The sequence below is a fragment of the Paenibacillus sp. UMB7766-LJ446 genome (assembly GCF_030226665.1).
Lineage (GTDB): Bacteria > Bacillota > Bacilli > Paenibacillales > Paenibacillaceae > Paenibacillus > Paenibacillus vandeheii.
In genome coordinates this window covers 230,685-288,355 of record NZ_JASOYM010000003.1, presented here as the reverse complement: position 1 = coordinate 288,355, position 57,671 = coordinate 230,685, and the positions used below count along the sequence as shown (strand labels likewise).

Sequence of the window (57,671 nt, the reverse complement as noted above, 5' to 3'; positions counted from 1 at the left end):
CGAGTGGAAAAGAATTTATATACCTCGTGGGTCCGATTAAGCTCCCGGTGAATCTTGATGGAGAGACACGTACCTTCCAGTGGTACAGCTGGATGAAATCGGAGAAGGCCATGGAAAGCGGTGAGCTGATTGAATCGCTCGCTACTGCCGAACTGGCTGAACGCCAGCAATCCAGTGTATTGGTATACGGTGACTTTGCCGAAGCACAGGAAGCGCTGATTCGGATGCACAGCATCTGTCATACAGGCGACATTTTTGGCAGCAAACGCTGTGATTGCGGCTTCCAGCTGGAGCAATCGATGAAGATGATTGCTGCCCACGGAGCAGGCGCGCTGTTCTACTTGGCGAACCATGAGGGCCGCGGTATCGGACTGTTCAGCAAAGCGATGGCATACCTGCTGCAAGAGGAAGGTTTGGATACAGTTGATGCGAACCTGCAACTTGGATTCACGGATGATGCGCGTAATTATGATGATGCCATTTCCGTATTGCGTGCATTGCGTTCAGCTCCCGTTACATTGATCACCAACAATCCACGGAAGCTCGCTGCTTTGCAGGAAGCGGGATTGAATGTGGGTGGACGTGTTCCACTGTGGGGAGATCGTTCGGCCTTCAACGAAAAATATTTGCAGACCAAAGTGAGCCGTTCCGGCCACTTGGCAGAGAAGGATGGCTGGGCTGGAGAAGAAACCTTGCTTCCGCATGCCCAGGCTTAAAAGGATGATCCTGATTTATCATTCTGCATAATTTTTTTATGAAGTCGATTTGTCCTACTGTTCAATAGACAGGACAATTTAAGCTGTTCGTGTATGCTCCTTCCGGGGTGTACATGAACAGCTTTTTTGAGTTTGGACAACGAAGCGGCCCAGTCTTACGTCAAGAAATGTTCTTTCGACCCTGACTTCCCTTGCCGTTCCACCATGTGAACTATACAATATAGGCATCTGATTTATGCGGGAGGAACGAGGGTGCCATTTGAGGGACAGTATGTGTTACCGGCTGCCAAGAGTATGAAGCAGTTCGAAGTAATGATTGAAGGCCCTTACACCTATGGGGTTGTGCTAGATACACACATCGCGCAGCTTCACAGTGTGATGGAGGAAGCGCGGCGGCGTGACAAGAAAATATTACTTCATGCCGATCTGGTGCAGGGGCTGAAGAACGATGAATATGCCGCAGAGTATTTATGCCAGCATATTCGCCCGGCAGGACTCATCTCAACACGAGCCAGTGTAATTCAGAAGGCAAAGCAGAAAGGGATTACAGCCATTCAGCGCATTTTTTTGCTGGATACCAATGCGCTGGAGAAAAGTTATCTTTTGCTGTCCAAGACCCAGCCGGATTATATTGAAGTACTGCCTGGTGTTATTCCGCATATTATTGCAGAAGTATCCATACGGACAGGTATCCCCATCATTGCAGGCGGGTTGATCCGCTCACCGGAAGAGGTTGAACTGGCTTTGGAAGCCGGAGCTACCGCAGTAACCACTTCCAACGTGGACCTAATTCGGCACTACAAGAAATCGCATACAGAATATAAGCAGTAATCCCACAACAGGAGGTTGTCTGTATGGAAAAATATATATTGGCCCTTGATCAGGGGACGACGAGTTCCCGGGCTATTCTGTTTAACCGAAGCGGGGAGATCGTGCATATTGCACAGCAGGAATTTCCGCAATACTTTCCCAAGCCGGGATGGGTGGAGCAGAACGCCAATGAAATCTGGAGCTCCATTCTGGCAGTGATGGCTTCATGTCTGGCCGAAAGTGGAATCAAGCCGGTTCAGATTGCCGGCATCGGCATTACGAACCAGCGGGAAACGGTTGTGGTATGGGACAAAGAGACGGGCCGACCCATCTATAATGCTGTAGTTTGGCAGTCCAGACAAACGGCTGGAATTTGTGATGAGTTGAAGGCGAAGGGACTGGGTGATCTTTTTCATCGCAAAACGGGACTGCTCATTGACCCTTATTTCTCGGGAACCAAGGTAAAGTGGATTCTGGATCATGTGCCTGGTGCCCGGGAGCGTGCAGAGAAGGGTGAGCTTCTATTTGGTACGATCGATAGCTGGCTAATCTGGAAGCTGAGCGGCGGTACACATGTCACTGATGTATCCAATGCTTCCCGAACCTTAATGTACAACATCTATGATCTGCAATGGGATGACGAATTGCTGCAGATTCTGGACATTCCCAGAGCAATGCTGCCGGAGGTGCGCGGTTCATCCGAGGTGTATGCACATACGGTTGACTACCACTTCTTCGGTCATCGGATTCCGATTGCCGGAGCAGCAGGAGATCAGCAGTCGGCCTTATTCGGTCAAGGCTGTTACACAAAGGGGAGCATGAAAAATACGTACGGCACCGGATGTTTTATGCTCATGAATACCGGAGATCAGCCGGTGCAGTCCGATCACGGGCTGATCACAACCATTGCCTGGGGAATGAATGGCAAAATCGAGTATGCATTGGAAGGCAGCATTTTTGTTGCCGGTTCGGCGGTACAGTGGCTGCGTGACGGTTTAAGGATGCTTCGTTCCTCCAAAGATAGTGAGGACTATGCGGCACGCGTACCCTCTACAGACGGCGTTTATATGGTGCCAGCATTTGTCGGTCTGGGAAGCCCTTATTGGGACAGTGAGGTTAAGGGAGCGGTATTTGGCTTGACGCGAGGAACGACCAAAGAACATTTTATCCGTGCAACGCTGGAAGCACTGGCGTACCAAACCAAGGATGTATTGGCGGCCATGGAATCCGATTCAGGTATTTCAGTCAATGCCTTGCGCGTGGATGGGGGAGCGGCGGCCAATGATTTTCTGATGCAATTCCAGAGTGACATTCTGAATATCCCTGTTGAGCGTCCCACTGTGAACGAAACGACGGCATTAGGTGCGGCTTATTTGGCAGGACTTGCAGTTGGATATTGGAATAGCGCGGATGAATTGATGGATCACGAGAATACGGAACGTGTCTTCCATCCGGTTATGGCTGAAGAAGAGCGATCAGAACTGTATGCAGGGTGGCAACGTGCCGTGAAGGCAGCGATGGTTTTCAAATGAGTAGAGAATACGTGAAATGGGCATTTGTACTTTTTCGTTAAACTTATACAATAAATGATATTTATTGGTGGAAAATGATGCATAACTTACAGGGTTTATTTTCCTGGAGAAGAGAAAACAACTATCCACTTTAAGGGAAAATAAATGATTAATGGATCAGCTTGAAAATCCCTCCGCAGGCAGAACGACTTTTTGAAATTTTTTTGAATAATGTGTCATTTCAGGCCTTCACGCCGCCGGAAATGTGTGATAGGATTAACTCACAAGTTAAAAAATGATGTCTGGAGATCGGGAGAGACCACGTACCGCTCAGCAATTGCTGCAGCGAATGACGTGGTCTTTTTTTTGTGCTTTTGTGAGTAAAACAAAGGTAAGGAATGGGAGGAATCGGGATGACAGCATCGTTCTCGGCAGAAAAACGTACCGAATATTTGGATCGTATGGCGAATGCACATTTTGACATATTGATTATTGGCGGAGGAATCACGGGTGCCGGTATTGCACTGGATGCAGCATCCCGTGGATTGAAGACAGCACTGGTGGAAATGCAGGATTTTGCGGCAGGAACTTCAAGTCGATCCACCAAGCTGGTGCATGGCGGTCTACGGTATCTGAAGCAGCTTGAAGTGAAGATGGTTGCTGAGGTGGGACGGGAGCGAGCAGTGGTGTACGAGAATGGGCCGCATGTGACGACACCCGAACCGATGCTGCTTCCCATCTATACGGCAGGTACTTTTGGCCGCTTCAGCACATCCATTGGCCTGATGGTGTATGACCGTCTCGCTGGAGTTAAGCGTAGTGAACGACGTCAAATGTTAAATGCCGGAGCTGTCTTGGACAATGAGCCTTTGCTGCGCAGGGATGGGCTGCTCGGTGGTGGACGCTATGTGGAGTACCGGACGGACGATGCCCGGCTTACCATTGAAGTAATGAAGGAAGCGGTACGGCGCGGCGTTCAGGCCGTCAACTATGTAAAGGCAGCCGCATTCCTGAAGGAGAATGGGGTGGTTACAGGCATTCAGGCGGTGGATCAGATTAGCGGTCAATCATATGATCTGCGGGCAACCAAAGTGATTAATGCCTCCGGTCCATGGGTGGATGAGCTGCGCAAGATCGATGGGTCCCGTCAAGGAAAAACATTGCAGATGACGAAAGGAATTCATCTGATATTCGACGGCACACGTTTCCCGTTAAGGCAGGCTGTATATTTTGATACACCGGATGGACGAATGGTCTTTGCTGTCCCGCGGGAGGGTAAAACCTATGTAGGAACCACAGATACCGTGTTTGAAGAGGATCCCGCACACCCGTTAATCTCCCAGGCAGATCGGGATTATGTCATCGATGCCGTCAACGGGATGTTCCCAGACGTACGGATTCGTGCTGAGGATGTGGAGTCCGGCTGGGCGGGTGTGCGTCCGCTGATTCATGAAGAAGGCAAGGGGCCTTCTGAAATTTCACGCAAGGACGAAGTCTGGGTAGCCCCTTCGGGGTTAATTACGATTGCCGGGGGCAAATTAACAGGGTATCGCAAAATGGCCGAGGTGGTAGTTGATCTGGCTGCCCGCCAGTTGGAGCAGGAGATAGGAAGATCCGTTGGGCCATGTATAACGAAAGAAATGCCAATCTCAGGGGGAGATGTCGGAGGTTCTGCTAACTTTGGTGCGTATGCTGAACGCAAGATTAAGGACGGCGTCGCACTTGGACTTGATCGATCTGCTGCGGAGCGATTAGCCCGAGTATATGGGTCTAATGTGGATGCACTGTACGAGCGGATGCCTGAACCGCGGGCTAAGGCCGAGCTGCATGGTCTGCCTCAGGAGCTGCTGCTGATGCTGAGTTATGCGATCGACGAGGAGATGTCTGTAACACCGGCAGACTTTTTTGTGAGACGTACCGGGGACCTGTTTTTTCGCATTGACGAAGTGCGTCAGAATAAAGCAGCGGTAATTCAGTATATGGCTGAACGCATGGATTGGCTTGAGGAGCAAGTAACATGGTATACGCAGGAGCTGGATCAGTTGCTCTTGGAGGCATCGGGCCAAATTTAATGCAGGAATTCGCATCCGGGGGTCGAATGGAACATGTAAGTGTGTAACAGGAGAGGGGATTACATCTATGACTTTACAGATCGGAATCATTGGAACAGGTTGGTTCAGCAAGGTACATGCGGATATTCTGGCACGAATGGAAGGCGTTCGTGTAGCAGCTGTTTGTGGAACAGCGCTGGAGAAGGCGGAGGCCATGGCTTCCGTCTATGATGCTGTTGGCTACGGTGAACTTGAACATATGTTAGATGGTGAGAAGCTGGATGCAGTCTATATCTGTGTTCCTCCGATGTCTCACGGAACGATTGAAACCGAATTGATTCGTCGGGGTATCCCGTTCCTGGTAGAGAAACCGCTAAGTACAGGCATGGATATTCCCCGTCAGGTGCTGGACCAGGTACAGAAGTCCCGATTGTTGACGTCTGTAGGTTATCATTTCCGTTATCAGGAGGCTGCACAGGTGCTGCAACAAGCGATGAAGGAGCAGACCGTCGGTATGGCGCTTGGGCGCTGGATGGGCGGAATGCCAGGAGTCGCCTGGTGGCGTCGTCAGGAAGGCTCCGGGGGACAGTTTGTGGAACAGACGACTCATATCGTGGATCTGCTGCGGTACTGTGCTGGCGAAGTAACAGAGGTATACGCAGTTGCGGCCCAGCGCAGCATGCATGAGAAGCATGAACATGTCACGGTAGCTGATGTAGCGAATGTAACGCTTAAGCTGGAGAGTGGGGCCATCGCAAGCATTGCCAACACTTGCCTGCTGCCAGACGGTGAGGGCGGCGCAGGGCTCCAGTTCTACACGGATGCCGGAGTCTGGGATTGGACGCCTGAACGTCTTCTTCTGCCAAGTGCTGCCTCTCATGCGATGGCAGGTCTGGAGATTCCAGCAGGACATAACCCGTATGAGCGGGAAAATGAAGCGTTTATTCACGCCCTTCGTACCGGGGATCGCTCACGGATTTTGTCCGATTATGCAGATGCCTGTCGCACACAAGAGATTACAACGGCGGCATTGGTTTCGGCAGATTCGGGTTTGCCGGTACAGCTTCAGCACTCCAAACATCCCTCTCATTAATCCTTGTATGACGTAACAAGAACTATAAATCCATGACAAAGACGCCTGAATCGGGACTGATCCGAAGATCAGTTCAATTCAGGCGTCTTTGTGTTGAGCATGAATCAGAATGTAGCTACTTAGTAGACTGCTGCTGTTTCAACCAGTCGGAGGACCAGTTGTATATCTGATTAATGACAGGTTCAATGGCTCTGCCTTTGGGCGTCAATTCATACTCTACGCGGGGCGGAATTTCAGGGTACATATGCCGGGTTACGATACCTTCCATTTCCATTTCCTTCAGACGTTCGGACAACAAGCGACCGCTAATCGCCATTTCTGCTTCCAGCTCAGTGAATCGTTTGGGTCCGGATAACAGTTGGTACATGATAAGCAGCACCCACTTCTTACCAATGATATCCATGGCTTGAGTAATCATACAGGGACTTGGCGATTTTACTTTTCTCAGCTTCAACGTGTTCACCTCGATTCAAGTATTAAGGTTTTTTTCGTATATATAAAAGTGCGTGGCTTTCTGCCGCTCTGACCAAAGTAAGGGACAATGAAGTCAACCTGTTACTACAAATTGTACTGTAACATACCTTTTGTATGTATTATACACTATTCGTCAAAAAATTACTTGAATAAATAATGTTATTATTATATACTCACTTCATAAAAGTAAGTTAATGATTATTAATATGCATAATATCAGCACATACTAATTTCGCAGTGCAAAACGGCTATTTTTAAAAATAGAGTTACGTTGTAACTTTTACATAGATTGCTTTTTATACAACAGATGGATATGGATATTCATTTTCAGGAGGATTATACATATGAACAAAGGCTTAAGAATTCTGGGATATATTGCGTTGGTTGTGCTTGCAGGTGTGTTCGTGATGGCAGGGTTTAACAAGGTTAGTGGAGCAGAGATGATGATACAGACTTTCGAAGGGTTCTCCTATCCTACATGGACAATGTATCTCATTGGTGCAGTAGAACTGCTCAGTGCGGTGGGTCTGTTGATTCCACGTACTCGTCTTCTGGCTTCAGGAGTACTGACGTTCATTCTGATTGGGGCTGTGGGAAGTCATCTGATTTATGGACAATATACAGCTGTTCCTTTCCCGGCGGTGCTATTGGTTGCTAACATTGTCGTACTGATTATGGGCATGCGTAAACTGGAAGCAGAAGAATTGGATATGGATCTCGTGCAGGTCTAAGGGCAGAACTCTGTGGAGTACAGATATTGAAAGAGATGACCATTGTGATGCAGCGATAGTCATCTTTTTTCGTTCCACCAGAAGCGCTATAGTGTCTAATAGCTCAGCCGTGTATGAATATAAAAAAAAGAAGAACCCACAGTGATCAAAGGGTTCTCTTGCAGTAGGACTTCCTTCGTTCGGAAGATCTCCTGATTATAAATAATCAAAAAAGTCACTCGAAAGACGTTTTTCTTATAGTAATTTTTTTAATTGGGAGACGCGTCCTTGGCTGATGCCAAGCTTTTCCGCAATTTGCTGTTGAGCCAAACCGGGATTCTGTTCAACAATTTCCTTCATCTGTTGCAACATTCGTGCCGTTTTCGGCCGCAGGTCCGGGTACTCTTGGTTGGCAGCTCCAGCCCCTTCTTCCAATACGGGAGACGAGACTGTGGCGGATTCAGTAGCAGGACGCTCCACGGGTGCAGGAGCCTGTTTGTTCTGAGGAACGAACCATTCGGGAGTGTCATCCGGGTGTTTTAATTGAATTGCACAAGTCCGGCAGATGAATTGCTCTTTGAAATACATTTCCGTATCCACATCACCGCAAAACACACACAACGTTGATTTGTACTTTCTCAAAATCAACTCTTTCCCTTCAATGAAAAATTCAAGCGGATCGCCGATATGGATTTCCATCGTATCCCGCATTTCTTTGGGAAGGACAATTCGTCCAAGGCGGTCCAGAGATCTCTTCATTCCGGTTCTTTTCATCGCATCTCCCCCGCAATATTCTCAATTAAAACCTGTCCTTATTGTAAGGAAGAAAGGGCTTTAATACAACAATAATATTTCAAATAAAAGGGATGTTTCCAGCTATTATGGGAAAATAAGTTTAGAAAGTATAGGTGCAACTGCTAAAGTGAACAACGCAGCCAGCACCATGGAGATGCTGGAGATCGTTCCCGTCAGCGAACTGAGCTCAAATGCCTTGGATGTGCCTGTTCCGTGGGCACCGGTTCCAAACAGCGTTCCACGTGCGATCTCGCCATCAATACGCAGCATTTTCACAATGGATGGCCCCATAATTGCCCCCAGCAGACCAGTCATGATGACAAAAACCGCTGTAATAGCCGGAATGCCGCCAATCGTAGCCGATACGTTCATTGCAATTGGAGTCGTAATCGATCTCGGGATCAGACTATGAATGAGTCCGGAATCCAGGCGCAGCCATTTGGCGAGCAGGGCAGAAGAGAGGACCGCCACCACAGAGCCTGTCATAACACTGAAGACGATCTCGGAAATATGTTTTTTGAGTACATGGAAAAACGTATAAAGCGGTATGGCAAAAGCCACCGTAGCCGGTTGAAGCAGAAGACTTAGCCATTTGCCGCCACTGCTGTAGCTTGCGTAATCCGTACCTGTTGCGAGCAGCACGCCAACGACAAGCAGCGGCGTAATCAGCAGCGGAGAGAGATAAACTTTGGGCAGATTACGATACATGCGTTTGGCGACCCAATATATACCGACGGTTAACAAGAGACAGAGAAATCCAATCATCCGGTGTGACGCTCCTTTCGTTTGGCGATTCGGGTGGCAACAAGTCCCGTACAGGCCATGACCAAAAATGTGCTAAGCAGTACAATAAACAGAATTTGCAGTCCGTCTTGCTCCAACATGGGCATGTAGTTCATAATACCGACGGCTGAGGGGATAAAAAACAGCAATAGCTCACCGAGCAGCCAGGCAGCTCCAATTTCAATCCAACGCAGCTTCACGACGCCGGTCTGAAGCAAAATGAACAGCACGACCATGCCAAGTATGGAACCGGGTATAGGTAGATGGAGAGCACGGGCCAACTGGTCCATGAGCAGTGAAAAGGCCATTAAGAGTGCAACTTGTAAAATGCCAAGGCCCCATTTCTTCACTTTAATCCCTCCTAGTATAATTAACGTGATGATTTTGAAATGTTTATGAAAATGAATGGAAACATTGTTTGATATCACAAATTTTACATCGCATTCTTTCATGAGTAAAATGCATATTAAGAATGTTTACCATTCCATTTATCTATGAAGGATGGGGATCAGACGATGGATATCCGCCATTTGCAATATTTTCTCGAAGTTGCCCGGCAGCAAAGCTTCACCAAAGCAGCCGAAGTGTTGTTCATTACACAACCGACGATTAGCAAAACGGTCAAAAGCCTTGAAGATGAATTGGGCGTAACTCTGTTGGATCGTTATGGCAAGAAGGTTGCGCTGACGGATGCGGGGCATGTCTTTTTCCGGCAGGCGCTGGAGATTGAAAAATCATTTCGCAGCCTGTCGTCCGAGCTGGACGATCTGATGAATCTGAAGAAGGGGCATCTTCGAATTGGTCTGCCACCGATGGTGGGGTCCAGCTTTTTTCCGATGATTATTGGTGAATTCCATAAAGCTTACCCTCAGGTAACCATTCAGCTATTCGAGGATGGTGCCAAAAAAGTGGAGGCTGATGTCATCAGCGGTGCACTGGATATTGGTGTTGCTGTACTGCCAACAGTGGATGAACTGGTGGATCATTTTGTTTTTGTAAAAGAGAAGCTGAATCTGCTCGTACACCCTTCGCACCCGCTTGCGGGTAAAAAGTCGGTCGCTCTGCGCGAACTGGAGCATGATGCGTTTGTGCTGTTTCGAGAAGATTTTGCACTGCATGACCGGATTATTGCAGCCTGCCAGCATGTGGGATTTCAACCCCGGGTAGTGTATGAGAGCTCCCAGTGGGATCTGCTCAGTGCGATGGTAGCGGCCAATTTGGGTGTGGCGTTGCTGCCAGAGACAATCTGCCGTGAGGTGGATCATATGCGTGTGCGCATTATACCCGTGATGGAGCCCGTAATTCCGTGGCAGCTCGGCATGATCTGGCGGAGGGATCGATACTTATCCTTCGCAACCCGCGAGTGGATCAGTTTTACACAGTCCATGCTGAGTGAATAAGAATTCCGATCTTAACTCAAAGCTTTGGAATCTATATTAAAAAGACCCTCAACACGTGTTGAGGGTCTTTTTTCTGTCTATTTATAGAACTGGTAATATTAATGCTCCTCTATATGAACAATAAGAGTACGTGCTGTGTACAAGCTAATGCTGTTCCTGAAGTTCGGGTTGTGTTTTCTTCAAATATGCACGCCAAGTAATACACCACTGTTTCGGATCGTCCAAAGATGATTCATCATTGCGGTGCACCGTGCTGCTGTGCGGAGCCGATTTGACGATATCTGGCTGTGTATAGGCTTCATTCGAGATATGCTCCAGCGCATGGATATATTCGTCGAGATCTTCCTTGGAATAGGATTCGGTTGGCTCCAGTGTGAAAGGCTGTGGAACAATATATGGGTGATGGGAGGTCCAGTAATGCAGGCCGAAGTCGCACATTCTCCGCGTAATATCCTCGGTCGTCACTCCGGTCTCATCGGTTAGCTGCTTCCAGCTGTAACGGACCTGCTCTAAACGACGTCCTTGAACATACGGGGCACTCGCTCCGCGTATTTGAACAATTTTATGATATAAATAGTTGTTATTCAGCACCGCAACCTGGGCGACATCCTTCAGACCATCCGGTCCGAGACTCATAATCCAGGCGTAGGAGCGGAGGACGGTTTGGGCTACACCGTGAAAACTGCGCACCTTTCCGATGCTGACTTCAGTTTGATCTTTCAAGATATACCGTCCGCCCGCTTCCTTATCCACCAATGGCCCAGGCATGAAACTCTTCAAGGCGTCCGTCACCCCGAGAGCGCCCGTTGCAGGACCACCACACATATGGGGCGCAGCAAAGGTTTTGTGGAGATTGAAGAAGCACATATCAAAACCCGCTTCCTTCGCTCGTGTTATCCCGAGCAGGCCATTGGCGTTAGCCTGATCATAGTAGCAAACACCACCAGCTTCGTGCACCACATCTGTAAACTCGCGGATACGATGGTTATAGATGCCTGTGTCCTCTGGATTAGCCACGACGAATCCGGCTGTCCGTTCGGAGACAACGTTCTTCAGCTCCTCAAGGTCCGGGAATCCGTCTTCGTCTGGATGCAACGTAATAATCTTATATCCCTTGACGGCAGCTGTAGCGGCCTGAGAAGGATGAGAGAAGATGGTTGTAATGATCTCATCACGCTGCTCCCCTTCACCACGCGAATCATGATAGGCGCGGACGATGGAGGCCATAGCAAGAAGTGCCTGGGTTCCGCTGCTCGGTTGAAAGGAGAATGCATCCATACCAGAAATCTCTCGCATTGCCAGATCGAGATTATGGAATATTTCGAGCATGCCCTGAACAGAATCCACATTCTGTAGCGGATGAAGCTCAGTCATGCGTGGATTGCGGATAAGCATTTCGTTAATCCGGGGAATATATTTCATCGTGCAGGTTCCCTGGCCAATTTCCACGTTCATATCCGATCCCAGCGTTTCCTGGGATAATCTCAGATAATGCCGCAGTACCTTGGCCTGACCGATTTCTGGCAAAGCTGGCGTATTGCGCCGCCACATGGACGCCGGTATGCTGTCTTCCGCGCTACCTGCTTCAGCGGCTACAGCGGCTTCCGTCCCCGGGGGGATGACGCCCCGCTCTCCTGGTCGGTGAAGTTCAAAGATAACGGGCTCATCCCATTTCGCTTGGTGAAACTTACGAACCTTATGGTCTCTGCGAATCCGTTTCATGGCGTTCAGTCCTCCTCTATATGATCACTATGATGTGCTGACAATGGAACGAAGAGCATCGACAAGTCGGTCCAAATCCGACTGGGTGTGCGTTTCCGTGACGCAGTAGAGTGCACATTGATCCCACGCAGGGTAGGATGAAGATAAATCCTTGCCTCCAAAAATCCCTGTCTCCATTAATCTCTGGTTGATCTCGTCAACGGTTAGACCTGTATCATTAAAATCAACAACAAACTCTTTGAAAAAGGTGCCGTTTTCGAAGCGAAGAGACACACCTGGAATTCGTGATATCTGTTTCGCAGCGTAATGCGATTTCTGGATAATAGTGCTGCCAACCTCCTGCATTCCAACGGGACCGAGGAGGGCTAGGTATACACCTGCTGTAATACCCCATAAAGCGGTCTGAGTTCCTACCGATTCCTTGCCTTTCTCCCGAAGAGCGAATGAGGTACGTTCATAGGCAACATCCCCGAAGCCATATTCGCCTTCCACCTCGGTTGGCACGATGCCAAATAGTCGCGAAGGGTATTCCATTACGTATTTTTCCTCATCACGTGTTGCGATAAAGCCAGCCTGCCCACCGCCAAAGTTCATATGCATACCCAGCGGCTGCAAATCTCCGCAAATGATATCCGCCCCGTAGCGGCCCGGAGGCTCCAGAACTCCAAGTGAAATGGGATCAACACCTACAATAGAAACCGCATTTATTTTATGAGCAAGCTCAGATATTTCAGCTCCCTGATCCTCAATGATTCCAAGGTAACCGGGATTTTCAAAATATATCGCTGCCGTATCGTCACTTAATTTGCTACGCAGATCATTCAGATCCATTCGTCCTGTCACCTGATCGATGTCAACATACTGGATATCCATGACCGGAGTGCAGTAATTACGAATAATTGCCGCTTTATCCGGATCTACGGAACGCGGGAGCAGAACGATTTTGCGCCCTGTAATACGTCCCGCCATACGGATCGCAGTGGAAGCAGCCTGAGCCCAGTCGAAGGTTGGAACGTTTACAACATCCATATCCACGAGTTCGGCAAGCAGGCTCTGATATTCGAACAGGGCCTGGAACCGACCATGGTCCTCGTAAGGTTCTCCAGCATAGGCTGTCACGAATTCAGAACGCTGATTGATCTCGTCGCATACAGCCGGAATGAAATGCTGCCAGCATCCTGCCCCCAGAAAATTTAGATAATCTCCACCGTGCTTGTTCTTCGCTAGCAGTCCATCAATATGCCGGCGCAGTTCATACTCATTCATGGCTGGCGGAAGGTCCATCTCCCGCTGCAGCTTCAGGCTGTCAGGAATTGCGTCATGGAGCTGCTCCATAGACGTGAGACCTATTTCTTTCAGCATCGCGTCCCGGACCTCCGGAACGGTATTTGGAATATAGGGATGGGCATATGTTTTGTTGTGAGCCACAATTAACGCCTCCGTTCATATGTTGAGAAAATATTCTTACTTATCCGCCCTAAGCAATTCCGCCTCCGTCAACAACGAGCACACTACCCGTTACCCATGAGGACAAGTCACTCGCCAGGAATAATACGGCATTCGCGATATCACGCGGTGTGCCTAGACGCTCCAGTGGTCTGCCTCCTGCAGAGGCAACCAGAAATGCGGACTCATCTTGCTGCAGCTGCTTCGCTTCGTCACGCAGGAGCGGTGTATCCGTATCACCTGGTGATACACAGTTGACTCGAATGTTCGCCGCACCATGGTCGATAGCCATGGCGCGCGTCAAATTGACAACGCCTGCCTTTGCCGCGCAATAAGCTGCTGCGCGGTCTCCACCTTTCAGTCCCCAACCTGAGCCTGTGTTAATGATGCTGCCTCCGCCGCTATGCTCCATAATGGGAATGACATATTTAGAGAGGAGAAAGACACCTTTGAGCGAGACATCCAGTACAAGATCCCAGTCTCTTTCATCCAACTCGGTAACCGTTTTGCGGCGGATGACCCCAGCGTTATTGAACAGGATGTGAATCCCTCCAAGCACTGATTCAATCTCTGAGGCTGTGCGTTCGCAGTCTGCGGCAGAGGTCACGTCGCAGCAGTAAAAGCTGGCCTGACCTCCCTGTTCACGGATACTGGCGACTGCCTCGTTACCCGCAGCCTCATTAATATCAATCAAGGCAACATGTGCCCCGAAGCTCGCCAGAAGCTCAGCGGTGGCCAGCCCAATGCCTGATGCTCCGCCAGTAACGACAGCTACCTTGCCAGATAAATTCAAAACGTCCTGTGTATTAAGCATGTTGATCTTCCTCCATTTCATATTGCTTCGCTTCTGTACTCATTCGGTGGCTAAGCCGTTCAGGAGAGCTATCCTCTGCCATATAAGCCTGAAGCAAGATGCGGAACCGGAACGCTTCTGGCTTAACTGTATTTTCAGGGGACTGTGCTGGACCACAGCTGTTGCTTCCCAGTCCATTCTGTCTGTAATCCAGGTTCAGTGTGATGAAATCACGAGGTGCCAAATCACTCATATGCTGCGCCTTCTCCAGATCACTGTCGGTGTAACGTCTGGCGCTGAAGTCAAGTGTTGGCGCTCCTGCCGCCAGCAGACCAATTCCTGCTCCATCGGCTATCGACATCCACCTTACATCTGTCCGATTTCCGTTCTCCTGAGGATAAATATATGACGTGAATAATCCATCTACACTGCTCTGATATACGCCGAAGCGTCCGGCCTCCCGGCTATCCGAATAGCTCTCACCCGGTCCACGGCCATACCATTTCACACGGTCTATATCACCGGGAACTTCCATTTGAAGACCGATTTTAGGAAGCATAGCGGGTGGTGTTCCTTCCGGCATTCCCTTTACATCTATAATGATTAGTCCACTTGCAGTAACCGTATAGGAAGTTTCACAGCGGAAGCCCCAATCGTAGACAGGGGGTGCTATACGTGAAGTCCAAGTCATACGCACAGACGTTTCATCCAATTGATCCCAGCGGAAATCGTCTATCCGCTCTGTCAGTCGATCGAGGTGTGCCTTGCGCCAATCTGGGAGCACATACATATCGTTATCAATCGGAGCGCGCCAGAAATTCAGACGTGGTCCAAGTTGAATGAGCTCCTTTCCGTTCAGGCTAAGGGACGTAAACCCTGCACGTAGACGATTAAAAGTAATACGGAAACTGTCATTCGCAAGAACTAGCTGGCGTCCTTCTTCGGTGACTGACAATTTCTGCTCTACAGGCAGTTGCGATGGGGAAGAGACTGCTGAGCTTGAATGACTTGGCAGTGCAAACTGTGCCCAGGCTACTTCATGCCCTTGCGCCGCCCAAGCACAGTCAGCTGCCAGCGTGAAGCCGACATTCAGCCACATCTCTGTAGCCGGAGCGAGAAGGATCGACTGCTGATCTATCAAATTTGGGATTAACAAGTCTGTGCTATCACCTGGGCCCACCTGTGGAAGTACGAGTACACCGCTGTTAAACGTTCGTCCATCAGCCGTGACACTGTAGTGTACCTGCAGATGATCCAGTGTCACGAAATCATACCGATTCGTTACGCGAATCTTTCCTGCGTCTATCATTTCTACCTTCACAGGCTCGATAATTTTCTTATATTCAATGAGCCCCGGAGAGGGGGTGCGGTCCGGACGAACCAGCCCATCAATAACAAAATTACTGTTATTCGGTACATCACCGTAATCGCCGCCGTAAGCATAATCAGCCTTGCCATCGATTGTTGTTCTGCTAAGCCCATGGTCGATCCATTCCCAGACAAATCCGCCTTGAAGGCGCCGATAAGCATCAAAGGTGTCAAAATACGTTCGTAACCCTCCGGGTCCATTGCCCATCGCATGAGCAAATTCACATAGGATATGCGGCTTCGGATGATCTGTCAGTTGGCCGAAGCCTTCCATTTTCTCCACAGAAGAATACATCGTGCTCACCACATCACATACTTCCGCTTCACGGTCTTCTTCATAATGAATAAGTCGTGTGGAATCATTGGCTTTGCACCACTCAGACATCGCGCGGAAATTGCAGCCGAAGCCCGATTCATTGCCAAGCGACCAGAAAATCACGGAAGGGTGATTTTTGTCGCGGTCCACCATACGGCGAATGCGGTCCACATAGGCATCCTTCCACGCAGAATCATCACTAAGACGTGATATATTACCGAGTGGCTCAAAGCCGTGCGTTTCCAGGTCCGTCTCTTCCATAACGTATAGCCCATACTCATCACATAGATCATAGAACCGCGGGTCATTCGGATAATGTGCCGTCCGCACCGCATTGATATTGTGCTGCTTCATCATTTGGATATCTTCGCGCATGGTGGATACCGTAACGGTTCGTCCCGTATCTGGATGATGATCATGTCGGTTCACACCTTTGAGAAGGATCGCTACGCCATTCACCAAGAACTGTCCATCCCTGACCTCCACACGGCGGAACCCGACGCGTTGGGCAACAGTTTCTATCACCTGATTGTTCGAATCGACTAATGATATGATCAGATGATATAAATAAGGAGATTCGGCATTCCATAAGGAAGGCTTCGCCACCGGCAGATTGAACTCGACGCTTGAAGGATGGTTTAGATTCTTCTCAGCAGACAGTATCTGTGCTCCAACGTTATTCAGCAGTTGCAACTGTACCTTGCCCTGAACTTCTTCTCCATTAAGGTCTAAGCGAACGGACAGTACCGCATTCGTAAACTCGGTATCTAGCTCGGTTATAATTCGATAATCTGTAATGCGTAACGCTGAAGGCTCGGAGACCAGATAGACATCGCGGAAAATGCCACTCATCCACCACATATCCTGGTCCTCCAAATAACTACCGTCGGACCACTGGTAAACCCGGACTGCCAATCGGTTAACTCCCGTCTGCAGATGAGGGGTCAGATCAAATTCTGATGTCAGACGGCTGCCTTGGCTGTACCCGACAAACGAACCATTCAGCCATACATGAAATGCGCTATCTACACCGTCGAACTTAAGTGAAATAACTCTTCCGTCCCAATGGTCTGGCAGCGTGAATTCCCTTACGTAGCTACCCGTTGGATTATCATTAGGTACATGAGGAGGATCGACAGGGAATGGATAGTACAGGTCCGTGTAATGCGGATTTCCGTAGCCTTGCAACTGCCAGTGGCCAGGGACAGGGATATCATCCCAACCTGAGGTGTCGTATTCATTTTGATGAAAATCCGGGGGTGCCAGCTCTGGCCCCTCAGCAAATTGGAATTTCCAAATGCCATTCAACGATTTGAACCACGGAGAGCTTCCTCTGTCATAGCTCAGAGCACTTTCTGCATTAGAATGAGGAATAAAATAGGAGCGACTCTTCGCACGGTTTCTCTCCAGCACGCTGAGGTTATCCCAGTCGCGCTCAATGTTTATAACATTCATGATCGTCATCCCCTTCATCTATCTATGTGTCCTATCCTTTAATACCTGTCGTGGCAATTCCGCCGACAATGTAACGCTGGGCGAAGAAGAAAATGGCAAGCGGAGGAATCGAAATTAAGCAGGTGATGGCCATAATGGACTGCATATCAACACCGTACATGCCCTTGAATTGAGATAGGCCAAGCGTTAACGTATATTTCGTCTGATCATTCAGGAAAATGAGCGGTCCCAGATAGTCATTCCAACAACTCATGAACTGGAATACGGAGACCAGAATCAGTGAAGGTCCCATTAGCGGCACGATGATTCGAAGCAGAATCGTCATTTTACTGGCGCCGTCAATCGTCGCTGCTTCATCCAGCTCCCGGGGCAGGGTCATAATGAACTGCCGTAACAAAAAGATATAATAGGCAGAGCCGAACCACGACGGAATAATAAGCGGTTTGAGTGTGTTGATCCAACCCAAATAGTTGAACTCCATATATTGCGGAATCATCGTTACTTCCCAGGGGATCATCATAGTCGCCAGGACGACAAGAAACAGGAAATCACGCCCTTTGAACTGGAATCTGGCGAAGCCGTAAGCGACGAGCGTGCAGGATATCAGCTGACCTATGGTGGATAAAACCGTAACGAGCAGTGTGTTTTTCAAAAATAGATTAAAGGGCTGGATATTCCATGCTTCTGCGAAGTTACTGAATTTCCATTCGGACGGAATCCATTTGGGAGGAAACAGATAAAGCTCCTGCGGTGATTTCAGCGCCGTGGTCACCGCCCAGAAGAGTGGGGCGATGAACAGCAGTGAGAACAAAATCAGCAACGCGTATGCAAATACTTTTTTCATCAGTACCGCCCCCTTTTACTGGCTTTAAGCTTCTTCTGCGGATTCTTTTTCATTTCACCTTCATAGAACACCCAGGCTTCCGAAGATTTGAATACCAGAAACGTCAAGGTAAGCACAATCAGGAACATAAACCAGGCGTTGGCGGCAGAGTAACCCATCTTGAAATATTTGAAAGCGTTCTCATACATATACATCGCATAGAAATAGGTTGATTTCATTGGCCCGCCTCCCGTGAGTAGAAGAGCCAGGGTTAGCTGCTGGAATGCTGCGATAATCGATGTGATGAGATTGAACAGAATGGTTGGCGTAATCATCGGAATGGTTACACTCAGGAACTTTCGGATTTTACCTGCTCCGTCGATTGAAGCGGATTCGTACAGGTCCTTAGGAATGCCTTTAAGTCCAGCTAGGAAAATAAGCATCATGGATCCTTGTCCCCAGAGACTGGCGACGACCATCGCAACGAGTGACCAGTTTGTATCATTTAGCCAATCTGGCCCCTGAATGCCAAGGACAGATAAGAAATAGTTAAGGATTCCATAGTCTCCGCTGTATACCCAGGACCAGATCATAGCAAGCGCCACACCTGAGATTACTGAGGGGAGATAAAATGCCGTACGAAAAATGGCGCTTCCTCTAACCCTTTGATTTAGCAGCATGGCAAGTCCTAGTGCAACTACAATATTGAGCGGGACGAAGAGGGCTGCAAATTTCAGTGTTACAAATAAAGATTTCCAAAAAAGGGGATCATTCGAAAACATCTCTACGTAGTTGTCTATCCCGATAAAAGTTACTTTACCGACGATTGGCCAATCAAAAAATGAAATGACCAGTGAAAATAACAGAGGTCCTAAAGTGAAGAAAACAAATCCAAATATCCATGGGAAGATAAAGAGGTAGGGGGCAAACCCACCCCATTTTCGTTTTTTTAAGGCCTTAAGGGTAGCTGTCGGTTCCGATGTATTCTGCAGGTAGGTCTGAGCCATCTCCCAACCTTCTTTCTACAAGTGTTATTTCAAATATCGCTCGCTGTCCTTAACCGCCTGATCCAGCGCTTCTTGAGCATTGCTACCGTGCATGACGGCTTCCACCGCAGCCGACAGCTGTCGGTTTACTTCATTCCACTTCGGATTGAGTAGAAATGCAGGTGTATTGTCCGAACGCTCAAGCATCGTGTAATAAGGTTTGTAGAGTGGGTCCTGATCCTTCTTGAGCTCATTTACAACACTTTGTCGTACAGGCAGGTCAGCAACGCGCATTTTGATCGATTCATTAGAGACATAAAATTTAACGAATTCCCATGCCAGATCTTTATGCTTGGAGTCTTTGGCAATAGACAGCGCGGATTCGGCCAGTACACCTTTAACCGGTTTGCCTGGAAAAGCCGGAATTTCGACCGTACCTACATCAATTCCCGCTTGTTTGAAAGATTCAAGCGGCCAGATTCCGCTTTCCCACATGGCGATCTTACCGCCTTTGAAAATATCATCACCGCTTTGCTGGCCTTTACCACCTGTGAGCACGGCGGTGCCGTTCTTCACCATATCACCAAACATTTGGATAGCTTCAGCAGTTTCCTTACTGTTCATGTAGCCTTCGATGGTTTTACCATCCGGGGAAATAAAGGAGCCGCCGTTGCTCCAGACAAAGCCCTGCAAGTCATACGTATCATTCTCGGCACGGGCACCAAAGCCGTACTGCTTCTTGGAATTGTCCGTCAACTTCTTCGCGATATCCTGGAATTCACTCCATTCCCATCCGTCTTTAGGATAAGGGACACCAGCAGCATCAAAGAGCTTCTTGTTATAGTAGACGACACGAGTCGTGAAGCCTGCCGGAATGCCGTACAGCTTATCGTCAATTTTTCCGTAGTTGAACAATCCTTTGTAAAAATCATCTATCTTCAGGTCTTTGTCCTTTTCTGCGAAGCTATCCAGGGGTTCAAGAGATTGATGGTAGGTAGGGAAGTCCCACATGTACATGATGTCTGGCGGGTTACCTGCTCCAAATCCTGCGGCAAGCTTCTGGTCAAATCCGTCCGCATAAGCCTCAACCTGCACCTTTGTGCCGGGATGTTCCGCTTCAAATTTTTTGGCGATATCCTGCTCAATCTTGAGCGCGTCCCCCGTATCCCAGGTTGCAAAACGAAGCGTCTTCGTCTGATCCGAACCGCCGTTCTCCGGATTGGCTGTTCCAGCGTTACCGCTGCATGCAGACAGCATAGATACCATCAGCGTCGTTGCAAGGACAATGAGTAAAGTTCTCTTTTTCATATTGTCAGCTCCCCTGTCAATGAGGTTTATAATAATTGAACCGCTTTCATCGTAACTCGAATGAAAGCGGTTCAAAACGTGTATCTATTTGAATGTTGTTGTGATTTTGTTCGATTTATTGAAGCAGGTGTCAATCTGTTCGGGACTCGTCGTCTTTTTGTTGGGCACGGTAATGACTCGGTGTCTGACCCGTACAGCGTTTGAACCATTTGCTAAAATATTTGCTATCTCCCAGTCCTGTCCGCTCCGCAATTTCCTGCATGGTTAGATGTGTATCCCGCAGTAAACCATAAGCAAGGCGCAATTTCCGTTTATATTGGAAGGCAATGAAGCTATCACCAACTGCCTTCTTAAACAGAATGGAGAAATGACTGCGACTGAGCCCAACCTCTTCCGCCAGTTCGCTGGCTGACCAATCTGCTGCGGGATTAGCATATAGTAGATTCACGGCTTTCCAGATCGGATCTGGCCAATGATTTACGGATATCCCATACAGCCTCTCTAGCTCAGCTTCTTTATGAAGGTTCTGGAACGCCTGCTTCAGATCATCACTGTGGAGCAAGGATTCTTTGCGAGTCCATTTCAGCTGACTGAATTTGCTCTTGTTCTCTACCAAAAGGCTGTCTGCAGACCCTCGCAGCGAATCAGGAACGATCCAATAGCAGTATTCTTCTCCATATGGAATGATCGTACCCTCGCACATACTACGGTCATTCTTCTCAGCACCCTGTAGTAGACCGGTCCAAGAGGCTCCGCATTCTATTGTTCGAATCAGATATATCAACAGCGGCTCACCATTAAAATGCCATAGACCGCCATGCAGCTTCTCCAGCTCCTCTGGAAATTTACAGCTATGCCCGTTCAGCCATGCAAAGAGCAGCGTTTCCATGCGTTCTTCATCGTTTGGAGAGGGCGGAGGGGAGACCGACAGCTCCTGCTGGAACTTATTTAACATTTCTTCAAGTTCTTCGTCCTCAAAAGCGGTCTTCAAGAGATATCCGGATGCCCCAAGTTGAATTCCCTGTTGTGCGTATTCAAAATCCCGGTGGCAGCTGAGCAGAATTATTTTGGTCTTTGCCGCTACCTCCTTTATCTTGCGAGACAGCTCAATGCCATCCATCTCTGGCATAACAATATCTGTAATAACAATTTCAGGCCTATGCTCCAGAAAGGCTTCCCAGGCTTTTTGTCCATTGGGTGCGTCAGCTACAACTTCCATCCCGAATTTCTCCCAAGGTACGGTCGAGCGTAGACCTTTTCGTACAATGCTCTCATCATCTGCAATCAGCACCTTAATTCTCTTTGCTGTATCCATCCGGACGCTCCTCCTCTTTGGGCCAATGAATGACAATCGTTGTACCCTCACCCTTAGTCGAATGTACCGTAAGCCCGTACTGTGGGCCGAAATGCAGTTTGAATTTCTGGTCTGCGTTCTGTACGCCTAATCCTCCGCGTCCACGACGATTCGGATCTGGCAAAAGCAACCGCTCCCGTTTTTCTTCCGTCATCCCCGCTCCGTCATCCCTGAGAGTCAGCAGAAGCTCATCCTTCTCTACGGTGACATCCAGCTTGATTGTACCTATCCCATCCGTGAAGCCGTGGAAAAATATATTTTCAAACAGCGGCTGCAGCGTCATACGCGGGATTAGATATTGCTTCAGCGAGTCTTCACAACTTAGCTCATAGCTAAAAACATTTCCGTACCTGATCTCCTGAATTTTCAGGAAATGCTCAATCATGCGTAGCTCTCTGCCCAACGTGATCAGTTCCTGCGATATATCCAGATTTCCTTCCAGCACCATCGTTAAGTGATATAACATCTGACGAATATCATCAGCACCTTCCAGACGGGCCTTCCACTGAATGGAGTTCAACGTATTGAACAGCAGATGGGGGTTAATCTGATAATGGAAAGCCTTCAGCTCTGCTTCCTTCTTGAGTCGTTCGCTCTGTTCCACTTCTTGCACGAGCGATTGAACACCACTTACCATCCGGTTAAAGCTCATATCAAGGCTACCTAGCTCATCTCTACCTTCGATTGGCATCCGTGTATCCAGCTTACCGAAGCTGACCTTCTGCATTGAATCCTTTAGCGTACGAATACGCGCTGTAAACCTTGATGAGAACAGATAGGCGAGTCCAAAAGCAAGCAGACATGAAATAACTGCCACGACAATGGTATTCGACCGAATAATGCCCGAGGACAGGTAGAAGGCTTTGGCAGGCAATCTCGCTTCTATGGTCCACTGGTTCACGGCAAGGGTCCGGTTCCATGTAATGTCACTATCCTTTTTCGTAAAAGCTGAAGCGCTCTCATACACAAGCCTTCCATCCGAAGCTTTAATGGTCAGATGTGACTTCGTATCTGTCTCAAATAGTTTGAACATATCGATCAGTTCCTGCGCATTCTCCTCTATGAGTATGGTACTGCCGTTTTGCGTTCCGTTGGAATTATGGATCGGAACAGCGAGACCAAGGACGGGGAGATTCGAATCGCCTGAGCTGCTCATTGCGTGATTTTGCATATAAAAGCCGAGCCAGTATATTCCTTTATAAGAAGCGGGTTTTGTTTTCCATTCTGGAATATTTTTTAGTTTCTCAACATTCAAATTGTTCTCTCCATAATAATAGCCAGAGGGTGTAATGATATAGATTCCTGCAGTTAGATCCGTCCGCAGCGATTTGAGTAGGGCTTCAAAGTCATTCTTCTCAATGATTTCACTATAGCTGACAGGGGCCTGATTCCTTAGATCTGTATGGGCGGGATCGAGTAAATACGAGTAGATCGTTTCACTCATTTGTTTCATTCGGCTTAAAGATGAACTTGTTTGTTGCTCCAACTGTGCTACGGCATTTTCTCCATATTTGCCAAACTGCGAATTAATAATTTTGGCAGATTGGTAATAGGACAACGCACCAAGAGAGAGCAGAGGAATCAGAGTGACGATGAGAAAACAGAAGAGCAGCTTGGTCCGTATACTGCGGTAGGAACCAGAGAAAATACGTTTATTAAGCTGCCTGATCCACTGGACGTTCATAAACGATTTCCCCTCTCGCTATAACTATATCTACCTGCATTCTAGCATGGACAGATAGTCTATAGAAGAATCCAATCATTTCATGGTAACGCTTTCAAATTACTATGTGCAAATAAAATTTTTCGGAGAAACGGGAAAAGCACCTCCCCGGAAAGCTGTTTAAAACAGCAGCCGAAGACGTGCATTATTCGTTTTAGGTTGTGTACTCGTGCCCAAGGATCAGGAACACGCTTGATGTCCATGTGAATGCCCTGTCACGTAGGCCTTCACCAGTCAGTGCGTCGAAATTCTCTGCCATACCACTCCGGCTAAGCATATTGCAGAAGCGGCGTGATACTTCCTGAGCAAGCTCCAGGTCACCAGCTGCGGCTACGCCCTCCACGAGCAGCATGGTCGAGGGTGCCCAGATCGGTCCGCGCCAGTACCCGTCTGGTATATAGTAAGGGCTGCTTATGCTCTCGGTCGCCCAACCATTTTCCGTCAGGAAGCGATTCTCCTCCCCGAGTCCTTTCAGAAGAACATCTCTGATTGGTTCCGGCAGGCGTTTACCAAGTAGAATCGGAACGAATAACAGCAGACTGTCTCCAGCTGAAGGCTCATGTGTACCTGAACGTAAGGAGATAAATCTTCCATCTTTCCAGAAGTGGCTGATCATCTTCTCCAATGTATTATCCGCCAGCTTTCTCCATTCAGAGGATTCCTCTGTAAGCCCAAGCAACCCAGCAATTTCAGCAAGAAGCTCTGTCTGGATAATCAGAAAGGCAGCTAAATCCGGACTTTCTACGGGAATTCCATTATTAAATGCTGTACTGTTATCCCAGCCGGAATCATTACCGTGGTTATATTGGGGAATCCCATCACCATCATCATCACGATACCGGAACCACCATTTCGTCCACTTGGACAATGGACCATACACTTCACGAAGCTGCGCCTCGCGGATATAGTCCGTACGTTTCATCATCCAGGCCAGTGTCCATCCATGAATAGGAGGCTTGTTGCAGTTCCAAAGTTCATATTTATCGTTCACAAAGTCAGGAATCAAGCCACTCTCATCTTGCCGATCAAAAAAGATCATGAATTGGTCCCATGCAAGCTTTGGATCATGACGAACAAGCGCCATAGCATTGAAGCAGTGGTCCCAGCTCCATATATTCGTCATCCAGTTCTTCGACATATACATGGCAGGACGCGTCAGGCATCCCTCCGCTGGAACAAGGCAAGACCAAGTAATGTAAGCCGCGAGCTCCCGTGCATCCTGCCAGCGATCAGGGATCGCAAGACTACTGTCAAGCCACTGGTTAAATTCAGTACGGATCGCCTCTACGTCATCATCAAAGGACTCCCATTTTGGCCGCGGCTCCCATACTGTGCGGAACTCCTCAACGGCAAACTCCGCCGTATTTGTGTCCATATCCACGGTGAACTCTGCAATCACTCGTGAGCTCTTGATCTTATCCCACGGCACTTCCATCTTCATTCCGCCCACAAGTCCAGTCAGCATAAAACGGCATTCATGGGTAAAGCTGTTCACTTCCCAGCTGTTCTTATTCACTTCATATGCATAATCATAGGCTGCCGGGATAAAGGTTAGCCGGACCCCGCAGCCTATTGATCGGAATCGGACGGTATGACTATCCGAAATACAGATTTCGGCAAAGATCGGCGTCACTGGTGAATTCAGCCGGACGATTTCGGGAGAAGCTTCTGTCGTGAATGGAATCGTCTGATTCTGCTGATCCAACAGTTCAATGCGGAACGCCTCACCAAATTTATCATCTCCACCCCGCACAGTTCGTAGGTAGAGGCCCTGCTGTCTATTCTTGCTTTCAGGCAGAAGAGAGACCGCAAGGAACGATTCTCTGCGGCTGAAAGGTACAAAGTTCAGGTCAAATTTCATAATGCTCCTCCTTCAATAAGGAATAATACGCTTTCATTGTAAACCGCTGCTCAAGGAACAGGAACGTCCAGGTGTCTTCACTAAAGAGGGGAATTTGTTGGCAATGGATAATTCGGGTGGTTATAGGTGTCTTTTTGTTAGAGGATTGGGGGAGGAAGTGTTAGATTATAAAAAAATAGCTGACCAACTGGAATTATTTCTGAGGTTAGATGGAATGGAAAGAGCCCATGAATTAGGCCGTATTAGACCTTTTCATGGGCTCTTGTCTTTTTTTATCATTGGATTGAATAGTTAAAATATAAGTTCATTATGCATGTTGAATCATTTCACTGCATTTCGATCCGGTAACTGACTCAGATAACTGTTGGATAAGTGTAGAAGGTCCAATGCCCGTTCGTACTGTTCCTTCGTAACATATTCGGAAGCGGTCGATTTCTCGTTCCCTTCAGTTGGCATGACGGATGCCGGTTCTGCGGGTTCATCCTTCAGACTGTTCGAATGCGTCTCCTGATCACGATCTGCCGAAACGAAATCCTGTCTCCCGGTATCGGCAAGAGAGTAATGCGTACCATCACCGTATCCCGTTTCTGGAACGAACAGTGAAGCATCGTTTAATACGGAACCGGAGGGCAGATAATAGCGCTCTGGCAGCAGATTATTTCCTTCACGCAGCAAATCCTGCCCAAAATACAGTTGGTTCTGGAGAGAGGCACCGGTTAACCCGGCGATCGTTGGCAGAATATCCACCTGTCCTCCGATCTGCTCCAGCTGAGCTGCCGGCGTGATGCCAGGAGCCGTTACAATCAGTGGAATATTAATCATGTCTGCGGACGTGTACTCCCGACCGTAGATTTCCTGCATGAGTTTCTCATCGGTCCGATCCAGTGAGTAGATAGGCAGACCCAGATGGTCACCGTAAACAACAAGCAAGCTATTTTCCCATAATCCACGTTCTTTCAGTCCCTCAATAAATTGCCCCACCGCCTGATCGGCATAATGCTGGGATACAAGATAATCCCCAGGCAACGTATTATTGAACCGTTCTGGCAGCGTCAGACTGACCTTATCTTCTGGTAAATGGTAAGGGTGATGCGCCGACATGGAAATAATTTGTGCATAGAAGGGTGACCCTGTGTCCTGCATGGCCTCGAGTTTATCAAGTGTCTTGCTGTACAACACCTCATCCGATGCTGAGAAGGCGATGGAATCCTGTGTTCCGAAATATTTAATATCATAATAATGGTCGAATCCAAGCGCCTTGTATAACTGATCGCGATTCCAGAAGTGCACATCATTCGTATGGAATGTGGCTGTCTGGTAACCGTTCTCGGACATTAGTCTTGGCAGACTTGGCAGCTCCTTATTGGCATAGACGGTAGTTGCGGCTCCGTTGGGTGGTGTGTAAAACGATGTATTCACCACAAACTCGGCATCCGACGTATTTCCTTGTCCCACTTGCTGGTAAAAGTTGGGGAAATACAGGCTTTGTCCGGCCAGCTCATTCAGATGGGGTGTAACTTCCTGTCCGTCCACCTGCAATCCGATCAGAAAGTTCTGGAATGATTCGAGCTGGAGGACAATGACGTTGCGCCCCTTGGCTGCGCCCTGCTCCACAACAGAAGGTAATGCGGTCGTTTGTTTAATTTCGTCGATATGATTCTGATCAATTTGATCAAGGGGCACAGGTTTATCCGGCCGATCCGCCAGGATGGTGTATGCTTCATATCCGAGAATCCCCATTTGCTCCGCTTGTGTGATCTCGCTCATGCTTGCGCGATTGGGGTATATATTGAGCATGCACAGTACCATCGACAGGATCAGAATGACCGAGGCAATTCGTCTTCTGGCGCTTCGTTCAAGCGGCACTCTGCCTGGACGTTCAGTCCCGCCGAGCTTGATCCGGCGACGGATCAATATCCCTGCGATAACCAGAATATCTGCAAAAATAAACAAATAATACGGATCAAGCAAAGAGAACATGCTGCTCTTGACCGAAGTTACCTGATTAACCTGTGCGAGCGCGTGATAATTGACGATAACACCATAATATTTGTAGTACATGATGGCTGCGAAGAAGATGCCCGATAGCACCAGATTTAGTCCGAGATATAGCCACATCCGGCGTTTGGCTGCGAACCACTCAATCAGACAGAAGCAGATCCAGATCAGCGGCAACTCTGTCAGCAGCGGTTTCCAGACGGGGATGTCATCGAAGATCACAATCCAGGCCAGAGAGCTTTTGATCATCATAATAACGGTGAACACTATAAACGGTCCGCTTAGAAACCGGGTGAGTGAATTGCGTGACAAGATACCGCCTTCCTTCCTTTCCGAAGTTTCATTTAACAAGTATTATGCTATCTCATGGCATGTCGTGTCAAAAGTAACGAACTTCTTAATTGCTTGCATTTTGCAATTATTGTGGAAAAAAGAAAGGTCAGCTCGGGTTCATTCAGGACATAGCATATCCAAAAAAGCCCCTTCCTATTAAGAAAGAGGCGGGAAGGGCTGTCATTTTGAAGTGCAAATGAACCTGCCCAAAGCATGATCGAAATACATTTGAAACTTGTACATCGTGGCGCACCGTATCAGGTTTGCTCCCCGTTCATTTACTCTATGGTGAATGTCGTGACGAATGATGGTCTTGGAAACATGGTGGGCTTCTGTGCTGTCAGCCCTTCACTACTGCTGCGGTTGCGGTGAGCATGGTTATAGGCTTGGGACTGCTGCCAGTTTTTGAAATGATCTTCGGACTGCCAAAGGGTAAGTACGACATACGTATCATCCTTCAGCGGACGAAGCACACGAATACCGACAAAACCGGGTTCGTCTTCCACTTTGCGTGCACGGTTTTTGAAGCGTTCTTCGAAGTCGTTCCGTCCATCTTCTGTTACGGGTATGTTGTTCAGAACAGCGTAACCGCCGCCTGTCCAGGAGCCTGCGGCATCGAAGGCCTCATATGCCGCTACGTTGTCATCGGACTCGATGTTCATCAGACGTTCTGTCGATTCAATGGCCAAACGAACCTGTTCCTCGCTGCGCAAAGTCAGATGCGGATATGCAGCAAGTGCATCCGGAATCGGTGAAGGGACCAAATAGATATACATAGAAGCTGCCTCCTTATTTACGTACATTCTTCCTCAAGATAGCATATGGGAGGGGGCGAGTCCAATCCGCTGACTGGCTGGTTTGAGCACGGCTTTTCGTGATAAAGTATAGAGACTACAAACAGAACGGGTGATCGCATGACAACCGCAATTCGAATATTAGTCAGGCCTTTGGTGGAATATGTGTACCGCAGTGGCAGCATACGTCCAGGGTTTCGCACCAATGCATCGATGCAGGAGGGAACCCGGATACACCAGCGGGTGCAGAAGGATTACACAGAAGAGGATCTGAAAGAAGTGGTTCTCGAAGTGGAGCTGCAGCATGGAGACTTGACCTACGTGGTGGAGGGACGTTGTGACGGGCTGATTCGTCTGGATGGTCAGCTGACGGTGGATGAGATCAAATCCACTGCGGGAAATCTGGACGATCTGGGCGATGGAGCCCCGGTACACTGGGCTCAAGCCATGATGTATGCCTATATGTACGCGGTTCAGCATGATGAACCCCGTATGCAGGTACAGCTTACGTACGTGCACACAGTGAACAATGAAGAAAGACGTTTTCGGCGGATGCTGGAACGGCAGGAGCTTGAACAGTTTGCAGCAGAGCTGGTTGCTGGTTATGCGCCATATGCTGAGATGATTGTGGCTTATGAAGAGAAGCGCGATATAAGCGTGCGAGAACTGCCTTTTCCTTTTCGCAAATACAGGGAGGGACAGCGCAAGCTGGCAGGAGCGGTATATAAGACGATTCGCGAGGGGCAGGGACTGATGGCGAAGGCGCCAACGGGTATTGGTAAAACGATGTCGGTACTCTTTCCCACCGTCAAGGCGATTGGTGAAGGGGAAGCCAAACGATTGTTCTATCTGACCGCAAGAACGACGACGCGTGTTGCGGCAGAAGAGGCTTTTGCCCGGATGCAGGCGGAAGGGTTGAAGATGCATGTGATCAGTCTGACCGCGAAGGACAAGATATGTTTTAAGGAAGAGGAAGCCTGTGATACGGGACAATGTGGCATGTGTGAAGGATACTATGACCGTATTAATGGAGCTGTGCTGGATATGCTGGAGCATGAAACGTTGATGACACGCCCGGTTATTGAACAGTACGCGCGCAAGCATCGGGTGTGTCCGTTTGAATTTTCACTGGATGCTGCGTATGCAGCCGATGCGGTGATCTGCGACTATAACTATATTTTCGATCCGCGCATCTCTCTCAAACGCATGTTGGAGGAGCAGAAGCGCAAGACGGTTCTACTGGTCGATGAGGCCCATAATCTGGTCGATCGGGGCCGAATGATGTTTTCGGCAGAGCTGGAGAAGGCGGTCTTTCTGGATGTCAAAAGGGAATTCCAGACGCTGGGCAGCAGTGTGACCGCTGCTAAAGCCATTGCTGATCGTACGGGTGCCATCGATAAATATTTGATCACGCTTCGCAAGAATGGCGGGGAAGAGGGCAAATTGCTGCAGCAAGAGGCGCCAGAGGAGCTGATTGAACTGCTGGAGCCTTTTGTCATGGTTGCGGAGCAATGCCTTGTTGAAGGCGGTTCGGGAAATGCGGAGACGGATGAATTGCTGCTGGAAGCCTATTTCACCGCACAGAATTTCCTGCGCATTGCCAAGCTGTACGATGAACGCTTCATTACCTATGCTGAATGTGTGCGAAGTGAAGTACGAGTGAAGCTGTTCTGCCTTGATCCATCCGTGCTGCTGCGACAGACTGCCAAAGGGTTCCGTTCCACGATTCATTTCTCTGCGACATTGTCACCCCTTGGTTATTACCGGGATATGCTAGGTGCGGAGGAAGAAGATTATACTTTGCGTATTCCTTCGCCTTTCCAGCGGGAGCAGCTGGATGTGAGATTGCTGCCATTATCGATTCGCTATCGGGACCGTGAACGTTCCAGACAGCCTATTGCCAATATGCTGCGCCAGTTGGTTGCCGAGTGGCCCCATAGCAACCTTCTTGTCTTCTTCCCTTCCTATCCGTATATGCGAGAAGTACATGGGACCTATATGGAACAGCCGGGGGAGGCAGAAGTCGTGATGCAGGAGCAGGGTATGAGTGAAGAGGAACGGGAGGCGTTTCTGAACGCGTTCCAGCCCCATCCTGAACGAACACGATTGGTGTTTGCCGTTATGGGCGGTGTGTTTTCCGAAGGTGTAGATCTGCCGGGTGATCGTCTGAATGGAGTTGTGGTCGTCGGGGCCGGACTTCCCCAGATTGGTCTGGAGAACAACGTACTCCGCGATTATTATAGTCGGACAGGGAGAAACGGATTTAACTATGCCTATGTTTTCCCCGGCATGAACAAGGTACTGCAGGCAGGGGGAAGGCTGATTCGTACGGAAGAGGACAAGGGCGTTTTGGTGCTGGTAGATGATCGTTTCACTGAGGAGCCATATCGTTCATTGCTGCCTGAGGAATGGCTGGACTACACACGGATTTCACCCCAATAATTCATGATATTTATATGAATTGAACTAAACATTTACACGAGAACGGAGAGGGCAGAAATAACCTGAAGAAGCGAAGCTACAAGCTTTCTGTAAGAAAGCTACTTCGGAAGCAAAGGCTTCGCCTTTATCCCCGGATTTTCCCCCTTGAAAAAGGAATCCAAAAAATCTGGGGATAACAGCGATCAGAGGGTTGTTCTGTCATCGGAGTGGCAAGTGTAAATATTCTTTAGTTCGATTTATAGCCAAAGAACAACCGCGAATTTTTCAGCTTTCTTTTCTGTGCATGATTGAAGCATAGGCCGAAAAGGGTATTACTTGGATAGCATACGAAGAACGAACAAGGACGATAGAGATCCGTGCCATGGTCCGCTTCGAAAGCAATCAAGGAGGTCGGTTGGGAATGAAGAGAAATCATACGATGATGCAATTTTTTGAATGGCACCTGGCCGCAGACGGAAACCACTGGAAGCGATTAGCTGAAATGGCGCCAGAGCTGAAAGCCAAAGGCTTCGACTCCGTGTGGGTGCCTCCGGTGACCAAAGCCGTATCTGCCGAGGATACCGGTTATGGCGTCTATGACCTGTACGATCTGGGCGAATTTGACCAGAAGGGCAGCGTACGCACCAAATATGGCACCAAGCAGGAACTGGTCGAGGCGATTGCCGAGTGCCAGAAGAATGGTGTTGCCGTTTATGTGGATCTGGTAATGAACCATAAGGCCGGTGCGGATGAAACGGAAGTCTTCAAGGTGATTGAGGTCGATCCCAATGATCGATTGAAGGAAATCTCCAAACCGTTCGAGATTGAGGGCTGGACAAAATTCACTTTTCCGGGCCGCGGGGATCAATATTCCTCTTTCAAATGGAACGCTGAACACTTCAATGGCACTGACTATGATGCCAAGGAAGAACGGAGTGGTGTGTTCCGCATTGCATGGGAGAACAAGAACTGGAATCAAAACGTCGACGATGAGTTCGGCAACTATGACTACCTGATGTTCGCCAATATTGATTACAATCACCCGGATGTCCGGCAGGAAATGCTCCAATGGGGAAAATGGCTCATCGATACACTGCAATGCAGCGGTTTTCGTCTGGATGCGATCAAACACATCAACCACGAATTCATTAAGGAATTCGCTGCTGAGATGCTCCGCAAACGGGGGCAGGATTTCTACATTGTAGGGGAGTTCTGGAACTCCAATCTCGATGCATGCCGTGAATTTCTGGATACGGTGGACTATCAGATTGATCTGTTCGATGTGTCCTTGCATTATAAACTTCATGAAGCCTCTCTGGCTGGCCGGGACTTCGATCTTTCCAAAATTTTTGATGATACCCTGGTGCAGACGCACCCAACGCATGCCGTAACGTTTGTTGATAACCATGATTCCCAGCCGCATGAAGCGCTGGAATCCTGGGTGGCCGATTGGTTCAAGCCGAGTGCATATGCGCTGACTCTGTTGCGTCGTGACGGTTACCCTGTAGTCTTTTACGGTGATTACTACGGCATTGGGGGTCCCGAACCTGTTGATGGCAAGAAGGACATTCTGGACATTCTGATGTCCGCCCGTTACGACAAAGCGTATGGAGAGCAGGAGGATTACTTCGACCACGCGAACACGATTGGATGGGTACGTCGTGGGGTGGAAGAAATCGAAGGCTCCGGTTGTGCAGTAGTTATCTCAAATGGTGATGATGGTGAGAAAAGGATGTTTGTTGGCGAACACCGCGCAGGCGAAGTCTGGACCGATCTGACGCACAGCTGTGAAGATAGCATTACCATTGAGAAAGATGGCTGGGCTACCTTTCATGTATGTGGCGGGGGTGTTTCCGTATGGGCTCTTCCGGATCAGGGTGAGGAATCTGCCGCTCAATAGAACGCTGAGGGTCATTAAGTTTTCATATAGACTAGTAAACCACCTGAACTGGCAATCATCTGCCAGACAGGTGGTTTTTTATGTTAAGTGGACTATCTTTTTCGTGTTATCCTTATATGGAATAATAAACCAATATATTGATTACTCTAACATCGATTAGTGATCGTCTTAGATAGATCATACCGAGGGGGAATTCGGGTGAGTAGATTACTACACTTGGGGTTGTGGCTGCTTGTGATGGCGATTTGTCTGGGGGCTTGCAGTTTCGGAACAAACAAGGGGCCGAGGGGGGAACCGAAGCGAACGGATGATTATACGCTGAATACCGAGCGAAGGGATTTGACCCAGCGTTTGCTGAAAAACCCGGATTCCTTTCAGAAGCGTTTGCCAGATGATTATAGCTTGACTGCTACTGTTAGAGTTAATCATGAATCTGATCTGGACCGCATTATATATGAGATTTCTGTTAAAGAGGCCCGGGTACCAATGGTCAATGTGATACAGTCTTTTACACTTGATCCCTCCTTAATAAATAGCATTAACGCCACAGAGCTCCTTAATTCCAATGCGGGAAACACGCACGAGACTACTCTGGGTCCTGGAAAAGAACCGTTGGGATTGAGTTTAGGCAGAGATTATATTTTGAAGCCAAAGGCGGAGATTCACAGCAATATCATTAAAACCTATCAGGATATGTATATCAAAATTTCCTACGGACCAAATGATCAGCGAACGGAAGATTACATTCATGTTAAAGCTGAGCCATCTCCTGAAACTATTGAATATATGAAGTCATGGAAAGAAGATCAATAAAAAGGCAGCACCCGAAACTCCTTCAAAGGAAACTGAATGGATGCTGCCTCTTCATTTCGGAGCTACATATGGCTCAATTCGCGTGTTACACTCCCAATTCAAATGACTCCAGCGTGCCCGCCATTCTTAGATCATGCTCTTGATTGAATTGAGTCCGCTTGTCCGCATCGGCGTATTCATCATGATAATGCATGAGCACGGTTTTCTGTCTTATTTCGGCAGGCAGCTGTTGCAGATCTTTTAGTGAGGTGTGGGATTTGATCACCAGATCATGCATATGACATTCATGGAAAATTAGCTGTACGTCTGCGGAGGCCTGCTGCACCCGTTCCTGATCCAGCGTGCTATCCGCGCTATAGTAGAAGTAGGGCTTCGCAAGCAGGCCATTGCTGATCATGCCCGGCACGTGTTGTGTTCGAAAAGTCTCAAACGTCACGCCCCCCAGCTCAAATGTGCCTCCATCCGGTAAAGGTACGATATCGTAATAGTCGCTCATCGTACGCTCCCCATCGGTTGTATAACGCATGCCTGGGGATAAAATATTCCATAACGGATCAACCAGCTCTTCGTGGATAAACAGACGTGGCTTGCGGTCGCCCACAATCTGTGAATAATATCCGAGCATTTGTACTCCGTTAATATGGTCTTCATGCAGATGGGTAATAAACACATTGTGAATATTCGTCATTGGAAACCCGTATTCTTTCAATGCTTTCGCATTCGACTCTGGAAAATCAATCACCAGATGGGTATCGCCGAATTCAGCCAGCATACTGTTGTGGTGCTGCTCTACGCTGAACATGTCTCCTGTACCGAGAAATGTAATTTTCATTGAATTCATCTCCTTCTCACAATCTTCAAATCAGTATAATTGCAATTAAAAACAGTATACCTTGTTCCAGGATATATGCCTAAATCAACCTTTTGTGATAACGCTATCATTTTATATTGAACTTTGTGGGCAAACAGTGTAGCGTAAAGATTGGGAAGTGAACCCATATGAACGTAAACTCACCTAAAGGGAGCGTGCGAGGCGAATGAAATCTTTTCTGGATGAACAATTTTTACTGCATAATGAAACGGCGATCAAGTTATATGAAGATTATGCGAAAGACATGCCGATTATTGACTATCATTGCCATCTCAGTCCACAGGAAATCTACGAGAATAAGACCTTTGGCAATATTACAGAGGCTTGGTTATACGGTGATCACTACAAATGGCGGCTGATGCGCGCAAACGGAATTGAGGAGCAATACATTACGGGAGGAGAAGGCGTAACGGATTACGATCGTTTTCTGGCGTATGCCAAAACCGTACCCATGATGATTGGTAACCCGCTGTACGCGTGGTCTCATCTGGAATTACAGCGTTATTTCGGTGTCTATGAAGTGTTGAATGAGACGAGCGCCCCCGCCATCTGGGAAAAAGTAAATGCAAAATTGAACAGTGCCGGGTTTGGTGCACGTGATCTCATTACCAAATCCAATGTCACCGTGGTATGCACAACCGATGATCCATGTGATTCCCTGGAATATCACCTGAAGATTCAGGAGATTGAAGGATTTGATACGGCCGTACTGCCTTCATTCCGCCCAGATAAAGGGCTCGAATTGAACCGGGATACCTTCTCGGAATGGGTGGGCAAGCTATCACAGGCAGCTGGAACGGCGATCTCCGATTATGATTCATTCCTTGCTGCCCTTGAATCACGGGTTGAGTTCTTCCATTCTGTAGGTGGCAGAGTATCGGATCATGCACTGGATTATGTACCTTTCGGTGTGGCTACACGAGAGGAAGCAGGGGCTATATTTGCCAAGGCTCTCGCGGGGCAGAAGGTTAGCCGTGAAGAAGAGGACAAGTACAAGACGGTAACGTTGACTTTCCTCGGCAAACTGTATGCAGATCGTGGCTGGGTGATGCAGTTCCATATTAATGCTGCCCGCAACAATAACAGTCGGATGTTCGCCCAGCTTGGCCCGGATACCGGATATGATGCGGTGAATGATACGCCACTTTCCTCGGCAGTCATCGGCCTATTGGATGCACTTGATCAGGAGCAGGCGTTGCCTAAAACCATTCTGTATTCCCTGAATCCTCGGGACAATGAAGTGCTCGCAGCGATTATGGGCAGCTTCCAGGGCGGTGGCATCCCAGGCAAAATACAGCTTGGTGCGGCTTGGTGGTTTAACGATACGAAGGACGGCATGCTGGCTCAAATGAAGGCGCTGGCGAATGTAGGTCTAATCAGCCGCTTTGTTGGCATGCTGACCGATTCCCGCAGTTTTCTCTCGTACACAAGACATGAGTATTTCCGTCGTCTGGTCTGCAACCTCATCGGTGAATGGGCCGAACAAGGCGAGGTACCGCATGATATGGAACTACTTGGACAGATCGTACAGGGCATTGCCTACAACAATGCGAAGGAGTATTTCCCTTTTGCATCCGCATTCAAAGCGGTCTCTGCTTCGCAGTCCTGATTCGTCTATATTGGGTTCGAAACCGTGGCTTTCAAGTCACGGTTTTTTGGTGTGAATTTGTTGTTTGACTTTCAATTTGCACAGGAATATACTTAGTACACCTAATTAATTGATTGGCTATTTAATTGGAATGCTATTTAATAGATATCCTATGATGTTGGGTCTCTATGGAATGATAATAAAAATAAGGGGGGGGACATTGATGACTGGTATAAATCCGGTCGCCCAGAAAGTTTTATACTCCATCATGCAGTTTAGTAAAGGCAAATGGAGACAGCATAAACCTCATGGGCGCAATCATAATGAAATTATGGTACTGGGCAGTTTGCTTCACGGCATGCATCCGGGAGAACGGTTGAACTGGAAGGACAATCCGCCTGATTTCAATGACACAATCCAATCGAATCATCCAGGACTGAAAGTATCGGAAATTAGTGCTTTATTACGCGTGAAATCACCGACGATTACTCCTGTCATTCGTGGGCTTGAGGACGAGGGACTGGTTAAGCGAACCATGGACCCGGAGGATCGCCGCGCAGTTCGCATTACGATTACTGAAGCAGGCCGTGAAATTATTCGGGCGGCTCATCAGGAGCGCATGGAGATTTTCAATAAGCTTGTTGAGCATCTGGGTGAGGAAGACAGTCTTCAATTAGCGGAGTTGTTAACCAAGGTGTACACCTTTTTTGATACACGAGTTTCTCAACAGACAGATACGTCTACAGAAGGAGATGATAAGCCATGATGAAACTGTTTCGCATGCTTAAGCCATACCGAATCCCCATTTTCTTCATATTGAGTCTGGTGCTGTTACAGTCATTAGCTGAACTGTACTTGCCGACCCTGATGGCGGATATCGTGAATCACGGTATAGTAAAAGGGGATGTGCCATATATTTGGCAGATTGGCGGCTGGATGCTGTTGATCGCGATTGCAGGTACAGCTTGTTCCATAACAGCCAGTTATCTTTCTTCCCGCACAGCGGGCGGATTTGCCAAAAAACTGCGCAGCAGAGTGTTCCGCCATGTGGAGAACTTTTCACTGCAGGAATTTGATAAATTGGGTACAGCCTCGCTGATTACCCGTACCACAAATGATATTACACAGGTTCAGAACGTATTAACAATGATGCTGCGCATGATGGTTATGGCTCCAATGATGTGTATCGGTGGTATCTTTATGGCAGTATCCCAGGATGCCAAATTATCGACCATCTTCCTGGTTGTTTTGCCTGTGCTGGCAGGAGCCATTGCACTGATTGGTGCGAAGGGTCTGCCTTTGTTCAAACAAATTCAGAAAAAGCTGGACCGACTCAACCTGGTCCTGCGTGAGCAATTAACAGGGATTCGTGTCGTTCGTTCCTTTAATCGTGGGGAACATGAACGTGCCCGCTTTAATGGAGCCAATACGGATCTGCGGGACGTTTCCATTAAAGTGAATGTGCTCATGGCGACATTAATGCCTGTCATGATGCTGGTGATGAACTTTTCGATGATTGCCATCCTTTATTTCGGTGGACAGCGTATCGACAGCGGGCATATGGATATCGGTTCATTAATTGCGTTTATTCAGTATGCGATGCAGATCATGTTCTCTCTCATTATGGTCTCCATTATCTTTGTCATGATTCCAAGAGCTTCAGCTTCGGCAGAGCGGATCAACGAAGTCTTGGATATGCAGCCGGATCTGAGTAACCCTGAGCAGCCTCGCAGCATGAGTGCACTGCAAGGTACGATCGAGTTCGATAACGTGACATTCCGTTACCCGGGTGCAGAAAATGCTGCATTGTCAGGCATTTCATTTACAGCACGTCCAGGTGAGACCACGGCCATTATTGGGGGTACGGGCTCAGGGAAATCTACATTGCTCAGTCTCATCCCACGTTTCTATGATGTAACGGAGGGCAGTGTACGGTTGAATGGAACAGATGTCCGTGAGCTTCGGCAGGAAGATCTGCGGGCCAAAATCGGCTTTGTACCGCAAAAGGCGGTCCTTTTCACCGGAACAATTGCGGAGAATATCCGCCACGGGAAGGATGACGCCACGATGGAGGAAATTGTTCATGCCGCTCAAACGGCCCAGGCAGAGAACTTCATTACGGAAATGAAAGACGGTTACGATAGCGTCATTGCGCAGGGAGGCAACAACGTATCTGGTGGACAGAAGCAGCGTTTGTCCATTGCACGCGCACTTGTACGCCGTCCGGAAGTATATATTTTTGACGACAGCTTCTCGGCTCTCGATTTCAAAACGGATGCCAAGCTTCGTGCTGCCCTGAAGTCCGAAACGACGGAAGCAGCAGTGCTTATTGTGGCACAGCGCGTAAGTACGGTTATGAATGCCGATCGCATTCTGGTTATGGATGAAGGACGGATTGTCGGTTCAGGAACACATAAAGAGCTGCTGGAGCACAATGAAGTGTATCGCGAGATTGTATCCTCCCAGCTGACAGAGGAGGAGATCGCATGAGTGAACGTACAGAACGCAAGTCACCTCGTCCCCCTGGCGGACCGGGTCATCCGGGAGGCGGAATGGGCATGCGGCCTCCGGTGGAAAAAGCGAAGGATTTCAAAGGTACACTGCGCCGCTTGATGCGGTATCTTCAGCCCCACAGCTATCGTTTGCTGGGTGTGCTGGTCGCAGCCATTCTAAGCACCGTGTTCAGCATCATCAGTCCGAAGGTCATGGCGGAAGGAACGGATATTCTAAGCCAAGGCGCTATTGCCATCCTTCGGGGTGTGCAGGGGGCCGGAATTGATTTTCCTGCGTTGATGAAAGTATTGTATCTGCTGGTGGGGCTCTATCTGTTTAGTGCAGCTTTCATGTACATCCAGCAGTACCTGATGGCTGGTGTAGCTCAGCGAGTTGTGTATGACATGCGTGAGCAGATCAGTGCCAAGGTTGGGCGTCTGCCACTGAAATATTTTGACTCCCGTACCCACGGAGAAACATTAAGCCGGGCAACAAACGATGTGGACAATATCAGTAATACACTCCAGCAAAGTTTGGCGCAGTTCATTACGTCTGTCGTCACCATTGTCGGGGTTATCATCATGATGCTGACGATTAGTCCATGGATGACTCTTATTACCATTTTGACACTGCCGTTAAGTGTAGTTGTTGTTATGCTGGTGGCATCCCGTTCGCAAAAACACTTTGCCGGCCAGCAGAAATCACTTGGTGAATTGAATGGTCATGTTGAGGAAATGTACACCGGACACAAGGTGGTTAAAGCCTTTGGCCGGGAAGAACATTCGGTAGAGCAGTTCGAAAAAGTCAACGAAGAACTGTATGAGTCCGGTTGGAAAGCCCAGTTTATCTCGGGTATTATCATGCCACTGATGACGTTTGTAGGTAACATTGGTTACGTGCTGATCTGTGTGGTCGGCGGGATCTTTGTTACGCGTGGTGCCATCTCCATCGGGGATATTCTTGCATTCACTCAGTACTCCCGTCAGTTCACGCAGCCGATTAACCAGATTGCCAACATCTCAAATATCATTCAATCCACGATCGCTTCAGCGGAGCGGGTATTTGAATTGCTGGATGAAGAGGAAGAGGTTCCAGAGTCTTCGAAACCAGTACAATTGCAGCAACCACAGGGTGCGGTTGCATTCCACGGTGTGAATTTTGGATATAAAGCGGATGAGTTACTCATTCAAAATATGAATATTGATGTAAAACCGGGACAGACGGTAGCCATTGTCGGGCCGACTGGAGCGGGGAAAACCACGCTAATCAACCTCCTGATGCGTTTCTACGAAATTCAGGATGGCCAAATTACGATTGATGGCGTGAATATCGTGGACATGGAACGCGGCAAGCTACGCAGCCTGTTCGGGATGGTGCTTCAGGACACCTGGCTGTTTAACGGAACGATCCGTGACAACATTGCATACGGCCGAGAAGGTGCAACGGAAGAGGAAGTCATCAAGGCAGCCGATGCGGCCCATGCGGATCACTTCATTCGTACCTTGCCTGATGGATATGACACGGTGCTGAATGAAGAAGCATCGAACATTTCCCAAGGTCAGAAGCAATTGCTGACGATTGCAAGAGCGATTCTGGCGAATCCGGCCATTCTGATTCTGGATGAAGCCACGAGCAGTGTTGATACACGGACCGAAGTGTTCATCCAGAAAGCGATGAATGATCTGATGAAGGATCGCACCAGCTTTGTAATTGCCCACAGATTGTCCACCATTCGCGGAGCCGACCTGATTCTTGTCATGGATCATGGTAACGTAATTGAGCAGGGCAATCATGAGGAACTGATGGAGAAACAGGGCTTCTATGCTGATCTTTACAACAGTCAGTTTAGTGAGCAGCAGCCACAGGCAATCTGATCGCTGTCAGCGTTAAAAATAGCCGGGCACCCTCTGGGTGATCCCGGCTATTTGTCTGCCCAATGGTGTGATTTGTGGGCGGAGGCAGTGTGTATCATGCGATGCAGTGTACGGTGCAAGGTACGATGCAAGGTATGGTGTCTTGTCTCCCGACGCTAACGAATCGAGGACACCTTATATCGGGGAAAAGCGTGGAATGTCAAAGCTAACGAACTGGAGACACGCTAATTCGCAGAAGAGTAGTAAAAAAGCAGTGAAAGTCGCACCGAATGAGGAAATAAAGTGTCTGAGGTTCGTTACAACACAGGAATGGTGGAATTGGACGAAATAGAGCGTGCTCGATTCGTTAAACGTTTATCCACTGCTATAACGAATCATTTATTTATTTCTTGCTGATCGTCAGTCTCCTTCGCAGGTGCTTCTGCGTTGTCGCCGGATGACGTCTTTACTTCCAGCTTTGCATCTTCGTTTGACTCCTCAAGCGCAGAAGGTGCCGGCTCGCCCGGTATCAGTTCACGCTGCTCGATCATGCGTTTCACGACCTCATAACAGTCATCAACATGTTTGTTGCCGACATAACGCATGGCTGTGAAGCTGAGCGCGGCAGCCAATCCCTGCCCTGCAAACGGAACAAATTTGGCGACCGATTTGGTGGCTACGCGTATCCCGACTCTTTTCAGGACCTGTACCACCAATTCCTTGGTGACCATACGTCCGATGATTTTGCTTCCAATCGACATGACGAATCCGTAAATCATGGATTTGGTCTCAGGGTCCATACCATCGAGCTGCTTTTGAGATAATCCAAATTTATTATTTATGGCAGGCAATAGCTGCATGAGCATCCCAACATCGGCCAGTACGTCTGTACCGGGAAGAGGAACAAGTGTTGTACCAGCGGAAGCGGTAGCTCTCTTTTTGACCATGGTGCGGCATTCCTTGCGAACTTGCTCCAATTGTTCCAACGTTGCCGGAATCATAGGGAATCCCTCCATTCGTATATGGTATAGATATAACCGTTTTGAGTCGTTTTGAATGGTGTTTTCTACAGTAGAAATTGGTGACCTTGGCATATGAGTGTAAAGTAACCTTTTTTCTCAATCGTACGTCTAGTAAAAAAAGGAAATAAATATCGCTATGACAGGTATCTGAGTATTACGGATGAGGGGGGATTACGATGCATACAAGGTTAGGAGCGCTACTGGTATTATGTTGTATATGTGGGCTAATCATTACAAGCTGTTCGGCAAAGGAGGACCCGAATAAGATGCAATTCAATTCGGATCAGGAGCTATCCGAGTCAGAACGAAATGCTGCTCTGAAAGAGAACGAGCCCGAAAGAATCCAAGCGATGAATACCATGGGGCTGCACATCCTTCAACAGATGAGCGCCAAAGAGAAGGGTGACGGAAATAATCTGCTGATCTCCCCTTACAGCATTTCGGCGGCGATTGGCATGGCCTATAACGGTAGCGTAGGTGAGACTAGGCAAGAGATGGCGGAGGTGATGGGTTGGTCGGGGCTAGAAATGGAGCGAGTGAATGCTTCTCAGGCTGCTTTACAGCAGTTGTTGACCCATCCGGGTAATGGAATTGAGATTGGCATCGCCAACTCTATGTGGATGAAGGACGGAATTCCGGTAGAGGAAACGTACAAAACTACCATACAGCAAGCTTATGAAGCTGAGCTCAGGACACTCAATGGACAACCAACACAAGCAAAAGAAGAGATCAATCAATGGGTGAAGCAGCACACCGAAGGCATGATTCCAAACTTGATGCAGGAGCCGCCTGAAAAAGAAGCGCTGATGATTCTGGTGAATGCTATTGCATTTGATGGCAACTGGATGGATGAGTTTGACCCGGAGTACACGACGGACGACGAGTTCAAGCTGGCAAATGGAAAGGCACTATCTGTGCGGATGATGCATCAGAAGAAGCAGTTCCAATACTCGGAGAATGAGGACTGGCAGGCGGTTAGGCTTCCTTACGGAGAAGGACAGATGCATCTGCTCGTCGTCTTGCCGCGAGAGGGACGTACGCTGGATCAGGTTCAGCAGCAGTTGCTGGATGCTCCGAAACGGTTGGATGCTGGCTCTGAATACAGACTGGTTGAGCTGTCCTTGCCGCTTTTTCGTGCGGAGTATGGCGTGAACCTGAGAGAAACGCTGCAACAGATGGGTATGGAAATGGCCTTTGACCCTTATGCTGCTAATTTCACGGGAATGATTTCTCCCGGGCCGAACTTGCAGGCATACATTGGTCAGATACAGCATCGCGCCGTGATGGAGGTTAACGAGCAAGGTACCGTAGCCGCTGCTGCAACAATGGTGGGAATGGAGGCTGGAAGTGCTCCACCAACAGATCCGGTGAAGATGAATGTGAATCGTCCATTTATGGTCGCTGTAGTAGATGAGGCTACAGGCGCATGGGTGTTTGCTGGATCTATTTACAACCCGGAACCACTTGAGGAGAATTAAGCGCAGTGAAGGCATTCCTTCCAAATCGTTCTTTCACTTGAATATAAAGACACCCGCCGAGCTTCGGTGCTGGCGGGTCATCTTTTCTAACCGGGGATGGTTGTGGATCCGCGGTTTTTTCTTTTTGAACAGGTAAATGGACTAATCGTTAGCTCTCCGCTACCTGATTGCTAGCAATACTGACGTGCCGTTCCCGGAATTCATCCTCAAGTATGCTCATCTGAATGGCATCGTGATATTGATGATTGTAAAACAAGGCATCTCGCCGTACACCTTCGCGTTGAAATCCGAGCTTCTCATATGTACGAATTGCACGCTGATTGAAGGCATACACTTCAAGCTCGATTCGGTGCAGGTTGCAGATACCAAAGCCATAGTCCAGCATAAGTAGCAGAGCCTCGCTTCCATAGCCTTTGCCTTGGTTTTCTGTGTTATCGATAGCGATCCGAATGTGCGCACTCCGATTTTTGGTATGCATGTCCATTAGGGCAATATCCCCGATGACCTGGTCATTTTCCTGCAAGGCAATTAGCAGCATTAGTCGCGAGTCATCTTGTGCCGCGTTTTCGATGTAACGTTCTACTTGGGAACGGGTGAAGCTGTTTTGTGTCCCGGTGAGTCTGCGCATCTCGGCGTCAAACAATCCGGGGAAATAGCCATCAACGTCTGTCGATTCAAAAGGACGCAGATAGATGCGCTTCGTTTCCATTAGACGTGGAATGCGTGGGGATGGTGTTGGTTGGGACATGGGTTTTTCCTCCTGTGAGTTCAAATTGCTGCCGAGACGCGAGACGATCGAGCAGATCGCCGCATTGGCAAAGGCCTGGAAAGATGTTTACTCCTTGTGAGCGGCTCCGTCCAAAAATAAAGCGACCAGCTCACGTGCCAGATCGGCAATCGTTTCATGCATGTCGCGCACGCCTTCTCGATTTGCCAGCATCAGCAAGGACGTGAATGCGTGAGCAAGCAGCATGGGATTGGCAGAACGTAAATATCCGCTATCCATCTCCCGTTTGAAGTGGGTGGCGAGGACTTCATAGATGCGGACCTCGGCTTCCCGGATCTGGGCCAGCTGATCTGCATCCAGATACGTATTGGCTTCACGCATCATGGTCTCGGTATCGACGTGGGATTGCTGCATCCGTCCTTCTGCGACTTTCTCCAGCCTCTCTTGCAATGTACCGGGTGCATCCATACGAAGAGCTGTTTGCTGCATACCCATGGCCATCATGTTGGTGATGGCGACGGTGAATAACTGAGGTTTGCTGGAAAAATGATAATAGATCGATGCTTTAGTCACACCGCATACCGAGGCAATTTGCTGAAGGGAGACGGGTTCATACCCGTATTCCATAAATAACCGCGAGGCGGTCATCAAAATTTTTGACTGGGCTGATGCCTGATCGGCACCGGCTTTGGGCCTGCCCGGCGAGCGGGGAGGGTTTGTTTTATTGCTCATGGCTGCATACCTCTTTACTTATTCATGTTGGCTGTACAAAAGTGTTCACAAAATTAGTATTTGCAATATTAACCTTCCGGTATATATAATTAAATCAATTATACTATGACCCGTGGTTCATTTCTATATTTATCACATAATAACGGCTTCATAGAACCAGAATAGGGAGATGAAGAGACAATGCAAGAAGGTTCGGGCTACGGCCGCTGGGTTGCCGGCAAACGAAGCAAATGGATTACACTGTTGGTATGGATCATCATCGCGGTTGTTCTTGGTGTGGTGTGGCCTGCTGTAGGTGACCGTGAAACGAATAACGCGCAGGATCTGAGTGAATCCAAGCCATCGGTGCAGGCGGCAGCAGTTGCCCTGAAAGAATTTCCCGGCGGCGAAGGCGTTCCTGCTCTCATCGTATGGCGTCAAGCCGGCGGGCTGACGGATGAACAGATCGAGAACATTCAAGCGTTAACGGAGCGACTGGATCAGGATCCGGTCGAGCAGCAGCAATCGGTGGTACCTCTATATCAAATGCCGCCACAGGCTCTGAAAGGTCAACTTTCGGAAGATGGAAGCACCTTGGTTATGCCGCTCTTTTTTAATAAGGAAGCTGATTCGTCACAGCTAAAGGAAGGCATTGAAGCACTGGAGCAGAAAACGAAAGATATTTTCGGTTCCGACCCATTTGACGTTGCCATCGATGATGCCAGCGCACTAAGTGCACGGGTGACAGGTCCGGTTGGGATATCGATTGATGCGAGCGGACTGTTCTCATCTGCGGATGTATCCTTGCTGATTGCAACCGTTGTGCTGGTACTTGTGCTGTTGCTGTTGATCTACCGTTCGCCAGTACTGGCGATTATCCCGATTATTGCGGTTGGGTTCGCTTATATGGTCACCAGTCCGATCCTCGGATTTATGGCGGATCAGGGCTGGATTACAGTGGACGCGCAGTCTATCTCTATTATGACGGTATTGTTATTCGGTGCAGGAACGGACTACTGCCTATTCATGATCTCCAGATTCCGTCAAATTCTCTATCATGAGCCGGATAAAAAGAAAGCACTCTTCCAGGCGATTACCGGATCGTCCGGTGCAATTGCCATGAGTGGATTTACAGTTGTAGCAGCGCTGCTGGTGCTGCTGTTCGCTGAATACGGTGCGTATCACCGTTTTGCCGTACCATTCAGTTTATCCATCTTCATCATGTTTATTGCGAGCCTGACCCTGGTTCCGGCATTGCTGGCGATCTTCGGTCGGGGTTCCTTCTATCCGTTTGTACCGCGTACACACGACATGGAAGTGGAGCGTGCCAAGAAAAAAGGCAAACCGGCTCCTGCACCGCGCAAAATCAAGGAAAGCTGGATTGGACGTACGGTGGTAACCAAACCTTGGACAGTTCTTGCGATTACGCTGGTGTTGTTGGGTGGGCTGGCTGCTTTCTCTAGCCAAATCAAATTCACGTATGACTTGCTATCATCCTTCCCCGAGAATGTGTCTTCTCGCGAAGGCTTTAAGGTCATTGGGGAACAGTTCTCGGAAGGTGAATTGGCTCCTGCCAAAGTAATTATCGACACCGAGGGCAAAGAAACGGATCTGAAACAGCGTCTGGAGTCGCTGGATTATGTAAGCAAGGTAGGTGAAGCGCAGCAGGGTGCCGAGAATGCGAACATCACTGCTTACGATGTAGAGTTCAATCTCAATCCATACTCCATGGAAGCGATGCAGCATATCCCGGATCTGCGGGCAACGGCTGAACAGGCGTTAACAGATGCAGGGATTACAGGTGTGGACAGCCATGTCTGGATCGACGGTCAGACGGCTGAGCAGTATGATATCGAAGTCACCGGAGAGCGCGATGCAAGCATCATTATTCCAGTCGTAATTGGGATGATCACGTTGCTGCTCCTGTTATATTTGCGCTCGGTTGTAGCGACGGCGTATCTGATTGCCACAGTAGTCCTGTCCTACTTCTCCGCACTGGGTCTGGGTTGGCTCATTATTCACTATGGACTGGGAGCAGACGCCATTCAGGGAGCGATTCCGCTGTATTCCTTCGTATTCCTCGTGGCGCTGGGTGAGGACTACAACATCTTCATGATCTCAAGCATCTGGCAAAAACGCAAAACGATGCCCCTTCGCCAAGCGATCAAGGAAGGTGTGGGCGAAACCGGGTCTGTTATTACTTCCGCAGGTCTGATTCTTGCAGGTACGTTTGCCGTACTGGCAACACTGCCGATTCAGGTGCTGGTGCAATTCGGTATCATCACGGCTGCGGGTGTTTTGCTCGATACGTTCCTCGTTCGACCATTTATGGTGCCTGCAATTACAGCTTTACTGGGCAAATGGGCTTTCTGGCCAGGCAAATATGCGCCTGTAGCAGAGAAGGCCAAAGACAAACAAAATCAATCCATGTAATCAATGGATGGATTCAGACAAGGACAGTGAGGCCACAAGCCTGCTGTCCTTGTCTTTTTACCATTTTCAATAGTTAGGTGGGGCAGCGAGGTCTGAGATGGAAGGTTAAACTGTAAAATATCCGTAGAATCAGGCGTGTTTCCTGCTTTCTTTGCGTGTGGAAGGTTTACGTAGCCAAGGGTTATGGGACATAATAGAGGTAACGTCAGCCACAGGCAGACGGACGGGATGAACATCAATGGGACAACCAGGGGGAAGGATGAAAACTAGCATGACGAATCAACTTAATGTGTATTTTAACCATGATGGCGGCGTGGATGACCTCGTATCGCTGTTCATGCTTCTGCAAATGGACAATGTAAATGTAACCGGTGTATCGGTTATTCCGGCAGACGGATATCTGGAGCCAGCTACAGATGCCAGCCGTAAAATTATCGATCGCTTCGGCACATATTCCGTAGAGGTATCAAAATCCAACTCCAGAGGGAAAAATCCATTTCCTGCGGCGTGGAGATTGCACTCCTTCTATGTAGATGCACTTCCAGTACTGAACGAATCCGGCAAAATGGAAGCTCCTCTGTCTGCCGTTCCGGCTCACCAGCATCTGATTGAGAAAGTGCGCAGCACCGAAGGCAAAACGCTGCTTCTGTTCACAGGACCGCTGACGGACCTCGCGCGTGCACTTGACGAAGCACCAGACATTGAAGAGAAAATCGACAAGCTGGTGTGGATGGGTGGTACGTTCGAAAGAGGGAACGTCGAAGAGCCTGAGCATGATGGTACAGCAGAATGGAACGTATTCTGGGACCCGGAAGCAGCTTACCGTGTATGGCAGAGCGGCATCCAGATTGATCTGGTTGCGCTCGAAAGTACGAATAAAGTACCTCTGACACCTGCTGTGCGTAACCGTTGGGCTGCAGAGCGTCGCTTCGAAGGCGTTGACTTCCTGGGCAACTGTTACGCAGGATGCCCGCCACTGGTGTACAGTGAAACGAATTCCACATACTACCTGTGGGATGTGCTGACTACAGCTTCGGTTGGGCGTGAGGACATCGTGAAGAAGAAAACGGTGAACTGTATCGTTATCCCGGATGGTCCAAGCCAAGGTCGTACAGTGGAACAAGCAGATGGACGTCCAGTACAGCTCGTGTATGATACTGATCCGGAAGCTTTCTTCACGTACATGACGGATTTGGGCAAAAAAGCTGCTCCGCAGCGCTACTAATTCAGGCAGCCGCGAGGCCAGCCTCCATTAAAGGTACAACAACAAAAAGCCGCAGGGAGAGTAGCCGGGATACCCCGGTTTCCGCCATGCGGCTTTGTTGATGTTACCCTGGTGCCTATTCAACTCGCCCCGCTCTACAACGAGATGGGTAATTTCTCGTGTTCAAATGTTGAAGCAATCAGCGGAAGTGCTCGTTACATCGTTCCACCGCCCTGACGAATGGAGGCAGGAATCTTCTCAGGCCCCTGATTAATATATTTATTAATAAAAGTACCTACTTTGGCATCATCGAACTGGTCCAGCTTCATGGTTTTGGTCCATGCCGTCACAACAACCTCACTGCCCTCGGGGATGTCCTTGTTCGGGACAGCGAGGATACCTGATCCAGCTTTGCGGAACTTGGCAAGGTATTTCAGATGCTCCTTCAGTTCATCACTTGCGTTCTCACGGTAATAAATGATGATATCCCCATGCTCCAGATTATGTACTAGGTAAGGATATCCGGGGAAATCGGTGTAAAATCCAAACTTGATATCATGCGGATTATGAGGTCCCGACGTCGGGATGGTCATCTCATATTGGATCGGTTCTTCCGTATGATCTGCCCCATAGTATTTATCGTCGGTCACGTCGATCGCAGCACCAGAATTCAGATCTGCAACATCATACTTGGTAAGTGCGCCCTGCATGAAGAAAAGAACAAAAGCAATGATCGCCACTCCCAGTAGTGCATGAGCAGCCAGGCGGATGGACCTGGATTTCTTTTTAATCACAGCTCGTTCATTCTTCTTCATATGTGCCAGTACAGACTTCTGGGTGCGTGAAGACCAGATATAAGCTGCAATGGAGAGCAATAGAACGACTGCACCGACGATAAGCCACAGGTAGGATGTGCCTGCTTCGTGCTCCATTTGCATATGATTCATATTCATATCGATTTTCTCTGCCTTTCTTAGTAAAATTGTATGAACATCACACTACATATCGTAGTGTTAATGACAATAATAAAAGTAATAGTCCGTGTGAGTATGAAGTGTTTTTTTTGCCTCCGATCCTTACGTAAAAAAGAACATACCTTTTACACTACACATTATAGTGTATAAAACGCAACGAGTGCAATCTGCGACGGTGTAAACACAAAAAAGACCCTCCTTGGAAAAGCAGGGAGAGTCTTCGTAAAAGCTTTTTGAACTAGATACTACATACGACCGTATGGAGAAAACATCAGGCTAATCATTCCAATGATCGTTCCGCCGATCAAGCGATATAACATATAAAATAAAACAACGTTGGCAATCAGCACGCTGTACATGCTGTCGATGGCTGCCTTGGTACGATTAAGCGGATACTGGAACAGCACCGCGTTAAGAGATACAAAGATAATTACATATGAAACAACAAGGAAGAAGATGGCGATGGAATACGAGATAACAATAAACAGGTTCGCCAGAACAAGCGACGCTATAGCAGGTACGAGTAATGTACCGAACTGGGCAACCAGTATTTTGGGACGAAACGTTATTTTTTCAATCTTCAATATGGCATAGATCAATGCGACAGCTACGACCAGAGAAATGGCGGTGAACAGCAACGGTCTGATAAACCCGCCAATGAACAATCCGTCCATTTCCATCCGGCTAAATGTGATCAAAACGTATGTAGAGGATAGAACTGCGATCAGAGCCATCGTAATCCAACCATTAAGTGAATGCTGTTCTCCAACGGTTTTCATGGTTTGATAAGGACGGGTGAGAACGCTAAGGAAATAGGATAGATACTGTTTGCTTACTTCTTTGGCTTGCTGAACTTTCTCATTTTGTACGATGTTGTTCCACTGATTGGTGTTGTTGTCTTCCGAAGACGTATGGCCGTCTGTGCTGGAAGAGTCAGATACGTGCTGTACAGGTCTGGGAGGAGAAGGTGTGCTGGATGAAACGGGAGTATGGGACGGTGCCGCCTGTGTGCTGGACCAACGGGTATATTCAGGTTCGGCAGCAGCAGAATGTTGATCCTGAGAAGTATTTGTATTAGGGGAGGAAGGGGTTAGATTAGAGCCGCACCTCTCGCAAAAACTGGCATTTCCATTTTCATGATTACATACTGGGCATTTCATGACATGAGCCTCCAATTTCATTAATTAAGATCATATAGACATTTTGTCTCATTTTAACGTTTGATGACGAAGTTTGTCTATGTTTTCAAAGGAAATAGTATCCGGTATTTTCCATATGAGTATGCGGCTAAACTGGTCCCTTATTTTCATATTGACATAAGTAAACGCTGGAATTATGATGTCATTACCGAAATTGATAATCATTATCATAAAATGAACGTTAATCCAAGCTTTGTACTCATCGACATAATATGTGCGGTGTACGTATAGGCAAATCAGTTTAACCAATAAGGAGTGTATCGTGTTGAAAAAAATATTGGCATTGCCGGCTGTTGTGCTGGCAACTTCGGTTTTACTCGCCGCTTGCGGCAACAATGAAGCAGCTTCGGACAAGCAGGGAGAAACGCCTGTTGCTCAAAGCGGAAATCAAACTTCCACAGAAACTGCAGTTGCAGCAGATCAGGAAGCGTCCGGGAACGATTATACAACCGCAGTGGATGGCTATCGCGCATTTGCAATCGAGCAGATTGATGAATTCGTGAAGCAAACGGAGAAGTTCACGGATGCAGTGAAAGCCGGTAATCTGGAGACTGCCAAATCATTATATGCACCAGCTCGTATGTATTATGAACGAATTGAACCGGTAGCCGAGGCGCTTGGGGATCTGGACCCGAATATCGACGCGCGTGACGGAGATGTGGAGGCAGCCGATTGGCGCGGATTCCACCGGATTGAGAAAGCACTTTGGGAAGATAAGACGACCGAAGGCATGACTGAGTTTGCGGATGCCTTGTTGAGTGATGCGAAGCTGCTGCGTGCCAAAGTTGAGACGATGGACATTGATGCAAGCCTGATGGTAACGGGTGCGGTAGAACTGCTGAATGAGGTTTCCTCCAGCAAGGTAACCGGTGAAGAGGAACGTTATTCCCATACGGATTTGTATGATTTTGCAGCAAATGTAGAGGGAGCACGCGAGATTTATAACCTGCTCAAGGATGATCTGGCTGCCAGGGACAAAGATCTGAATCAACAGATTGCGGACCGATTCGATGCACTCGAGAAAGAGCTTGCTCCATTCAAGGATGGAGACGGGTATGTTTCCTATGAGAAGCTGAAGGATGAGGACGTGAAAAAACTGAGCCAGAACCTGGATGCATTGGCCGAGCCACTGTCGAACATGGGACAGGTACTGGGAGTGTAGAACGATGACCGAGCAGAAAAAGGATTCGCTGAAAAAGCCGTTGTCACGGCGTGAAATGCTGAAGCTGACCGGTGTGGCCGGACTGGGTCTGCTCTTGGGTGGAGGCGGTGCTAGTGGTCTGATGGCGCTGGGCCGCAAAAGCAGTCCGGCGACATTGGGTGTGGACGTGAACACGCCGGACAAGGCACTGCCCTTCTATGGCAAGCACCAGGCGGGCATTATTACCCCGGCTCAGGATTTCATCTGCTTTGCCGCCTTTGATGTAACGGCGGGAAGTGCGGATGACCTTCGCCGCCTGTTCAAGAACTGGACGGCGGCTGCCGCTGCCATGGCCGCCGGAGAGATGATCGGCGAACATAATACAACGCTGAATACGCCGCCCACCGATACGGGTGAAGCGGCAGGCCTGACACCGTCACGAACTACGTTGACGTTTGGTGTGGGGCCCTCTTTGTTTGACGGGCGCTTCGGGCTGCAGGGCCGGAAGCCCAAGGGCCTGCGCGATCTCCCGGCATTCACCGGAGATGCGCTGGACCCGCAGTGGTGTGGTGGCGACCTGTGCGTACAAGTCTGCGCAGACGATATGCAGGTCGCCTTCCATGCCATCCGCAATCTCGCGCGCATCGCTCGCGGGCATGCGGTATTGCGCTGGACGCAGGAAGGCTTCCAGCGCACGGGCCGAGCTGACCCTGCGGGTGGAACACCGCGCAACTTGCTCGGCTTCAAGGATGGCACCGGCAATCCGGATACAACGGATGCGGTGCTGATGGACCAGACCGTCTGGGCGCAGCCGGCTGACGGTCCGGGGTGGATGGCCGGTGGCAGCTATATGGCCGTCCGCCGGGTTCGCATGCGTGTGGAGGTGTGGGACCGCTCCACACTGAAAGATCAGGAGGCGACTTTTGGACGCCACCGGGACAGCGGAGCGCCGCTCGGCAGCCGCGGCGAGTTCGATCCGGTAGATCTGAAGGCCAAATCCGCAGATGGACAGCCTGTCATTCCGGCAACGTCACATCTGCGTCTAGCGAAGGGTGATGGCAGCCAGCAGATTTTACGCCGCTCCTACTCGTATTCGAGTGGACTCGATGCCAAGACCGGACAGCTGGATGCAGGCTTGCTGTTCATTAGTTATCAACGGGATCTGGACAAGCAGTTTATTCCGATTCAGGAACGGCTGGCAAAGAACGATAAGCTGAACGAATATACCGTGCACACAGGCAGTGCTGTATTTGCCTGTTTCCCTGGGACTACCAATGGCGGATATATTGGGGACACCTTAATTTAATAAATAGCTATATAGATTGAACTAAACATTTACACGAGAACGTAGGGGACAGAAATAACCTGAAGAAGCGGAGCGTTCGCCTGAAAGCTTTCTGAAAGAAAGCTGCATCGGAAGCATACGCTTATCCCCGGATTTTTCCCGTTGAAAAATAGAAATAAAAAAATCTGGGGATAACGGCGATCGGAAGGTTGTTCTGTCATCGAAGTGGCAAGTGTAAATATTCTTTTGTTCAATTTATATAGATGGCAATGAACGGTTTCAGAGGAATGGGGAGGATGAAATGATGGGCAGGATCACAGAGCGGAAGGCGCAAAAGCGGCAGTACAAAGGAGGGCTTATGCGATCCTTGCTGATGCTGCTGGTGTTCCTGATGGTGGGGTCCGGGGTGATTCGTTTACTGGGTGTCCCACACGCTTCTGCCGAGGGGCTGCAAAACCATGAACTGTCTGTGCAAAAGCAACTGGATGGTCTATTGCCGCCTGTGGGCAGCGCCTTGGTTGAAGCGGGACAAGGCAAGCTGGCAGAAGCCACGAAGGACGTTGCCGAATTCCGGCAACTGTGGGATAGTGCCAGCACGTTGGAGCCGGAGCAGAACGCAGATCAGGTTGACACGGCCGTAAGTAGTGTAGGCGATGCCTTGTCCAAAGCGGAACAGGCACTGTCTGGCAATGATTCTGATGCAGCCAAGAAAGCGCTGGCCAATCTGGCCCGTGCGACCAATCAGTATATTGAGGCGTTTCAGGGTGCGGAAGAGAGCAGTGGCGCAGGCCGTAAAGCAGCCGAAAAGCTATTGCCGGATGCACGTAAAAGCTTGAGTGCAATGGAACAGGGTGACTGGACACAGGCAGAGCTTGCCTATAAACGGATCGTTACAGCCTGGAAAAGCACCGAAGCTCCGATCCGTCAGGATAATTTTGGTGTATACAGCCAGTTGGAGAAAGACATCAGCCTGGTTCGTATATCCATGCAGGCGGAGCCACGCAAGGAAGAGCAGGCAACAGAGCGTATGCAGGATCTGGTTACGTTGCTTACAGACTACAGTGCAGGGACGCTCAAGGAAGGGGAAGTTGAGGATGCGACGGCATCGTCAGGTGCTTCTTCATTGTCCGACCTGCTGAAATTGTTGGAGCAAATCCAGCAGCAAATTCAGGCGGGGGACACCACTTCTGCTGCAACGGGGTTGGAGCAGTTCATTGTGGCCTGGCCTTTGGTTGAAGGTCAGGTACAGATATCATCTCCGGCCTCATATACGGCCATTGAGAATGAAATGGCGGAAGCATCCGGATACGTTGTCTCGAACCCGCCAAACACGGCGAAGGCAGCCGAGATTGTATCCCGAATGATCAATCGTCTGGAGCCGTTAACGGCTAGCACCTCATATACGGCATGGGACGCGGCTTTGATCCTGCTTCGCGAAGGATTGGAGGCTATTCTGGTACTGGCTGCATTGCTAGCTTATGCCAAGAAGAGTGGAGAGTCTGCGGCCCGGCGCTGGATCTGGGCTGGAGCGGGTAGTGGTCTGCTGCTCAGCGCGGCGCTGGCCATTGTACTGTCGCTGACCCTGGCTGTGGCATCTTCGGGCAGCACACGGGAGATGATTGAGGGGTATACAGGGCTTGCAGCGGTTGTACTGATGTTGACGGTTGGACAATGGATGCATAGCAAATCGAATACCCGCTCCTGGAATAGCTATGTACAGCGACAGGTAGGCGGTGCACTGGCCCGGGGCAGTCTGTGGTCTCTCTTCGCTGTGGCGGGCCTCGCCATATTGCGTGAAGGTGCGGAGACAGCAATCTTTTATATCGGTATGGCGCCTGCAATTGAGACCTCGCAGATGTTGATTGGTATGGGAGCAGCGTTGCTCATCCTGATTATATTGGCTGTGGCGATCATTCAGTTCAGTGTACGTCTGCCTGTACGTTGGTTCTTCCTGACCGCTACGCTGCTGATTTATTATCTGGTCTTTCGATTCCTTGGTGAGAGCATTCATTCCCTTCAAGTCTCGGCAACGCTTGGTGCGCATGTCGCACCGAGTCTGCCGACGATTGGCTGGCTTGGCATGTATCCGACATGGGAGACATTCATCCCACAATTCGTTGTGCTGATTTTGATGATCTTCAACCTGATTCGTACGGAGGTACGTTCAGCGAAAGGAGCAGTCAGGGCATCCGTGTAACACGGAGCTGCAGATCCAGATCAGATCAACTGCGTCCTATTTGCGCCATATCATGAGTACACCATACAAAGGGCATCTATAAGTTCCTATAAAAAAGCCGTATCCTTCACGATCCATCGACGTGAAAGATACGGCTATTTATTTTTCAGGGGTCAATGAGATCAATTAAACGGTCTGTGGGTTGGCCCTCACGAGCGCAGGCGTGGACTCCCGTATGATCGGTTTGGTCACGATATGCGAGACCTGATAAGGCTGTGACGGATTGTCAATCCGGGATAACAGCATCTCCGCAGCCTTGATACCCATCTCGTTGCTGTAAATATGAACAGTCGTTAATGCAGGCTCAATAATTCGGGATTCAGGCGCGTTATCGAATCCGCATATGACAATATCCTGTGGTACGTTAACATTCCTCATTCTCAACGCCCTGATCAACTCAACTGCGATAAAGTCGTTGGCGCATACGTACGCATCAGGCAACGACTTCAGCTCTGCCACTCGCTCGTTCATCCAACCGGGCTTCGAGAAGAACAGGCGGTCATCATCCACAATGCATTGGGATAGATCGACCTGCAACCCCGCTTCCAGCATGGCCCGGTGATATCCTACCCAACGTTCATTGAAGCTTTTGCAATGATTGTAATCCCCGGCAAATCCAATATCTTTACAGCCGCTATCAATTAATTGTCGGGTTAATTGATATGTGCTGTGCTCGTTCTCCATCAACAGTAAGTCTGCGTGGAATTCCGGATAACATACGTTGGAAGCGCAGTCGATAAAGATCGTGGGAATTCCAAGATCAGTAATAAGCTGAGTATATTTCAAGTCGAATAACTCAATGCAAATGATGCCGTCCACGTTGGAAATATCAAAATTGTTGGGAAGTGTAAGCGAATCCTGATCGATCTCACGCACGATGTGGATGGAAAGATTGTACCCCTCTGCGCTGATTCTTTTCTCCAGACCACTGATCAACAACGAACCAAAGTGGGATGTATTGGGCAGATTTTCTGTTAACAGGGCAATATTGCCAGGGGTCTTGGTTACAACATACTCACTTTCCATATAAGCGAACTGTTTATATTTAAGTTCAATTGCTTTTTTAATTACACGATTACGTGTCTCATCAGGGATATTTCCGCTATCATTCAAGGCTTTGGAAGCCGTATTCCGAGAAATGCCCAAGGCATCCGCGATGTCCTGAATCGTGACTTTTTCTTTTGCCATTTAGTGCTTCACCTCTAATGATCAAATGGTCGTCCGCATTCTTATCTAAGTCAAATGTATAATAGATCGGAACAAATAGCAATCTCAATTTTACATATGCACAATTTACTTTACATTTATAAGTCGGATGATGCAGGTCTTTTATGTAGTCAGAAATCCCATTACAAATGATGATCAAGACGAAATGTCCTACTAACTATAACGATAAACGCAAATTAAAGAGGCTTGAATAAACGTTATATATGCAATTTAGTACACACTCAGAACTCAGTAAATATGCAAAATGTTATCAAATGCACAATTATTTTTTACATAATGTATTGACTAATGCCTAGATTACCTGCTAAATTGTAAATTATTAAATGAGCAATTGTAAATATTGAAAGCCCTTACTGCAAACAATTGTCAACTTCAGGAATGAACGGAGGTCATGTGTTGGATAACACGGTGGATACCCAAAAGGGTAAAGGAAGGGCGTTGAAAGAAAGGACAGCAACCGGCCATAGGATGCAGCAGTTCAAAAAGAATTATTTTTTGTATTTGTTACTCGCGCCAGCTCTGATCCTGACCCTTATCTTCAAATACATCCCGATGTACGGAGCCATTATCGCATTTAAGGATTTTAGTCCGATTAAAGGCATCATGGGCAGTGAATGGGTAGGCTTGAAGCATTTTGAGAAGTTTTTGGCTTCGCCTAATTTTGACGTCATTTTTATGAATACGCTTAAACTCAGCTTTTTTGGATTGATATTCAGCTTTCCGGTGCCCATTTTGCTTGCTCTCATGCTGAATCAGGTACGTAAAGCCGGTGTGAAGAAAAATATTCAATTGTTTCTGTATGCCCCGAACTTCATATCGGTTGTTGTCGTTGTGGGTATGCTGTTCATCTTTCTATCCCCAACAGGGCCGGTTAACCAATTCGCCACTTGGATTACCGGTCAACCGATCATGTTCATGTCCGAGCCTGAATATTTCCGCTGGATATACATTTTGTCGGATATTTGGACCGGAGCCGGTTGGGCTTCCATCATCTATGTCGCGGCTTTGGCCAATGTCGATCCGGAACTTCACAATGCGGCCAATCTGGATGGAGCGAATCTCATTCAGCGTATTCGCCACATCGATCTTCCGACGATTCGTCCGATTATGGCCATCGTATTTATTCTTGCCGCTGGTGGGATCATGTCCATTGGATTTGAGAAAGCCTACCTAATGCAGACGTCCATGAACTTGCCTTCCTCCGAGATCATTGCCACGTATGTCTACAAGGTGGGCTTGCAGTCCGGAGATTACGCATACTCTGCGGCGGTCGGATTGTTCAACTCGGTCATCAATGTGATATTGCTGGTTACGGTGAATCTGATCGTGAAGAAATTAAATGAAGGCGAAGGCCTCTATTAGGAAAGGAGTGTTACCCATGGTAGTCAAACATACGGGACTGGATCGTCTGATCCTCGCACTGAACGCGATCTTTCTTACCTGTGCTGTACTGGTTGTGGTTGTCCCCTTGA

46 protein-coding genes (2 of these 46 cut by a window edge) are annotated in these 57,671 nt (G+C 48.6%); 23 read left to right on the top strand and 23 right to left on the bottom strand.

The features are described 5' to 3' along the window. From QP794_RS09350 to QP794_RS09330, 5 genes are all read left to right on the top strand, one after another. Positions 1-716, top strand: partial view of a GTP cyclohydrolase II gene (locus QP794_RS09350; RefSeq protein WP_285075945.1) — the 3' portion only. 52 nt of this gene lie to the left of the window's left edge; only the last 716 of its 768 coding nucleotides appear in the window; its start codon lies beyond the left edge, outside the window; the stop codon is at positions 714-716. Positions 717-968: 252 nt separating this feature from the next. Continuing rightward, the gene (locus tag QP794_RS09345; RefSeq protein ID WP_285075944.1) at positions 969-1,547 is read left to right on the top strand and encodes a glycerol-3-phosphate responsive antiterminator; all 579 of its coding nucleotides are present in this window, start codon (positions 969-971) and stop codon (positions 1,545-1,547) included. A 23-nt stretch (positions 1,548-1,570) separates the two neighbouring features. After that, positions 1,571-3,058 (top strand): glycerol kinase GlpK, encoded by a 1,488-nt coding sequence (gene glpK, locus QP794_RS09340; protein ID WP_285075943.1) that lies wholly within the window; start codon positions 1,571-1,573, stop codon positions 3,056-3,058. Positions 3,059-3,450: 392 nt separating this feature from the next. After that, positions 3,451-5,109 (top strand): glycerol-3-phosphate dehydrogenase/oxidase, encoded by a 1,659-nt coding sequence (locus QP794_RS09335; RefSeq protein ID WP_285075942.1) that lies wholly within the window; start codon positions 3,451-3,453, stop codon positions 5,107-5,109. Positions 5,110-5,176: 67 nt separating this feature from the next. Then, on the top strand, positions 5,177-6,181 hold the full coding sequence (locus QP794_RS09330; RefSeq protein ID WP_285075941.1) for a Gfo/Idh/MocA family protein: 1,005 nt from the start codon (positions 5,177-5,179) through the stop codon (positions 6,179-6,181). A 115-nt stretch (positions 6,182-6,296) separates the two neighbouring features. Here QP794_RS09330 and QP794_RS09325 read toward each other — a convergent pair whose 3' ends face one another. Beyond that, positions 6,297-6,599: a winged helix-turn-helix transcriptional regulator gene (locus QP794_RS09325; RefSeq protein ID WP_029880866.1), complete on the bottom strand. Its 303-nt coding sequence runs from the start codon at positions 6,597-6,599 to the stop codon at positions 6,297-6,299. A gap of 400 nt (positions 6,600-6,999) precedes the next feature. Between QP794_RS09325 and QP794_RS09320 the strand changes: the two genes are divergently transcribed. Continuing rightward, entirely contained in the window at positions 7,000-7,386 is a 387-nt protein-coding gene (locus QP794_RS09320) for a DoxX family protein (RefSeq protein ID WP_024629867.1), read from the top strand. Positions 7,387-7,620: 234 nt separating this feature from the next. Here the strand turns inward: QP794_RS09320 and QP794_RS09315 are convergent, their stop codons facing one another. From QP794_RS09315 to QP794_RS09305, 3 genes are all read right to left on the bottom strand, one after another. Further along, positions 7,621-8,139: an AbrB/MazE/SpoVT family DNA-binding domain-containing protein gene (locus QP794_RS09315; protein WP_285075940.1), complete on the bottom strand. Its 519-nt coding sequence runs from the start codon at positions 8,137-8,139 to the stop codon at positions 7,621-7,623. A gap of 105 nt (positions 8,140-8,244) precedes the next feature. After that, positions 8,245-8,925 carry a CidB/LrgB family autolysis modulator gene (locus QP794_RS09310; protein WP_285075939.1) on the bottom strand — a complete coding sequence of 227 codons (681 nt, stop codon included), beginning with the start codon at positions 8,923-8,925 and terminating at the stop codon, positions 8,245-8,247. Beyond that, on the bottom strand, positions 8,922-9,293 hold the full coding sequence (locus QP794_RS09305) for a CidA/LrgA family protein (protein WP_024629872.1): 372 nt from the start codon (positions 9,291-9,293) through the stop codon (positions 8,922-8,924). Before QP794_RS09305 ends, QP794_RS09310 begins: the two co-directional genes overlap by 4 nt. Before the next feature lie 165 nt (positions 9,294-9,458). Here QP794_RS09305 and cidR point away from each other — a divergent pair, with 165 nt between their 5' ends. Further along, positions 9,459-10,343, top strand: coding sequence for a cidABC operon transcriptional activator CidR (cidR, locus tag QP794_RS09300; RefSeq protein WP_285076464.1), 885 nt, complete (start codon positions 9,459-9,461; stop codon positions 10,341-10,343). Between the two features lie 144 nt (positions 10,344-10,487). Here the strand turns inward: cidR and gcvPB are convergent, their stop codons facing one another. From gcvPB to QP794_RS09250, 10 genes are all read right to left on the bottom strand, one after another. Beyond that, a complete protein-coding gene (gcvPB, locus tag QP794_RS09295; RefSeq protein ID WP_285075938.1) occupies positions 10,488-12,065 on the bottom strand; it encodes an aminomethyl-transferring glycine dehydrogenase subunit GcvPB in 1,578 nt (525 codons plus the stop codon). Positions 12,066-12,092: 27 nt separating this feature from the next. Further along, a complete protein-coding gene (gcvPA, locus tag QP794_RS09290) occupies positions 12,093-13,493 on the bottom strand; it encodes an aminomethyl-transferring glycine dehydrogenase subunit GcvPA (protein ID WP_285075937.1) in 1,401 nt (466 codons plus the stop codon). Positions 13,494-13,542: 49 nt separating this feature from the next. Continuing rightward, positions 13,543-14,325 carry an SDR family NAD(P)-dependent oxidoreductase gene (locus QP794_RS09285; protein WP_285075936.1) on the bottom strand — a complete coding sequence of 261 codons (783 nt, stop codon included), beginning with the start codon at positions 14,323-14,325 and terminating at the stop codon, positions 13,543-13,545. Next, entirely contained in the window at positions 14,318-17,443 is a 3,126-nt protein-coding gene (ebgA, locus tag QP794_RS09280; protein WP_285075935.1) for a beta-galactosidase subunit alpha, read from the bottom strand. The genes QP794_RS09285 and ebgA overlap by 8 nt, the downstream gene beginning before the upstream one ends. A 31-nt stretch (positions 17,444-17,474) precedes the next feature. Continuing rightward, the gene (locus QP794_RS09275) at positions 17,475-18,287 is read right to left on the bottom strand and encodes a carbohydrate ABC transporter permease (RefSeq protein ID WP_024629878.1); all 813 of its coding nucleotides are present in this window, start codon (positions 18,285-18,287) and stop codon (positions 17,475-17,477) included. After that, positions 18,287-19,273: a carbohydrate ABC transporter permease gene (locus QP794_RS09270; protein WP_285075934.1), complete on the bottom strand. Its 987-nt coding sequence runs from the start codon at positions 19,271-19,273 to the stop codon at positions 18,287-18,289. Before QP794_RS09270 ends, QP794_RS09275 begins: the two co-directional genes overlap by 1 nt. Before the next feature lie 24 nt (positions 19,274-19,297). Continuing rightward, complete coding sequence (locus tag QP794_RS09265) at positions 19,298-20,560, bottom strand: ABC transporter substrate-binding protein (RefSeq protein ID WP_285075933.1); 1,263 nt, start codon at positions 20,558-20,560, stop codon at positions 19,298-19,300. 130 nt (positions 20,561-20,690) lie between these two features. Beyond that, entirely contained in the window at positions 20,691-21,875 is a 1,185-nt protein-coding gene (locus tag QP794_RS09260; protein ID WP_285075932.1) for a response regulator transcription factor, read from the bottom strand. Beyond that, positions 21,853-23,598 carry a sensor histidine kinase gene (locus QP794_RS09255; RefSeq protein ID WP_285075931.1) on the bottom strand — a complete coding sequence of 582 codons (1,746 nt, stop codon included), beginning with the start codon at positions 23,596-23,598 and terminating at the stop codon, positions 21,853-21,855. The genes QP794_RS09260 and QP794_RS09255 overlap by 23 nt, the downstream gene beginning before the upstream one ends. 193 nt (positions 23,599-23,791) lie before the next feature. Further along, entirely contained in the window at positions 23,792-25,498 is a 1,707-nt protein-coding gene (locus QP794_RS09250) for an amylo-alpha-1,6-glucosidase (protein WP_285075930.1), read from the bottom strand. A 103-nt stretch (positions 25,499-25,601) separates the two neighbouring features. Between QP794_RS09250 and QP794_RS09245 the strand changes: the two genes are divergently transcribed. After that, on the top strand, positions 25,602-25,793 hold the full coding sequence (locus QP794_RS09245; RefSeq protein WP_285075929.1) for a hypothetical protein: 192 nt from the start codon (positions 25,602-25,604) through the stop codon (positions 25,791-25,793). Positions 25,794-25,819: 26 nt separating this feature from the next. Here the strand turns inward: QP794_RS09245 and QP794_RS09240 are convergent, their stop codons facing one another. Then, positions 25,820-27,748: an LTA synthase family protein gene (locus QP794_RS09240; RefSeq protein WP_483311894.1), complete on the bottom strand. Its 1,929-nt coding sequence runs from the start codon at positions 27,746-27,748 to the stop codon at positions 25,820-25,822. Between the two features lie 359 nt (positions 27,749-28,107). Continuing rightward, positions 28,108-28,605: an antibiotic biosynthesis monooxygenase family protein gene (locus QP794_RS09235; RefSeq protein ID WP_053782707.1), complete on the bottom strand. Its 498-nt coding sequence runs from the start codon at positions 28,603-28,605 to the stop codon at positions 28,108-28,110. Between the two features lie 138 nt (positions 28,606-28,743). Here QP794_RS09235 and QP794_RS09230 point away from each other — a divergent pair, with 138 nt between their 5' ends. The 3 genes from QP794_RS09230 (at position 28,744) to QP794_RS09220 (ending at position 33,757) form a co-directional block, all read left to right on the top strand. After that, positions 28,744-31,065, top strand: coding sequence for a helicase C-terminal domain-containing protein (locus QP794_RS09230; RefSeq protein ID WP_285075927.1), 2,322 nt, complete (start codon positions 28,744-28,746; stop codon positions 31,063-31,065). A 400-nt stretch (positions 31,066-31,465) separates the two neighbouring features. Then, a complete protein-coding gene (locus QP794_RS09225; protein ID WP_285075926.1) occupies positions 31,466-32,944 on the top strand; it encodes an alpha-amylase in 1,479 nt (492 codons plus the stop codon). A 198-nt stretch (positions 32,945-33,142) separates the two neighbouring features. Then, entirely contained in the window at positions 33,143-33,757 is a 615-nt protein-coding gene (locus QP794_RS09220) for a hypothetical protein (RefSeq protein WP_285075925.1), read from the top strand. An 85-nt stretch (positions 33,758-33,842) separates the two neighbouring features. Here QP794_RS09220 and QP794_RS09215 read toward each other — a convergent pair whose 3' ends face one another. Next, positions 33,843-34,589: an MBL fold metallo-hydrolase gene (locus QP794_RS09215; RefSeq protein ID WP_285075924.1), complete on the bottom strand. Its 747-nt coding sequence runs from the start codon at positions 34,587-34,589 to the stop codon at positions 33,843-33,845. A gap of 205 nt (positions 34,590-34,794) precedes the next feature. Between QP794_RS09215 and uxaC the strand changes: the two genes are divergently transcribed. The 4 genes from uxaC (at position 34,795) to QP794_RS09195 (ending at position 40,583) form a co-directional block, all read left to right on the top strand. Continuing rightward, positions 34,795-36,237: a glucuronate isomerase gene (uxaC, locus tag QP794_RS09210; RefSeq protein WP_285075923.1), complete on the top strand. Its 1,443-nt coding sequence runs from the start codon at positions 34,795-34,797 to the stop codon at positions 36,235-36,237. Between the two features lie 202 nt (positions 36,238-36,439). Next, positions 36,440-36,982: a MarR family winged helix-turn-helix transcriptional regulator gene (locus QP794_RS09205; protein ID WP_053782716.1), complete on the top strand. Its 543-nt coding sequence runs from the start codon at positions 36,440-36,442 to the stop codon at positions 36,980-36,982. Beyond that, positions 36,979-38,706: an ABC transporter ATP-binding protein gene (locus QP794_RS09200; RefSeq protein WP_285075922.1), complete on the top strand. Its 1,728-nt coding sequence runs from the start codon at positions 36,979-36,981 to the stop codon at positions 38,704-38,706. The genes QP794_RS09205 and QP794_RS09200 overlap by 4 nt, the downstream gene beginning before the upstream one ends. Then, positions 38,703-40,583 (top strand): ABC transporter ATP-binding protein, encoded by a 1,881-nt coding sequence (locus QP794_RS09195; protein WP_285075921.1) that lies wholly within the window; start codon positions 38,703-38,705, stop codon positions 40,581-40,583. The genes QP794_RS09200 and QP794_RS09195 overlap by 4 nt, the downstream gene beginning before the upstream one ends. 374 nt (positions 40,584-40,957) lie before the next feature. On the opposite strand, the gene QP794_RS09190 is transcribed toward QP794_RS09195, so the two are convergent. Then, entirely contained in the window at positions 40,958-41,563 is a 606-nt protein-coding gene (locus QP794_RS09190) for a hypothetical protein (RefSeq protein ID WP_285075920.1), read from the bottom strand. A gap of 287 nt (positions 41,564-41,850) precedes the next feature. Here QP794_RS09190 and QP794_RS09185 point away from each other — a divergent pair, with 287 nt between their 5' ends. Then, positions 41,851-43,062, top strand: a complete 1,212-nt coding sequence (locus QP794_RS09185; RefSeq protein ID WP_285075919.1) for a serpin family protein — start codon at positions 41,851-41,853, stop codon at positions 43,060-43,062. Positions 43,063-43,210: 148 nt separating this feature from the next. Here the strand turns inward: QP794_RS09185 and QP794_RS09180 are convergent, their stop codons facing one another. Continuing rightward, a complete protein-coding gene (locus QP794_RS09180) occupies positions 43,211-43,810 on the bottom strand; it encodes a GNAT family N-acetyltransferase (protein WP_285075918.1) in 600 nt (199 codons plus the stop codon). A gap of 87 nt (positions 43,811-43,897) precedes the next feature. After that, positions 43,898-44,521 carry a TetR/AcrR family transcriptional regulator gene (locus tag QP794_RS09175; RefSeq protein WP_285075917.1) on the bottom strand — a complete coding sequence of 208 codons (624 nt, stop codon included), beginning with the start codon at positions 44,519-44,521 and terminating at the stop codon, positions 43,898-43,900. 180 nt (positions 44,522-44,701) lie between these two features. Here QP794_RS09175 and QP794_RS09170 point away from each other — a divergent pair, with 180 nt between their 5' ends. Together QP794_RS09170 and QP794_RS09165 are read left to right on the top strand one after the other, a co-directional pair. Then, on the top strand, positions 44,702-46,933 hold the full coding sequence (locus tag QP794_RS09170) for an MMPL family transporter (RefSeq protein ID WP_285075916.1): 2,232 nt from the start codon (positions 44,702-44,704) through the stop codon (positions 46,931-46,933). A gap of 271 nt (positions 46,934-47,204) precedes the next feature. Next, positions 47,205-48,158 carry a nucleoside hydrolase gene (locus tag QP794_RS09165; protein ID WP_285075915.1) on the top strand — a complete coding sequence of 318 codons (954 nt, stop codon included), beginning with the start codon at positions 47,205-47,207 and terminating at the stop codon, positions 48,156-48,158. Positions 48,159-48,352: 194 nt separating this feature from the next. On the opposite strand, the gene QP794_RS09160 is transcribed toward QP794_RS09165, so the two are convergent. Together QP794_RS09160 and QP794_RS09155 are read right to left on the bottom strand one after the other, a co-directional pair. Next, a complete protein-coding gene (locus tag QP794_RS09160) occupies positions 48,353-49,084 on the bottom strand; it encodes a DUF3105 domain-containing protein (RefSeq protein ID WP_285075914.1) in 732 nt (243 codons plus the stop codon). A 272-nt stretch (positions 49,085-49,356) separates the two neighbouring features. Beyond that, positions 49,357-50,271: a hypothetical protein gene (locus QP794_RS09155; RefSeq protein ID WP_285075913.1), complete on the bottom strand. Its 915-nt coding sequence runs from the start codon at positions 50,269-50,271 to the stop codon at positions 49,357-49,359. Positions 50,272-50,575: 304 nt separating this feature from the next. Here QP794_RS09155 and efeO point away from each other — a divergent pair, with 304 nt between their 5' ends. The 3 genes from efeO (at position 50,576) to QP794_RS09140 (ending at position 54,933) form a co-directional block, all read left to right on the top strand. Further along, complete coding sequence (gene efeO, locus QP794_RS09150) at positions 50,576-51,472, top strand: iron uptake system protein EfeO (protein WP_285075912.1); 897 nt, start codon at positions 50,576-50,578, stop codon at positions 51,470-51,472. A gap of 4 nt (positions 51,473-51,476) precedes the next feature. Further along, positions 51,477-52,757 (top strand): iron uptake transporter deferrochelatase/peroxidase subunit, encoded by a 1,281-nt coding sequence (efeB, locus tag QP794_RS09145; protein ID WP_285075911.1) that lies wholly within the window; start codon positions 51,477-51,479, stop codon positions 52,755-52,757. A 280-nt stretch (positions 52,758-53,037) separates the two neighbouring features. Further along, positions 53,038-54,933: an FTR1 family iron permease gene (locus QP794_RS09140; RefSeq protein WP_285075910.1), complete on the top strand. Its 1,896-nt coding sequence runs from the start codon at positions 53,038-53,040 to the stop codon at positions 54,931-54,933. Positions 54,934-55,098: 165 nt separating this feature from the next. On the opposite strand, the gene QP794_RS09135 is transcribed toward QP794_RS09140, so the two are convergent. After that, complete coding sequence (locus tag QP794_RS09135; protein WP_285075909.1) at positions 55,099-56,160, bottom strand: LacI family DNA-binding transcriptional regulator; 1,062 nt, start codon at positions 56,158-56,160, stop codon at positions 55,099-55,101. A 507-nt stretch (positions 56,161-56,667) separates the two neighbouring features. On the opposite strand from QP794_RS09135, the gene QP794_RS09130 reads away from it, so the two are divergent. Together QP794_RS09130 and QP794_RS09125 are read left to right on the top strand one after the other, a co-directional pair. Beyond that, on the top strand, positions 56,668-57,561 hold the full coding sequence (locus QP794_RS09130) for an ABC transporter permease (RefSeq protein ID WP_256984842.1): 894 nt from the start codon (positions 56,668-56,670) through the stop codon (positions 57,559-57,561). Between the two features lie 16 nt (positions 57,562-57,577). Next, positions 57,578-57,671 carry the 5' portion of a carbohydrate ABC transporter permease gene (locus QP794_RS09125; RefSeq protein WP_024632860.1) on the top strand. It continues 788 nt past the right edge of the window, so only the first 94 of its 882 coding nucleotides appear in the window; its start codon is at positions 57,578-57,580; its stop codon lies beyond the right edge, outside the window.

Coding starts and splice junctions, on each gene's coding strand:
- glpK (WP_285075943.1), top strand. CDS start 1,571: ATGGAAAAATATATATTGGCCCTTGATCAGGGGACGACGAGTTCCCGG.
- QP794_RS09335 (WP_285075942.1), top strand. CDS start 3,451: ATGACAGCATCGTTCTCGGCAGAAAAACGTACCGAATATTTGGATCGT.
- QP794_RS09330 (WP_285075941.1), top strand. CDS start 5,177: ATGACTTTACAGATCGGAATCATTGGAACAGGTTGGTTCAGCAAGGTA.
- QP794_RS09325 (WP_029880866.1), bottom strand. CDS start 6,599: ATGATTACTCAAGCCATGGATATCATTGGTAAGAAGTGGGTGCTGCTT.
- QP794_RS09320 (WP_024629867.1), top strand. CDS start 7,000: ATGAACAAAGGCTTAAGAATTCTGGGATATATTGCGTTGGTTGTGCTT.
- QP794_RS09315 (WP_285075940.1), bottom strand. CDS start 8,139: ATGAAAAGAACCGGAATGAAGAGATCTCTGGACCGCCTTGGACGAATT.
- QP794_RS09310 (WP_285075939.1), bottom strand. CDS start 8,925: ATGATTGGATTTCTCTGTCTCTTGTTAACCGTCGGTATATATTGGGTC.
- cidR (WP_285076464.1), top strand. CDS start 9,459: ATGGATATCCGCCATTTGCAATATTTTCTCGAAGTTGCCCGGCAGCAA.
- gcvPB (WP_285075938.1), bottom strand. CDS start 12,065: ATGAAACGGATTCGCAGAGACCATAAGGTTCGTAAGTTTCACCAAGCG.
- QP794_RS09285 (WP_285075936.1), bottom strand. CDS start 14,325: ATGCTTAATACACAGGACGTTTTGAATTTATCTGGCAAGGTAGCTGTC.
- ebgA (WP_285075935.1), bottom strand. CDS start 17,443: ATGAATGTTATAAACATTGAGCGCGACTGGGATAACCTCAGCGTGCTG.
- QP794_RS09275 (WP_024629878.1), bottom strand. CDS start 18,287: ATGAAAAAAGTATTTGCATACGCGTTGCTGATTTTGTTCTCACTGCTG.
- QP794_RS09270 (WP_285075934.1), bottom strand. CDS start 19,273: ATGGCTCAGACCTACCTGCAGAATACATCGGAACCGACAGCTACCCTT.
- QP794_RS09265 (WP_285075933.1), bottom strand. CDS start 20,560: ATGAAAAAGAGAACTTTACTCATTGTCCTTGCAACGACGCTGATGGTA.
- QP794_RS09260 (WP_285075932.1), bottom strand. CDS start 21,875: ATGGATACAGCAAAGAGAATTAAGGTGCTGATTGCAGATGATGAGAGC.
- QP794_RS09255 (WP_285075931.1), bottom strand. CDS start 23,598: ATGAACGTCCAGTGGATCAGGCAGCTTAATAAACGTATTTTCTCTGGT.
- QP794_RS09250 (WP_285075930.1), bottom strand. CDS start 25,498: ATGAAATTTGACCTGAACTTTGTACCTTTCAGCCGCAGAGAATCGTTC.
- QP794_RS09245 (WP_285075929.1), top strand. CDS start 25,602: ATGGATAATTCGGGTGGTTATAGGTGTCTTTTTGTTAGAGGATTGGGG.
- QP794_RS09240 (WP_483311894.1), bottom strand. CDS start 27,748: ATGATGATCAAAAGCTCTCTGGCCTGGATTGTGATCTTCGATGACATC.
- QP794_RS09235 (WP_053782707.1), bottom strand. CDS start 28,605: ATGTATATCTATTTGGTCCCTTCACCGATTCCGGATGCACTTGCTGCA.
- QP794_RS09230 (WP_285075927.1), top strand. CDS start 28,744: ATGACAACCGCAATTCGAATATTAGTCAGGCCTTTGGTGGAATATGTG.
- QP794_RS09225 (WP_285075926.1), top strand. CDS start 31,466: ATGAAGAGAAATCATACGATGATGCAATTTTTTGAATGGCACCTGGCC.
- QP794_RS09215 (WP_285075924.1), bottom strand. CDS start 34,589: ATGAAAATTACATTTCTCGGTACAGGAGACATGTTCAGCGTAGAGCAG.
- uxaC (WP_285075923.1), top strand. CDS start 34,795: ATGAAATCTTTTCTGGATGAACAATTTTTACTGCATAATGAAACGGCG.
- QP794_RS09205 (WP_053782716.1), top strand. CDS start 36,440: ATGACTGGTATAAATCCGGTCGCCCAGAAAGTTTTATACTCCATCATG.
- QP794_RS09200 (WP_285075922.1), top strand. CDS start 36,979: ATGATGAAACTGTTTCGCATGCTTAAGCCATACCGAATCCCCATTTTC.
- QP794_RS09195 (WP_285075921.1), top strand. CDS start 38,703: ATGAGTGAACGTACAGAACGCAAGTCACCTCGTCCCCCTGGCGGACCG.
- QP794_RS09190 (WP_285075920.1), bottom strand. CDS start 41,563: ATGATTCCGGCAACGTTGGAACAATTGGAGCAAGTTCGCAAGGAATGC.
- QP794_RS09185 (WP_285075919.1), top strand. CDS start 41,851: ATGCAATTCAATTCGGATCAGGAGCTATCCGAGTCAGAACGAAATGCT.
- QP794_RS09180 (WP_285075918.1), bottom strand. CDS start 43,810: ATGTCCCAACCAACACCATCCCCACGCATTCCACGTCTAATGGAAACG.
- QP794_RS09175 (WP_285075917.1), bottom strand. CDS start 44,521: ATGAGCAATAAAACAAACCCTCCCCGCTCGCCGGGCAGGCCCAAAGCC.
- QP794_RS09170 (WP_285075916.1), top strand. CDS start 44,702: ATGCAAGAAGGTTCGGGCTACGGCCGCTGGGTTGCCGGCAAACGAAGC.
- QP794_RS09165 (WP_285075915.1), top strand. CDS start 47,205: ATGACGAATCAACTTAATGTGTATTTTAACCATGATGGCGGCGTGGAT.
- QP794_RS09160 (WP_285075914.1), bottom strand. CDS start 49,084: ATGAATCATATGCAAATGGAGCACGAAGCAGGCACATCCTACCTGTGG.
- QP794_RS09155 (WP_285075913.1), bottom strand. CDS start 50,271: ATGAAATGCCCAGTATGTAATCATGAAAATGGAAATGCCAGTTTTTGC.
- efeB (WP_285075911.1), top strand. CDS start 51,477: ATGACCGAGCAGAAAAAGGATTCGCTGAAAAAGCCGTTGTCACGGCGT.
- QP794_RS09140 (WP_285075910.1), top strand. CDS start 53,038: ATGATGGGCAGGATCACAGAGCGGAAGGCGCAAAAGCGGCAGTACAAA.
- QP794_RS09135 (WP_285075909.1), bottom strand. CDS start 56,160: ATGGCAAAAGAAAAAGTCACGATTCAGGACATCGCGGATGCCTTGGGC.
- QP794_RS09130 (WP_256984842.1), top strand. CDS start 56,668: ATGCAGCAGTTCAAAAAGAATTATTTTTTGTATTTGTTACTCGCGCCA.